At 52.4% G+C, this 56364-nt stretch carries 59 protein-coding genes and 1 tRNA gene (2 of these 60 running past the window's edge); 33 read left to right on the top strand and 27 right to left on the bottom strand.

Going from position 1 to position 56364, the window contains the following annotated elements; translation table 11 throughout:
- Window positions 1-853 carry the 5' end (the start) of a D-lactate dehydrogenase gene (dld, locus tag OMQ46_RS14115; protein WP_266237884.1) on the bottom strand. The gene continues 869 nt to the left of window position 1, outside the view, so 853 of the gene's 1722 nt are visible here — the first part of the coding sequence; it begins with the start codon at window positions 851-853; the stop codon falls past the left edge of the window.
- A 110-nt stretch (window positions 854-963) separates the two neighbouring features.
- Here dld and OMQ46_RS14110 point away from each other — a divergent pair, with 110 nt between their 5' ends.
- The 4 genes from OMQ46_RS14110 (at window position 964) to OMQ46_RS14095 (ending at window position 3303) form a co-directional block, all read left to right on the top strand.
- Window positions 964-1761 carry an undecaprenyl-diphosphate phosphatase gene (locus OMQ46_RS14110; protein WP_266237882.1) on the top strand — a complete coding sequence of 266 codons (798 nt, stop codon included), beginning with the start codon at window positions 964-966 and terminating at the stop codon, window positions 1759-1761.
- Window positions 1762-1846: 85 nt separating this feature from the next.
- Window positions 1847-2275, top strand: a complete 429-nt coding sequence (gene rplM, locus OMQ46_RS14105; RefSeq protein WP_266237881.1) for a 50S ribosomal protein L13 — start codon at window positions 1847-1849, stop codon at window positions 2273-2275.
- Between the two features lie 12 nt (window positions 2276-2287).
- Entirely contained in the window at window positions 2288-2677 is a 390-nt protein-coding gene (rpsI, locus tag OMQ46_RS14100) for a 30S ribosomal protein S9 (protein ID WP_266237879.1), read from the top strand.
- Window positions 2678-2811: 134 nt separating this feature from the next.
- Window positions 2812-3303, top strand: coding sequence for an acyloxyacyl hydrolase (locus tag OMQ46_RS14095; protein ID WP_266237877.1), 492 nt, complete (start codon window positions 2812-2814; stop codon window positions 3301-3303).
- Here OMQ46_RS14095 and lpxL read toward each other — a convergent pair whose 3' ends face one another.
- On the bottom strand, window positions 3304-4239 hold the full coding sequence (lpxL, locus tag OMQ46_RS14090) for an LpxL/LpxP family Kdo(2)-lipid IV(A) lauroyl/palmitoleoyl acyltransferase (protein ID WP_266237874.1): 936 nt from the start codon (window positions 4237-4239) through the stop codon (window positions 3304-3306).
- A 55-nt stretch (window positions 4240-4294) separates the two neighbouring features.
- Here lpxL and waaA point away from each other — a divergent pair, with 55 nt between their 5' ends.
- On the top strand, window positions 4295-5560 hold the full coding sequence (gene waaA, locus OMQ46_RS14085) for a lipid IV(A) 3-deoxy-D-manno-octulosonic acid transferase (protein ID WP_266237871.1): 1266 nt from the start codon (window positions 4295-4297) through the stop codon (window positions 5558-5560).
- Window positions 5553-6002 (top strand): tRNA adenosine(34) deaminase TadA, encoded by a 450-nt coding sequence (tadA, locus tag OMQ46_RS14080; RefSeq protein ID WP_266237868.1) that lies wholly within the window; start codon window positions 5553-5555, stop codon window positions 6000-6002. The genes waaA and tadA overlap by 8 nt, the downstream gene beginning before the upstream one ends.
- Here tadA and yegQ read toward each other — a convergent pair.
- Window positions 5999-7345: a tRNA 5-hydroxyuridine modification protein YegQ gene (gene yegQ, locus OMQ46_RS14075; RefSeq protein ID WP_266237866.1), complete on the bottom strand. Its 1347-nt coding sequence runs from the start codon at window positions 7343-7345 to the stop codon at window positions 5999-6001. The two genes, tadA and yegQ, sit on opposite strands and share 4 nt — an antisense overlap.
- Before the next feature lie 155 nt (window positions 7346-7500).
- Between yegQ and mltF the strand changes: the two genes are divergently transcribed.
- The gene (gene mltF / locus OMQ46_RS14070; protein WP_266237864.1) at window positions 7501-8895 is read left to right on the top strand and encodes a membrane-bound lytic murein transglycosylase MltF; all 1395 of its coding nucleotides are present in this window, start codon (window positions 7501-7503) and stop codon (window positions 8893-8895) included.
- A 49-nt stretch (window positions 8896-8944) separates the two neighbouring features.
- On the opposite strand, the gene OMQ46_RS14065 is transcribed toward mltF, so the two are convergent.
- The 4 genes from OMQ46_RS14065 to OMQ46_RS14050 all read right to left on the bottom strand — a co-directional run bounded on the left by OMQ46_RS14065 (window position 8945) and on the right by OMQ46_RS14050 (window position 13489).
- Window positions 8945-9574, bottom strand: a complete 630-nt coding sequence (locus OMQ46_RS14065) for a thiol:disulfide interchange protein DsbA/DsbL (RefSeq protein WP_266237862.1) — start codon at window positions 9572-9574, stop codon at window positions 8945-8947.
- A 17-nt stretch (window positions 9575-9591) separates the two neighbouring features.
- On the bottom strand, window positions 9592-10746 hold the full coding sequence (gene ccsB, locus OMQ46_RS14060) for a c-type cytochrome biogenesis protein CcsB (RefSeq protein WP_266237860.1): 1155 nt from the start codon (window positions 10744-10746) through the stop codon (window positions 9592-9594).
- A 42-nt stretch (window positions 10747-10788) separates the two neighbouring features.
- The gene (locus OMQ46_RS14055; protein WP_266237859.1) at window positions 10789-12798 is read right to left on the bottom strand and encodes a cytochrome c biogenesis protein ResB; all 2010 of its coding nucleotides are present in this window, start codon (window positions 12796-12798) and stop codon (window positions 10789-10791) included.
- A gap of 79 nt (window positions 12799-12877) precedes the next feature.
- Window positions 12878-13489 (bottom strand): c-type cytochrome, encoded by a 612-nt coding sequence (locus OMQ46_RS14050; protein WP_266237857.1) that lies wholly within the window; start codon window positions 13487-13489, stop codon window positions 12878-12880.
- Between the two features lie 88 nt (window positions 13490-13577).
- On the opposite strand from OMQ46_RS14050, the gene yihA reads away from it, so the two are divergent.
- From yihA to OMQ46_RS14020, 6 genes are all read left to right on the top strand, one after another.
- Window positions 13578-14195, top strand: a complete 618-nt coding sequence (yihA, locus tag OMQ46_RS14045) for a ribosome biogenesis GTP-binding protein YihA/YsxC (RefSeq protein WP_266237855.1) — start codon at window positions 13578-13580, stop codon at window positions 14193-14195.
- Window positions 14196-14201: 6 nt separating this feature from the next.
- On the top strand, window positions 14202-15461 hold the full coding sequence (soxC, locus tag OMQ46_RS14040; RefSeq protein ID WP_266237853.1) for a sulfite dehydrogenase: 1260 nt from the start codon (window positions 14202-14204) through the stop codon (window positions 15459-15461).
- Complete coding sequence (locus OMQ46_RS14035) at window positions 15430-15969, top strand: c-type cytochrome (protein WP_266237850.1); 540 nt, start codon at window positions 15430-15432, stop codon at window positions 15967-15969. Before soxC ends, OMQ46_RS14035 begins: the two co-directional genes overlap by 32 nt.
- 23 nt (window positions 15970-15992) lie before the next feature.
- Window positions 15993-18494 carry a glycogen/starch/alpha-glucan phosphorylase gene (locus OMQ46_RS14030; protein ID WP_266237849.1) on the top strand — a complete coding sequence of 834 codons (2502 nt, stop codon included), beginning with the start codon at window positions 15993-15995 and terminating at the stop codon, window positions 18492-18494.
- Window positions 18495-18594: 100 nt separating this feature from the next.
- A tRNA-Arg gene (locus OMQ46_RS14025) sits at window positions 18595-18671 on the top strand.
- Window positions 18672-19170: 499 nt separating this feature from the next.
- Window positions 19171-19968, top strand: a complete 798-nt coding sequence (locus OMQ46_RS14020; protein ID WP_266237847.1) for a DUF2927 domain-containing protein — start codon at window positions 19171-19173, stop codon at window positions 19966-19968.
- Window positions 19969-20026: 58 nt separating this feature from the next.
- Here OMQ46_RS14020 and OMQ46_RS14015 read toward each other — a convergent pair whose 3' ends face one another.
- From OMQ46_RS14015 to OMQ46_RS14005, 3 genes are all read right to left on the bottom strand, one after another.
- The gene (locus OMQ46_RS14015; RefSeq protein WP_266237846.1) at window positions 20027-20866 is read right to left on the bottom strand and encodes an OmpA family protein; all 840 of its coding nucleotides are present in this window, start codon (window positions 20864-20866) and stop codon (window positions 20027-20029) included.
- A 171-nt stretch (window positions 20867-21037) separates the two neighbouring features.
- Window positions 21038-22180, bottom strand: coding sequence for a PilT/PilU family type 4a pilus ATPase (locus OMQ46_RS14010; protein ID WP_266237844.1), 1143 nt, complete (start codon window positions 22178-22180; stop codon window positions 21038-21040).
- A gap of 10 nt (window positions 22181-22190) precedes the next feature.
- Window positions 22191-23228 carry a type IV pilus twitching motility protein PilT gene (locus tag OMQ46_RS14005; RefSeq protein WP_266237841.1) on the bottom strand — a complete coding sequence of 346 codons (1038 nt, stop codon included), beginning with the start codon at window positions 23226-23228 and terminating at the stop codon, window positions 22191-22193.
- 91 nt (window positions 23229-23319) lie between these two features.
- Between OMQ46_RS14005 and OMQ46_RS14000 the strand changes: the two genes are divergently transcribed.
- The 6 genes from OMQ46_RS14000 (at window position 23320) to pyrE (ending at window position 27914) form a co-directional block, all read left to right on the top strand.
- Complete coding sequence (locus tag OMQ46_RS14000) at window positions 23320-24018, top strand: YggS family pyridoxal phosphate-dependent enzyme (RefSeq protein ID WP_266237838.1); 699 nt, start codon at window positions 23320-23322, stop codon at window positions 24016-24018.
- 46 nt (window positions 24019-24064) lie between these two features.
- Window positions 24065-24898, top strand: coding sequence for a pyrroline-5-carboxylate reductase (proC, locus tag OMQ46_RS13995; RefSeq protein WP_266237836.1), 834 nt, complete (start codon window positions 24065-24067; stop codon window positions 24896-24898).
- Window positions 24891-25457 (top strand): YggT family protein, encoded by a 567-nt coding sequence (locus tag OMQ46_RS13990; RefSeq protein WP_266237834.1) that lies wholly within the window; start codon window positions 24891-24893, stop codon window positions 25455-25457. The genes proC and OMQ46_RS13990 overlap by 8 nt, the downstream gene beginning before the upstream one ends.
- A gap of 68 nt (window positions 25458-25525) precedes the next feature.
- The gene (gene metX / locus OMQ46_RS13985) at window positions 25526-26674 is read left to right on the top strand and encodes a homoserine O-succinyltransferase MetX (RefSeq protein ID WP_266237832.1); all 1149 of its coding nucleotides are present in this window, start codon (window positions 25526-25528) and stop codon (window positions 26672-26674) included.
- Entirely contained in the window at window positions 26671-27273 is a 603-nt protein-coding gene (metW, locus tag OMQ46_RS13980) for a methionine biosynthesis protein MetW (RefSeq protein ID WP_416234847.1), read from the top strand. The genes metX and metW overlap by 4 nt, the downstream gene beginning before the upstream one ends.
- Window positions 27273-27914, top strand: a complete 642-nt coding sequence (pyrE, locus tag OMQ46_RS13975) for an orotate phosphoribosyltransferase (RefSeq protein WP_266237830.1) — start codon at window positions 27273-27275, stop codon at window positions 27912-27914. The genes metW and pyrE overlap by 1 nt, the downstream gene beginning before the upstream one ends.
- On the opposite strand, the gene OMQ46_RS13970 is transcribed toward pyrE, so the two are convergent.
- A complete protein-coding gene (locus OMQ46_RS13970) occupies window positions 27911-28666 on the bottom strand; it encodes a sulfite exporter TauE/SafE family protein (protein WP_266237828.1) in 756 nt (251 codons plus the stop codon). The genes pyrE and OMQ46_RS13970 overlap by 4 nt on opposite strands.
- Before the next feature lie 31 nt (window positions 28667-28697).
- Between OMQ46_RS13970 and OMQ46_RS13965 the strand changes: the two genes are divergently transcribed.
- Window positions 28698-29366 carry a DUF4124 domain-containing protein gene (locus OMQ46_RS13965; protein ID WP_266237826.1) on the top strand — a complete coding sequence of 223 codons (669 nt, stop codon included), beginning with the start codon at window positions 28698-28700 and terminating at the stop codon, window positions 29364-29366.
- Here the strand turns inward: OMQ46_RS13965 and hisC are convergent.
- Genes hisC through OMQ46_RS13915 form a run of 10 tightly spaced genes read right to left on the bottom strand, consistent with a single transcriptional unit; the run spans window position 29363 to window position 36905 of the window.
- A complete protein-coding gene (hisC, locus tag OMQ46_RS13960) occupies window positions 29363-30418 on the bottom strand; it encodes a histidinol-phosphate transaminase (protein ID WP_266237823.1) in 1056 nt (351 codons plus the stop codon). The genes OMQ46_RS13965 and hisC overlap by 4 nt on opposite strands.
- 2 nt (window positions 30419-30420) lie before the next feature.
- A complete protein-coding gene (hisD, locus tag OMQ46_RS13955; protein WP_266237820.1) occupies window positions 30421-31722 on the bottom strand; it encodes a histidinol dehydrogenase in 1302 nt (433 codons plus the stop codon).
- On the bottom strand, window positions 31715-32359 hold the full coding sequence (gene hisG, locus OMQ46_RS13950) for an ATP phosphoribosyltransferase (protein ID WP_266237818.1): 645 nt from the start codon (window positions 32357-32359) through the stop codon (window positions 31715-31717). Before hisG ends, hisD begins: the two co-directional genes overlap by 8 nt.
- Window positions 32359-33639 (bottom strand): UDP-N-acetylglucosamine 1-carboxyvinyltransferase, encoded by a 1281-nt coding sequence (murA, locus tag OMQ46_RS13945; protein WP_266237817.1) that lies wholly within the window; start codon window positions 33637-33639, stop codon window positions 32359-32361. The genes hisG and murA overlap by 1 nt, the downstream gene beginning before the upstream one ends.
- A 25-nt stretch (window positions 33640-33664) precedes the next feature.
- Window positions 33665-33889: a BolA family protein gene (locus OMQ46_RS13940; RefSeq protein ID WP_266237814.1), complete on the bottom strand. Its 225-nt coding sequence runs from the start codon at window positions 33887-33889 to the stop codon at window positions 33665-33667.
- Window positions 33890-33912: 23 nt separating this feature from the next.
- A complete protein-coding gene (locus tag OMQ46_RS13935; protein ID WP_266237812.1) occupies window positions 33913-34218 on the bottom strand; it encodes an STAS domain-containing protein in 306 nt (101 codons plus the stop codon).
- Window positions 34215-34853 (bottom strand): MlaC/ttg2D family ABC transporter substrate-binding protein, encoded by a 639-nt coding sequence (locus tag OMQ46_RS13930; protein ID WP_266237809.1) that lies wholly within the window; start codon window positions 34851-34853, stop codon window positions 34215-34217. The genes OMQ46_RS13935 and OMQ46_RS13930 overlap by 4 nt, the downstream gene beginning before the upstream one ends.
- Entirely contained in the window at window positions 34853-35320 is a 468-nt protein-coding gene (gene mlaD / locus OMQ46_RS13925) for an outer membrane lipid asymmetry maintenance protein MlaD (RefSeq protein ID WP_266237808.1), read from the bottom strand. Before mlaD ends, OMQ46_RS13930 begins: the two co-directional genes overlap by 1 nt.
- Before the next feature lie 2 nt (window positions 35321-35322).
- Window positions 35323-36105 (bottom strand): lipid asymmetry maintenance ABC transporter permease subunit MlaE, encoded by a 783-nt coding sequence (gene mlaE, locus OMQ46_RS13920; RefSeq protein ID WP_266237805.1) that lies wholly within the window; start codon window positions 36103-36105, stop codon window positions 35323-35325.
- Window positions 36102-36905 carry an ABC transporter ATP-binding protein gene (locus OMQ46_RS13915; RefSeq protein ID WP_266237803.1) on the bottom strand — a complete coding sequence of 268 codons (804 nt, stop codon included), beginning with the start codon at window positions 36903-36905 and terminating at the stop codon, window positions 36102-36104. The genes mlaE and OMQ46_RS13915 overlap by 4 nt, the downstream gene beginning before the upstream one ends.
- A gap of 223 nt (window positions 36906-37128) precedes the next feature.
- On the opposite strand from OMQ46_RS13915, the gene OMQ46_RS13910 reads away from it, so the two are divergent.
- From OMQ46_RS13910 to OMQ46_RS13900, 3 genes are read left to right on the top strand one after another with little or no spacing between them, the layout of a single operon-like run.
- The gene (locus OMQ46_RS13910) at window positions 37129-37692 is read left to right on the top strand and encodes an SRPBCC family protein (RefSeq protein ID WP_266237801.1); all 564 of its coding nucleotides are present in this window, start codon (window positions 37129-37131) and stop codon (window positions 37690-37692) included.
- The gene (locus OMQ46_RS13905; protein ID WP_266237799.1) at window positions 37692-38687 is read left to right on the top strand and encodes a cytochrome D1 domain-containing protein; all 996 of its coding nucleotides are present in this window, start codon (window positions 37692-37694) and stop codon (window positions 38685-38687) included. The genes OMQ46_RS13910 and OMQ46_RS13905 overlap by 1 nt, the downstream gene beginning before the upstream one ends.
- Entirely contained in the window at window positions 38659-39432 is a 774-nt protein-coding gene (locus OMQ46_RS13900; protein WP_266237796.1) for a class I SAM-dependent methyltransferase, read from the top strand. The genes OMQ46_RS13905 and OMQ46_RS13900 overlap by 29 nt, the downstream gene beginning before the upstream one ends.
- A gap of 2 nt (window positions 39433-39434) precedes the next feature.
- Here the strand turns inward: OMQ46_RS13900 and OMQ46_RS13895 are convergent, their stop codons facing one another.
- The 3 genes from OMQ46_RS13895 to OMQ46_RS13885 all read right to left on the bottom strand — a co-directional run bounded on the left by OMQ46_RS13895 (window position 39435) and on the right by OMQ46_RS13885 (window position 43774).
- Window positions 39435-40763, bottom strand: coding sequence for a replication-associated recombination protein A (locus OMQ46_RS13895; RefSeq protein ID WP_323135164.1), 1329 nt, complete (start codon window positions 40761-40763; stop codon window positions 39435-39437).
- 18 nt (window positions 40764-40781) lie between these two features.
- On the bottom strand, window positions 40782-41411 hold the full coding sequence (gene lolA / locus OMQ46_RS13890; protein WP_266237794.1) for an outer membrane lipoprotein chaperone LolA: 630 nt from the start codon (window positions 41409-41411) through the stop codon (window positions 40782-40784).
- 65 nt (window positions 41412-41476) lie between these two features.
- On the bottom strand, window positions 41477-43774 hold the full coding sequence (locus OMQ46_RS13885) for a DNA translocase FtsK (protein WP_266237792.1): 2298 nt from the start codon (window positions 43772-43774) through the stop codon (window positions 41477-41479).
- A 133-nt stretch (window positions 43775-43907) separates the two neighbouring features.
- Here OMQ46_RS13885 and trxB point away from each other — a divergent pair, with 133 nt between their 5' ends.
- The 4 genes from trxB (at window position 43908) to OMQ46_RS13865 (ending at window position 47738) form a co-directional block, all read left to right on the top strand.
- Window positions 43908-44843: a thioredoxin-disulfide reductase gene (gene trxB, locus OMQ46_RS13880; protein WP_266237789.1), complete on the top strand. Its 936-nt coding sequence runs from the start codon at window positions 43908-43910 to the stop codon at window positions 44841-44843.
- A gap of 54 nt (window positions 44844-44897) precedes the next feature.
- A complete protein-coding gene (locus tag OMQ46_RS13875; RefSeq protein WP_266237787.1) occupies window positions 44898-45344 on the top strand; it encodes a universal stress protein in 447 nt (148 codons plus the stop codon).
- Between the two features lie 17 nt (window positions 45345-45361).
- Entirely contained in the window at window positions 45362-46639 is a 1278-nt protein-coding gene (locus OMQ46_RS13870; RefSeq protein ID WP_266237785.1) for an MFS transporter, read from the top strand.
- A 64-nt stretch (window positions 46640-46703) separates the two neighbouring features.
- Window positions 46704-47738, top strand: a complete 1035-nt coding sequence (locus OMQ46_RS13865; RefSeq protein ID WP_266237782.1) for a GGDEF domain-containing protein — start codon at window positions 46704-46706, stop codon at window positions 47736-47738.
- Here the strand turns inward: OMQ46_RS13865 and OMQ46_RS13860 are convergent.
- Both OMQ46_RS13860 and OMQ46_RS13855 read right to left on the bottom strand, forming a co-directional pair.
- Window positions 47735-48013: a hypothetical protein gene (locus OMQ46_RS13860; protein WP_266237780.1), complete on the bottom strand. Its 279-nt coding sequence runs from the start codon at window positions 48011-48013 to the stop codon at window positions 47735-47737. The genes OMQ46_RS13865 and OMQ46_RS13860 overlap by 4 nt on opposite strands.
- A 1-nt stretch (window position 48014) precedes the next feature.
- Entirely contained in the window at window positions 48015-49259 is a 1245-nt protein-coding gene (locus OMQ46_RS13855; protein ID WP_266237778.1) for a M48 family metallopeptidase, read from the bottom strand.
- A gap of 106 nt (window positions 49260-49365) precedes the next feature.
- On the opposite strand from OMQ46_RS13855, the gene orn reads away from it, so the two are divergent.
- The 6 genes from orn to phrB are packed head-to-tail and all read left to right on the top strand — an operon-like array spanning window position 49366 to window position 54932.
- Entirely contained in the window at window positions 49366-49923 is a 558-nt protein-coding gene (gene orn / locus OMQ46_RS13850; RefSeq protein ID WP_266237776.1) for an oligoribonuclease, read from the top strand.
- Window positions 49924-49983: 60 nt separating this feature from the next.
- Entirely contained in the window at window positions 49984-50121 is a 138-nt protein-coding gene (locus OMQ46_RS13845; RefSeq protein WP_266237774.1) for a DUF2256 domain-containing protein, read from the top strand.
- A 5-nt stretch (window positions 50122-50126) separates the two neighbouring features.
- Complete coding sequence (locus OMQ46_RS13840) at window positions 50127-51590, top strand: exonuclease domain-containing protein (RefSeq protein ID WP_266237772.1); 1464 nt, start codon at window positions 50127-50129, stop codon at window positions 51588-51590.
- Window positions 51590-51985: a DUF3429 domain-containing protein gene (locus tag OMQ46_RS13835; RefSeq protein WP_266237770.1), complete on the top strand. Its 396-nt coding sequence runs from the start codon at window positions 51590-51592 to the stop codon at window positions 51983-51985. The genes OMQ46_RS13840 and OMQ46_RS13835 overlap by 1 nt, the downstream gene beginning before the upstream one ends.
- Window positions 51985-53538 carry a cryptochrome/photolyase family protein gene (locus OMQ46_RS13830; protein WP_266237768.1) on the top strand — a complete coding sequence of 518 codons (1554 nt, stop codon included), beginning with the start codon at window positions 51985-51987 and terminating at the stop codon, window positions 53536-53538. Before OMQ46_RS13835 ends, OMQ46_RS13830 begins: the two co-directional genes overlap by 1 nt.
- Window positions 53535-54932, top strand: a complete 1398-nt coding sequence (phrB, locus tag OMQ46_RS13825) for a deoxyribodipyrimidine photo-lyase (protein WP_266237766.1) — start codon at window positions 53535-53537, stop codon at window positions 54930-54932. Before OMQ46_RS13830 ends, phrB begins: the two co-directional genes overlap by 4 nt.
- Window positions 54933-55202: 270 nt before the next feature.
- Here the strand turns inward: phrB and OMQ46_RS13820 are convergent, their stop codons facing one another.
- A protein-coding gene (locus OMQ46_RS13820) for a methyl-accepting chemotaxis protein (protein WP_266237764.1) crosses the window boundary here: on the bottom strand, window positions 55203-56364 show its 3' portion. It continues 782 nt past the right edge of the window; the window shows 1162 of its 1944 coding nt (coding positions 783-1944); its start codon lies off the right edge, out of view; its stop codon occupies window positions 55203-55205.

Here is a 56364-nt window from a genome sequence, read left to right as displayed (position 1 = left end):
TGGCATCGTTGGTACCGATGTAGAACACCTGCTCTTTCTGGGCGATAGGGTAAGTATCCATTCGCACCGCAAATACTGCCAGCTTGCCGGCACAGCCTGAGGCTTCATGCAGACGGCGACCATCATTATTGAAACGGGCCGGCGTGTCTTCATCCACCTGCCTCACACGCTCATGATACTCATCATCGGAAGCACGTTTGTTGGGGAACTGGATATCCTGGGCTGTGTAGTTCTGCTTGTCCAGGTTGCTCAGGATCTCTTCCGGGGTCGAGCCCAGTTCGATGCCCAGGTGATTGACCAGCTCCAGTTCGCCATCGGCATTAATCTGGGCAAACAATGACAACTCGGTATAGGCCGGACCTCGCTGGACCAGTGCCCCCCCAGAGTTATTGCAGATACCGCCGACAATCGATGCACCGATACAGGAAGAGCCAATCACAGAGTGTGGTTCACGACCATAGGGAGCCAGTGTTTCTTCAAGTCCAAACAGGGTGCTGCCGGCCAGGCCGATGATCTGACGCGCATTATCAATGAGTTGGATCTGATCAATACGCATAGTGTTAATGATCACAATCGGGCGGTCATAGTCTTCCCCGTTCGGGGTAGAACCACCGGTCAGACCGGTATTAGCCGCCTGCATAATGACTACAACATCGGCTTCAACACAGGCTTTGAGCAGTTGCCACACCTGCAGCAGTGTCGCCGGTCTGACTACCGCTAGCGCCTTACCCTCACCGAAGCGAAAGCCCTTACAATAAGGTGCCACCTTGGCAGGGTCTGTCAGGGTGTAAGCATTACCCACGATATTCTTAAACTGATCAATCAGGGCGTTAGGATTGGCATACTCGGGCATGGTTGCTCTCTGTCACGTTTCTGGTTAACTCATTAATTCTATCACGACACAATGCGATACTATGTCTCATTTTATAAGCATTGATGTGCTATCCATTCGGGAAATATTAAATGGCCTTTTATCAGATCGCCCTACTCGCCCTGCTGCAGGGACTGACAGAATTTCTGCCGATTTCCAGCTCGGCTCATCTTATTCTGTTACCGGTCATCGCTAACTGGCAGGATCAGGGCCTCGCGTTTGATGTCGCCGTCCATGTCGGTACATTAACGGCGGTCGTGATCTACTTCCGCCACGATATCAGAACTATTCTCGTGGACTGGGTTGCCTCACTGAAACAGAGAAAAACCGTCGGTGACAGCCGCCTGGCCTGGGCCGTTTGGTTCGGCACCATACCGGTAGGACTTGCCGGTCTGCTGTTTGCAGATATCATTGCAAGCAGCTTGCGCAGCCCGCTGGTGATTGCCACCACCACCATTGTTTTTGGCCTGTTACTGGGCTGGGCTGACTGGCGCGGTAAAAGGCAGCGTAGCGAGCATCAGCTCACCTGGTCAGATATTCTGTTTATCGGCATCGCCCAGGCCATTGCCCTGATTCCCGGTACCTCACGCTCCGGTATTACCATCACTGCAGGTCTGATGCTGGGACTCACCCGCCAGGCGGCAGCTCGCTTCTCTTTTCTGTTGTCGATTCCGGTGATTATTCTGGCTGGTGGACTTGAAGTCACAGAACTCGTACAATCCTCGCTTCCTGTCGACTGGACAGCCCTGATTTCAGGGGCCGTATTTTCGGCTGTCAGCGCCTACCTCTGCATTTTCCTGTTTCTGAAGATGCTCGACCGAATCGGTATGTGGCCATTCGTCATTTACCGCTTGATACTGGGCGCTTTTCTACTCTGGCTGTTTCTGTAAAAGCTGTTGACAGTCAGACTATGAGTGCGTAATATTCTCCCTCTTTATTTGGACCGCTTGCGTAATTATCAGGAGCAACTCGCGGATGAAAACCATTAGTGCAAAACCAGCAGAAGTTCGTCGTGACTGGTTCGTTATCGATGCTGACGGCAAAACCTTAGGCCGTATGGCAACTGAGATCGCGCGTCGTCTGCGTGGTAAACATAAAGCGATTTACACGCCTCACGTTGATACTGGTGATTACATCGTTGTCATCAACGCTGAAAAACTGCGTGTAACCGGTAATAAAATGAAAGATAAGATTTATCACCACCACACTGGTCACATCGGTGGTATCAAATCTATCTCTCTGGAAAAACAACTGGACAAAGCTCCGGAGCGCGTTATCCAGACTGCTGTTAAAGGCATGCTGCCTAAGAACCCTCTGGGTCGGGCCATGTTCAGCAAGCTGAAAGTTTACGCTGGCACCGAACATCCTCACACAGCACAACAGCCTAAAGCGCTGGAAATCTAATCGGATATCAACATGGCAGATTCATACTACGCAACAGGTCGTCGTAAAAGCTCTACCGCTCGTGTATTCCTGAAACCAGGCAGCGGTAACATTTCGATCAACACTCGCTCACTGGAAGACTATTTCGGTCGTGAAACTTCACGCATGGTCGTCCGTCAGCCTCTGGAACTGGTCGACATGATGGATAAGTTTGACCTCAACATCACTGTTCGCGGTGGTGGTAACAACGGTCAGGCCGGTGCCATCCGTCACGGTATCAGCCGTGCCTTGGTTGAATACGACAATGAGTTGAAAGCTGAACTGCGTAAAGCCGGCTACATCACTCGTGATGCCCGTGCCGTTGAACGTAAGAAAATCGGCTTGCATAAAGCTCGTAAACGTCCACAATTCTCAAAACGTTAATTGTCCGGACACGTCTGTACAGACAAGAAAGGCCATCCCTCGGGATGGCCTTTTTTTTGTGCGGTTATTGTCACATTGTTTTGACTCATGCTATAAAAATCCTGAACGCACAGATAGATAGCAGGGACGACACAATGAAAAAAATACTGATTACCGGGCTGCTGGCCCTAAGCCTGCCCGCTTTGGCGATCGCAGAGGAACAGTCTGCTGTGGCATTTACTGCCGGCGGTTACGATGCCTTTGACAGCGAAGACAATGCAACGGAATTAGGGGTGGAATACCGCTTCGCCCCGGCCGCTGACTTTTATAATCTCATTCCCACCATCGGCGCATCAGTCACCTCGGACGGCGCCTATTGGGCCTATGCCGGTGTACGCTATGACTGGTCTTTGTCAGCTAACTGGGTGTTGACACCGCACTTTGCCGTGGCGGCCTATGAAAACGGCGGAGGTGTCGATCTGGGCTATGGTCTCGAATTTCGTACCGGCCTGGATCTCGCTTATCAAATGACTGACAGGAGCAGGCTGTCTCTGGGCTATTACCATATGTCCAATGCCGATCTGGGCGATTACAATCCGGGCGCTGACTCGATTATTGTCAGTTACAGCTATACGCTGGGTGAGTAATTAAAGCTTCTTGTAAAGCAGGCCCTTGCCTTCCGGCTGAGTTTTAAAGCGGCGGTGAACCCACAGATATTGCTCCGGTGAGCGGCGAATTTCCTGCTCGAGCCAGTCGTTAATACGCTGCGCGTCGAGCAGATCATCACCGGTCGGATAGTCCTCCCAGGGCTTACCGATACTGATGGTATAGCTGCCGTCTTTTTCACGGCGCGGCACAAAAGGCACGATTCTGGCGCCGGTCATTTTGACCATTCTGGCTGTCGCTACAATCGTCGCCGCCTGTACACCGAAGAATTTGGCAAACACGGCTGTGCGTTTGCCAAAGTCCTGGTCCGGGGCATACCAGACCACTTTGTTTTTCTTGAGAGCCCGCAGCATTGAGCGTGGATCATCACGCAGGACGATACCCTCGCTATGAAAAGTTCTTGAACGCATCATCACGGCATTAAACAGCGGATTCTTAAGCTGCCGAAACATCACATAAGCCGGCGTTTTCAGCATGATCAGCCGGCCCCCCAACTCCATACTGGTGAAATGACCGGTGAGCAGAATCACGCCCTTGCCTTCAGCCTTGGCCTGTTCCAGATGTTCCAGCCCCTCATAGCGGACCCGTTTCAACAGACGCTTATCACTGGCCCACCAGCTCATCGCCGTCTCAATCATCATCATGCCCATCGTGGTCAGGCTGCGCTTGACCAGTCGTTCCTGTTCCGACGGGCTGAGTTCAGGGAAGCTTAATTCAATATTACGACGGGCGATTTTGGCCCGTGCCCCCATAAAAGGACGCATCAACAGTCCGAGGCTCTGACCGATTATGACCTGTAATCGCCCCGGCAGATAGACAGAAAGACGCATCAGGGTCAGCCCCAGCCAACTTGACCAGTAGCGCGGGTGAAGGAACTGTTTCTGGAAAATTTTCATCAAGGCGTGTTCAGTACTCAAGGTTGCGCCTATGCTATCATTCCTGCTCGATTTCCGCTTATCCAATGAGTCTGAATTGAGATTTTTATACAGCTTTGTTTTCATCCTGGCGCTGCCCCTGATTATGCTCCGCCTGATTTGGCGCGGCAGTCGTGCTTCTGCGTATTTCAAACGCTGGGATGAACGTTTCGGTATCAAACCTGCCCCCTCAGCCGAGAAACCGTTGCTCTGGGTTCATGCAGTCTCTGTCGGGGAAGTTGAGGCAGCCAGACCCCTGGTCGAGGCGCTACAGACTCAGTACCCATCACATCAGATTCTGATTACCACCATGACCCCGACCGGCAGTGCTCGGGTCACCAGTCTCTACGGCGATAGGGTTCTGCATTGTTACCTTCCTTATGACCTGCCTTTCGCGGTCCGGCGTTTTCTGAAATCGGCGCGACCGGAACTGGGCATCATTATGGAAACCGAGCTCTGGCCTAATCTGATTCATTATGCTGACGCGCTGGAGATCCCCATGGTGCTCGCTAATGCCCGGCTCTCAGCCCGATCCGCTGCTGGCTATCAAAAAATTGCCAAGCTCAGCCAGCGCATGTTGCAGCAGTTCACACTGATCGCGGCACAATCTCAGGATGATCGGCAGCGTTTTGTCGCGCTGGGAGCTGATAAAGAAAGTGTCCATGCCGTCGGTAATCTTAAGTTTGAAATCACCCTGCCCGCCAGTCTGACAGAAGAAGCTGAAGCGCTGCGCAGTATCTGGGGTAACCGACCGGTATTTATCGCCGCCAGCACCCACGAAGGTGAGGACGAGATTATTCTCAACGCGTCACGTAAAATCCGTGCCGAGTTTCCGGATTTGCTGCTGATCCTGGTACCACGTCATCCGGAGCGTTTTGACAAAGTCGCGGCATTAAGTCAGCGCAGTGGTTTCAAGATTCTGCGACGTAGCGATAACGGGATGTGCAGCCGTGATATTCAGGTGCTGGTCATCGATACCATGGGCGAACTGCCGTTATTTTACGGCACGGCTGATATCGCATTTGTCGGTGGCAGTCTGGTACCCAGGGGCGGTCATAATCTGCTGGAACCGGCCGCACTGGGACGTGCGGTGATCATCGGCCCGCATTACTTCAATTTCAGTGAAATCAGTCGTCAATTTCTGGAGGCTGGAGCCGCAGTACAGATTGATAGCAGCGAGAGCCTGGCAGATACGGTAACGGATTTACTCAGAAACCCGCAGAAGCGCGCTGATATGGGTCAGGCGGGGCAGAACCTGATTAAGCATAGTCAGGGTGCCAGCAAACGCCTGCTGAACCTGATCAAACGGAATATTGATGTCTGACGACAGTCGCTGGATGCAACGGGCGCTGGAGCTGGCACGGCATGCGGAAGCCGAGGGTGAAGTCCCGGTTGGCGCAGTGGTTGTGTTGAATGATGAAATCATCGGTGAGGGCTGGAATCATCCGATTACAGCGCATGATGCCACTGCGCACGCCGAGATTATTGCGCTGCGTCAGGCCTGCCTGTCTCAGAATAATTACCGCCTTCCCGGTGCCGATCTCTATGTCACACTGGAACCCTGTGTGATGTGCGCCGGCGCGCTGGTGCATGCCCGCATTAACCGCCTGGTTTATGCCACCAGCGAACCTAAAACCGGCGCCGCCGGCAGTTGTGTCGATGTGTTTTCACTACCTAATCTCAACCACCGCGTGCAATGCGAGTCCGGGCTTATGGCTGAACAAAGCAGCGAGATGCTGCGTGCTTTCTTCCGTGCCCGCCGTTAAAGATATTTAGCGACTATCGCCCTTTCCGGCGCCAGCCCCTGATAAGGGATGTAAACCTGATGGCCACTGCCGGGCGCGACCTCAACAGATTCTAATTGCTGATTCCACAGTTGCTCCAGCACGAACTCCCGATTGCCTGAGGGCGTAATCAACTCCAGCCGGTCACCGGCAGCAAAACGGTTTTTAACATCCACTTTCAACAATTGCCTGTCCTGATCAATCCCTGACACCTCGCCGACATACTGCTGACGCTCGCTGCTGGAATAACCATGCAGATAATTCTGCTGTTCCTGCGTCGGATGCCGTTGATAGAAACCATCGGTATAGCCACGATTAGCAAGATTATCCAGCTTGCCAATCAGCGTGGGGTCGAAGGCTTTACCAGCCCTCGCATCATCAATGGCCTGACGGTAAATCTGCGCGGTACGGGCAACATAATAGACCGACTTGGTACGCCCCTCGATCTTGAGCGAGTCGACGCCGATCTTCACCAGCCGGTCTATATGCTGCACCGCACGAAGATCTTTCGAGTTCATGATATAAGTGCCGTGTTCATCCTCGAAGATCGGCATCATTTCACCGGGACGATTTTTTTCCTCTATCAGATATACCTGATCAGCCAGTGGATGCCGTTCCTGACCACCGCAGTCTGACAAACCACTCTGGTTCATCGCATCAAAAGCCTGAAAATCGATTTTCTGCGGATCATCATCATTGCCATCACTGCTGTGTGTTTTATATTCCCAGCGGCAGGCATTGGTACAAGTCCCCTGATTCGGATCACGGTGGTTAAAGTAGCCGGACAGTAAACAGCGACCTGAATAAGCGATACAAAGCGCACCGTGCACAAACACTTCCAGTTCCATTTCCGGGCATTGCTGACGAATTTCCTCAATCTCATCCAGCGACAGCTCTCTGGACAAAATCACCCGGCTCAGCCCCAGCGACTGCCAGAACTTCACTGCCTGATAATTCACCGTATTGGCCTGCACCGATAAATGCACCGGTATCTCCGGCCATCGTTCCCGGACCATCATGATCAGACCGGGGTCAGCCATGATCAGTGCATCCGGGCCCATCTCAATCACCGGTTCCATATCCGCCATATAAGTCTTGAGCTTGGCGTTATGTGGCATCAGGTTACTGGCAACAAAAAATTTCTTGCCTCGCTGATGCGCCTCCTCAATCCCCTGCGCCAGTACCGGCAATTTGTGAAAGTCATTATTTCTGACACGCAAACTGTAGCGCGGCTGTCCGGCATAGACGGCATCGGCACCGAAAGCATAGGCATAACGCATATGTTCGAGGCTGCCGGCAGGAAGCAATAATTCGGGCGCATTCATCAGGCTTATATCCACATAAAAAAAGCGTGAATTATAATCGATTTATGATTTTTGCCAATAAAAACAGTGATATTTGCCTCTGGCAAAAACTGTCTCAGGTGCAATAAGGTCGATAACAAGGGATAATTACCCTGTTTGTGTTAAGAGGATGTTGCTTGAAACGCCTAATCATTTTCCTGCTGGCTGTTTGCATGACTGCAGCCTGTAGCGAAGCCCAACCACACCTTCAGCAAATTCAGGATCGCGGAGAGTTGCGTGTTCTGAGCCGTTATAGTCTGACCAGCTATTATGTCAAAGGTGACACGCTGGCAGGGTTTGAGTACGAACTGGCACAGCGCTTTGCCGAACGACTGGGAGTCGACCTGAAAGTCATCGTGCCCGACAATCTCGGCAATGTGCTCAGTCTGATTGAACAGGGCAAGGCCGACATCGCTGCAGCAGGCCTCACCGTGACGGAGCAACGCAAAAACCGCATTCGTTTCGGACCGGTCTACCATGAAGTGACTCAACAACTGGTGTACAAACATGGCACAGGGAAACCAAAGGACATCACCGACATTACTGATGGTCAACTGGAAGTCGTCGCCAAAAGCAGCCATGTTGAGCAATTAGCGTCTCTGCAGGAAGAAATTCCGGAACTGGACTGGCGGGAAAATGAAGAGCTGGATAACAGTGGTCTGCTGGAACTGGTTCAGCTGGAGCTTATCGATTACACCGTGGTCGATTCCAATGAAATGTCAGCCAATCAAGGACTGCTCCCTGAGTTACGTGTCGCCTTTGATATCTCAGAGCCACAACCACTGGGTTGGGCAATGCCATTGTCAGACGACGACTCTCTTTACCTGGAAGTGCTCGCCTTTTTTCACGATATGGAAGCTTCCGGTGAGCTGGACAAGCTGATCGAGAAATATTATGGCCATATTCGACGCTTTGACTATGTCGACACCCGCGCTGTTCATCGACGGATTCAGACCCATCTGCCACGCTACAAAGATATGTTCCAGCAAGCTGGCGAACAATTCGGTTTTGACTGGCACCTGCTGGCAGCCATGTCCTATCAGGAATCACACTGGAACCCGGAAGCTGTATCCAGCACCGGGGTGAAAGGGCTGATGATGCTGACCCGTGCCACCGCCAAAGAAATGGATGTCACTGACCGTGAGGACCCGGAACAGAGTATTTTCGCCGGCGCCGGCTACCTGGCTTCGATCTATGAGCGCCTGCCTGACGGCATTCAGCCTGCTGACCGCATCTGGTTTGCACTGGCCGCCTACAATATTGGTATGGGTCATCTGGAAGATGCGAGAGTATTGACGGAAATTCAGGGTAAAGATCCCAATCTTTGGACAGACGTCCGGGAACACCTGCCCTTGCTGTCGAAGCAGAAATGGTTTTCCCAAACCCGCTATGGTTATGCACGTGGTAGTGAACCGGTTCGTTATGTACAGAATATCCGCCGCTATCTGGATATTCTGCTACATCATGACGATGCTGCGGTGCCTGTTATTGAAGCGCCCCCGGTGGAAGAGCCTTTACCAGCCGCATTATAAAAAAAGCCCGGACAAGCCGGGCTTTTTTCGTGGCATCAGCGGCATGTCACTAACGTGATTGCTCAATCAACATATCCACCACTTCGAATAGCTGTTCACTGCCACCAGCACTGCTGGCATTGGTCCGGTATTCCCCCTCAACGATAAAGGCCGGCACACCGGTGATACCAGAATTGCGGCTCATAATCAGTGCATTTTTCACTTTGCCTTTGACGCTGAAGGAATTCATTGTTTTAGCAAAAGCTTCACGATCAATCCCCTGCTCTTCAACAAAATCCAGCAGTTGGTCTTCGGTACTCAAACGGCGTTTTTCCACATGGATGGCATTAAAAAGTTTGGGATGCAGCATCTCCAGATCACCAGAGGCTTCAGCCGCGTAATAGACACGGGCCAGTTCCAGCCAGCTGTCACGGAAGATCGCTGGGACTTTCACAAACTTCACATCATCGGAAAGTGTTTTTTTCCATTCTTCAATTTCCGGCTCCAATGCAAAACAATGGGGACAGGTGTAGGAAAACATTTCCACTACCACAATTTTCTCAGCATCGGTGGTCGTCATTTTTTCAGCCGTAGGGAAATAATGTGTGCCCTCGACGTAAGACAGCGGCACTGCCCAGACAGACAGCGATACCAGGCCAGCAAGTAGGCCTGCGGCCAGCATTGAGAAAAATTTAGTCATCTTCATATCCTTTCGTTTTAGAGCGTACCGTAAGAGTGCAACCCGGATAAAAACATATTGACACCGAGGAAGGCAAAAAGAGTCACAAACAGGCCTACAATGGCCCACCAGGCCATTGGCCCTCCATGCCAGCCCTTAGTCATGCGCATATGCAGCCAGGCAGCGTAGTTGAGCCAGACAATCAACGCCCAGGTTTCTTTCGGATCCCATGACCAGTAGCCTCCCCAGGCTTCTGCGGCCCACAGCGCACCGAGAATGGTTGCCAGAGTGAAAAAGGCAAAACCCAGCGCGATGGTTTTGTACATCAGGTCATCCATCAAAGCCAGCGACGGCATCTTCTGTACCCAACGGCTGACTGAGGCTTTACCAGTCTGTCTGTTAACCAGTAAGTAGGCCACCGCTATCATGGCGGCCATGGCAAAAGCACCATAGCCAACAAAATTGGCCGGCACATGAATTTTCATCCAATAACTCTGCAATGCCGGTACCAGCGGTTCGATTTGATGGGCTTGACGGTCGAAGGTATACCAGAGCTGGAAAACAACGGCGGCACTGATTACCAATAACACAAACCCGCCCAGGCTACGTGTCTGGTAGCGGCGTTCATAGAACAGGTAAAGCAATGCAGTCACAACGGCAAACAGGATGAACACTTCATAGAGGTTACTGACCGGAATATGACCGATATCGGCACCCAGCAGGTACGATTCGCGCCAACGCACCATCAAACCAATCATACCCATAGTGGTCGCCGCCCAGGTCAGGAAGCTGGCCACTTTTTCAGTAAACTCAGAGTGAAAGATCAGCCCGCCAAAATAAGTTGCGGTCGCCATGACGAACAGTGCGCTCATCCACATAAAGGCTGACTGACTGGCAAGTACATAATTAAGCCAGAAACTCGTGTCAGCGCGAGCCAGGTCATCACCATAAATCGACACAGCAATCAGACTCAGCACTGCAACCGTTAAGGTATGCCAGCGATATCCAGGCCAGTACTGACCCAGCCAGGCCATAGAGATCCCGGTGAGGATGATAATACTCACTTCATAGCCATCAAGGATTTCGCCATAGAAGGCAATCAGACCAACAGCCGACAGCGCCATCAATAATCGCCATATCCAGGCGGCCAGGTTGGTTTTTCCAGAATCAACAGTAGAAAGTTGTGTGCTCATATCCGTCTCGTAATGCGCTGTCGCATGTAGAACCTAAGAACATCAGTCAACAGCAGAGTTCCGCTGCAGCGACTGCAATTGCGTGTAAATTTGTTCGAAATAATCATCAAATTCGCGTGGGTTGCGATTGGTCATACCGGCCAGGTCAATTCGAGTCTGTTCCCCATCACGGCTCAGCCACGCCCAAAAGCGTCTTTGCGGCAAATAGAACAACAGAAACACCCCGGCGATCAGAAAAGCACAGCCCAGATAGACCACGTTTTTACCCGGCGATCGGGCAATCTGCAGACCGGTAGATTCGATGTGATTGAATGCTGTCAGCGATAAATAAACCGGCGAACCATAGCGTGGCAGCGTGCCCACGGCATCAATGGCATCCTGCAAAAACAGCAATTGTGCTTCAGATACGGTGTCTTCCGCCCCCAATTCGAGACTGTTGAAGTAAATCCGCCCCAACATTTCCCGAAGCATTGCAAGATAGGCTGGCGCCAGTGTTTCCCGCTCAACTTCAGGCAGGCTCTCCTCAATGAAGTCACGTACTTCATCAAAACCACCTCGCACGAACATCGCCATCAGGGTTTCCAGAGTACGTTTCAGACTGTCACCCAGCACGTTGTCCTGTTCACTTTGCAGACTGACCAGCGTTTCATCCTTCATTTCCGCGGCTACCGCAGAGACCTGTTCGTCATTATGCAAAGCATGTAGAAATCGAATGAACCCCTCGACACTGCCATCCTCATCAGCCGGTAGATACAGGTAGGCGAACTCTTCGGAAGGACTATTGCGTACCCCGCTCAACAAGAATTCACGCCCATTGCGCTCAACCGGGTACATATAGTTTTCAAATTCCATTGCTTCACCGGTCTCGCGGCGCAATTTGAACTGGATGCTGGGGCCGAAGTTACGGACGTTTCGGGGGTTGTCTTCGGTGGGATCAGGATTGATATTGAACGGCCGGAAGCCGGTCACTTCCAGTTGTAATTCCCTGTTTCCCCAGAGCATCTGTTGCGTTTCAAAAACCCGGGTTTCCAATTCAGTGGGTTCCGGCTGGCCGGCAAACAACGGCCAGGCATTGATAGTCAGTTCAGAGCCGCCATCACCAAAGCTGGCCTGATAAATAGCATAGCCTTTGTGAATCAGAGGGTGATTAACCGCAATCGTCTGCTCCAGTGGCTGTTCCAGATCCGGATCGTAGATCACCAGATCTGACTCGAATGATTTAGGCTGACCAGTCGGATAATGTTCAATTCTGAACTCCTTTACCTCAATGGTAAAAGGCAGATTCTGCACCAGATAGCCGTCTCGCATCGGCAGATAGACCACACTCGCGGCACGCCCCTCTGGAATACTCACACTGCCACGGAAAGCCTGTGGCCCAACCGCAAGACGACTTTCTTTGGGGATCTGACTCAGCGGCAGGTTACGGGTTTCAATGTCCAATCGGCCCTGCCACTCAGCAATCTTGAGCGGCAGATTACTGTCCAGCAGACCGCCGACACAAATCACGATGATGGCGACGTGGGTCAGGATATAGCCAAGTCGGTTCATGCCACCACGCATTGCCGACACCAGACGATCATCACCTTTTTCAGTGATGCGGGTTCGAAAACCCAGTGCGGCGAGTCTGTCACTGATTAAGTTGGCGTTGTCTTCAATCTCACCTGATTTCTGCCAATGAGCGTGATGATGCATGCTGCGCAGGGATTTGTGCTGGACATGAGTCCTAAGATTGAACATATCCCTGAACATCGATGGGGTATGACGAACTACACATACGGTGGTGGATATCACCAGCAGCGCCAGAATTGCCAGAAACCACAATGCACTGTAGACATCATAGAGACCGAGCGCTTCAAACACTTCAAACCAGTATGGGCCGAACTTGATGACGTAGTCCGGATAAGGCTGATTTTGTTGTAAGACTGTGCCGATAACCGACGCGATCGCCAGTGTGATCAGCATGGTAATGGCGAATTCCATACTGCCCAGGAAATGAAATATTCGCCAGGCAAAGGAACGCTGCGGCAGTTTCGAGTCCTTGGATTGTGACATCGGGAGGCCCTTATTTCAGGTCATACCTGAATTGAGCCTGACTGCATGTGAAAAACATGCAGCCAGGGATTCTATTTGATTAGGGTTTAAGACCGAAAACGTATGCGGAGACAGCTTTGATTTCCGCTTCGGTCATTTTGCTGGCGATATCACGCATCATGCCGTTGGGGTCATTCGCACGCTCGCCTTTTGCAAAAGCATGCAACTGCGTTTCAACGTAAGCACCATATTGAGAAGCCAGTTTTGGCCAGTTGGCTGCGGGGACACCGCTGCCGTTCGGGCCATGACAGGCCATACAGGCCGGAACGCCGGATTCTTTATTACCGCCACGGTAAATTTGTTCACCGAGTTCCAGCATCTCTTCACTCACCGCACCGGGTGCCGTTTTCTGGCTGGCAAAGTAAGCAGCCAGGTCGGCCATGTCCTGCTCTGACAGATTAGCGGCCATTGGCATCATGATCGCGTTCTGACGTTCACCGCTTTTGTAATCCATTAGCTGCTTGATGATGTAACCTTCATGCTGACCTGCCAGTTTGGGAAAGTCTGGTGACAAACTATTGCCATCAGTACTATGACAAGCGGCACACACCGCGGCTTTTTCTTTACCCGCCGACACATTACCGGCAGCCCATACAAAAGGAGTCGTACTCATCGCCATGCCCAGCACAGCGGCCATCAACATTCTTTTCATCTTCTCTACCTGAAAACTAAGCGCTTGCATCATTAAAACTTTGGGTATGCTACTCTTGTTGAGATATTTTTTCACCCAGAATGGTTCCATGTCACAGCTATACCGAAACGCTTATTATAGCGGTAGCGCGACCAAACTGTCCCAGTTGCCCGGGGACAATGGTTACGAAGTCGCCTTCGCCGGACGTTCCAATGCCGGCAAATCCAGTGCTATCAATACAATTACCGGTATTCGTTCTTTGGCACGAACCAGTAAAACGCCGGGCCGTACCCAGATGATTAACTTCTTTCATCTGGATGAACAGCGCGCTTTGGTTGATCTTCCCGGCTATGGTTATGCCAAAGTCCCGGAAGCAATGAAGCAAAAATGGCAGGCCACACTGGCCCAATATCTAGAAACGCGCCAATCCCTGCGTGGCCTGATGCTGATGATGGATATCCGTCATCCATTAAGAGATTTTGACTTGCAAATGCTGACCTGGGCCAATCAGGCTTCGCTGCCGGTACATATCCTGCTCACCAAGTCAGACAAACTCAAACACGGCGCCGCCAAGGCAACGATGCTGGATGTGCAGAAAAAGCTACAACAGGAAGACCTGGAAGCCACTGTACAGCTATTCTCATCACTCAACAAAAGTGGCCGTGATGAGGCTGTAAGCAGACTCGATCACTGGTTTGAAGTCGACACGGTCATTGCTCAAGCGTAAGCGGTGATGAAAAAAGCGCCACTTGAAAGTCGTCGACAGTTTCTCCAATACACGGCTTTAAGTAGTGCTTTTGCCGGTTTCAGCCTGCCGGTTCTGGCCGCTCAGTCCAGTGTGGACTACCGTGACATCCTGCCTGAGTCGATGACAAAAGCCGGTGATAGCTTCAGCAACTACGGTCAGCCCTCACCCTACGAAAGCAAGATCATTCGCTGGATTTCTGCCAACCCGGATATGCCGGGCAATGGTGTGTCCTGGTCACCACTGCATGAATTGCAGGGCAGTATCACGCCTAATGGCCTTCATTTTGAGCGCCATCACAACGGTGTGCCTGACATTGACCCGGCGAGGCATACCCTGCTGATTGATGGCCTGGTGGAGCAACCACTGAGCTTCAGTATAGAGGCGCTCAAACGTTATCCGATGCAATCACGGATCTGCTTCATCGAATGCGGTGGTAACAGTAACAGCAGCTGGCGCAGCCGACCGATTGAGACTGCTGCGGGTTACGCTCATGGTCTGGTTTCCAACGCTGAGTGGACCGGTATACCGCTGAAATACCTGTTGCAGGAAGCCGGCATCCAGAGCAAAGCGAAATGGGTTATCGCTGAAGCCGCTGATGGCGCTTCACTCAATGTCAGTATTCCGCTGAAAAAACTGCTGGATGATGCCATCCTGGCGCTGTATCAGAACGGCGAGCGCTTAAGGCCGGAGAATGGTTATCCGCTGCGGCTGGTTTTGCCGGGCTGGGAAGGTATTACCAACATCAAATGGCTGCGGCAATTGCGGCTCACTGATGAACCGGCGATGACCCGTGATGAAACGGCCCAGTACACCGACTTGATGCCGGATGGCACAGCACGCCAGTTCAGTTTTGAAATGGAGGCCAAGTCGCTGATTACCTCTCCCTCACATGGCATGAAGCTGCCGGACAATCCCGGTATTTATCAATTGACCGGCCTCGCCTGGTCGGGCCGCGGCAAAATCACCCGGGTGGAAGTCTCCTCAGATGGTGGCGCCAGCTGGGTAGATGCCGAACTGCAACAACCGATATTGAGTAAGGCCTTCACCCGCTTCAGCCTGCCCTGGCAGTGGCAGGGCCAATATGCCATGTTGCAGAGTCGTGCCACTGATGAGACCGGCTATGTGCAACCCAGCCGTGAACAACTACTGGCGAACCGCGGCAGCCACGGCTTTTTTCACTTCAACGCGATCATCAGCTGGGAAGTCAGCGAAGATGGCTACCTCTATCATGTTTACCCGGATTAACCTGACGCTGACCTTATTGTTTGTGCTGCCAGTCCTGGCTGCGCAGCCACTCTATCAGCCGCTGGGACAAGCTGCGTCTGATCTCAGTGATAAGCCCGAATGGAATCTGACTATCAGCCCCGATGGTGAAGCTTTGCCACCGGGCTCCGGTAATGCGGCTCAAGGCAAGCAATTGTTTGAACAGCATTGTGTTGCCTGCCATGGTTTCGGTGCGATAGGCGGCAGTGCCATGCCACTGGTTGGAGAGCTTGGCTCGCTGAGCGGTGAATACCCCGAAAAAACCGTGAACAGTTACTGGCCTTATGCCACGACCCTGTTTGACTACATCCGCCGTGCAATGCCACCCTCTGCTCCATACAGTCTAAACAGTAATGAAATCTACGCACTTTGCGCTTATATTCTGAGTCAGGATGGTATAATTGAAGCTGATGTGGAACTCAACGCAGTCACATTACCCCAGGTAACGATGCCTAACCGGAACGGCTTTTCTGCCATCTACCCTCAATAATTGCTGAAATGAAGGATCTGTCTATGAGCCCTCGCTATGCGCTGACCGCTACGCCTGCTCCAGAGCTATACAACACCCCCAAACTGGGCATGAGCAGTGCTGACCTGGTCAACGATTTCAAACGTTATTACGGCACGCATCTGGCGCAGGACAAAGGCTGCGCCTCCGGTCACTATCTCTATTCGGCGCTGGCACTGACCCTGCGTGATCGTCTGTTTAATCGAATGAAGCATACCAAGCACACCTATGCACAGGCCCACTGTAAACAGGCTTATTACCTGTCGATGGAGTTTCTGATGGGCCGGGCGATGGGCAACGCAGCGCTGAACCTCGGTCTGGAAACAGAAACTGCCAAGGCGCTCAATGAACTGGGCATGAGCTTTGAAGAGCTGATTGAGATGGAACACGATGCCGGCCTTGGAAACGGCGGGCTGGGTCGTCTGGCAGCCTGTTTCATTGATAGCTGTGCCACTTTGCAACTGCCGGTGACCGGCTACGGCCTCCGCTACGAGTACGGCATGTTCCAGCAGAAAATCGTCAATGGCTACCAGGTAGAAAAACCGGATCATTGGCTGCGTGATGGTAACCCCTGGGAATTGGAGCGGCCTGAATTTACCCAGCGGGTCAAATTTGGTGGTCATACGGAGTTCCACCGAGAGCATGATGGGCAGTTACGCGCTTACTGGGTTGAAACCAATGATGTACTGGCTGTGCCGTATGATCTACCGGTGCCAGGCTACCAGAATGGCACCGTGAACAAACTGCGCCTGTGGAAAGCAGCCGCCACAGATGAATTTAACCTGGAAGACTTTAATGCCGGCTCTTATACCGATGCAGTGGCCGCTAAAAATGAAGCTGAAAATATCAGTATGGTGCTTTACCCCAATGATGCCAGTGAAAACGGTAAAGAACTGCGCCTGCGTCAACAGTATTTCCTGGCTTCCGCCAGTCTGCAGGATATTCTCGACTACTGGGTGACTACGCACAGCGAGAAGTTTGACGATTTCGCTGACAAAAACTGCTTCCAGTTGAATGATACTCACCCTACCGTAGCAGTTGCCGAACTGATGCGTCTGCTAATGGATGAGCACGGTCTCAACTGGGATGAGGCCTGGGATATCACGTCCCGCACCATGGCCTACACCAATCATACCCTGCTACCGGAAGCGCTGGAGCGCTGGCCGGTGAACATGTTTGGCCGCCTTTTGCCGCGGATTCTTGAGATTATTTATGAAATCAATGCCCGCTTCCTGCGTGAAGTCGCCAACCACTGGCCCGGCGACAAAGAACGCTTAGCCAGAATGTCGATTATTGAAGAAGGTCCTCAGCAACAGGTGCGCATGGCACACCTCGCCATCGTCGGCAGTTTCTCCATCAACGGTGTTGCGGCTTTGCATTCCGAGTTGCTCAAAAAAGGTCTGTTCCATGACTTCTATGAGCTCTGGCCACAGAAGTTCAACAACAAAACAAACGGCGTCACCCAGCGCCGCTGGCTGGCCTGGTGTAACCCTGATCTGAGCCAACTCATCAGCAACACCATTGGTGACAAATGGGTCACCGAGCTCAGCGAGCTGAAAAAACTGGAGCCTTATGCGCATGACAGCGCTTTCCAGCAAAAATGGCATGCGGCCAAACGCGCCAATAAAGAGCGTCTGGCGGCACTGGTAAAACAAAGCTGCAACGTCGACTTCAACCCTGACGCGATGTTTGATATTCAGGTCAAACGGATTCATGAATACAAACGCCAACTGCTGAATGTACTGCATGTCATTCATCTTTATGACCGCATAAAACGTGGCGACACTGAAGGCCTGACCAAGCGCTGCGTCCTGTTTGGCGGTAAAGCGGCGCCGGGTTATGTGATGGCCAAACAAATCGTCAAACTTATCAACAATGTTGCCAATATCGTCAATAACGATGAGGAAGTCGGTGACTGGTTGAAAGTGGTTTTCCTGCCCAATTACCAGGTCTCTGCCATGGAAGTCATTTGCCCGGCCGCCGATCTGTCTGAGCAGATTTCCACTGCCGGTAAGGAAGCCTCCGGCACCGGTAACATGAAGTTCATGATGAATGGTGCCATCACCATCGGCACGCTGGATGGCGCCAATATCGAGATCCGTGATGAAGCCGGTGAAGACAATTTCTTCCTGTTCGGCCTGACTGAATCCGAAGTGGAGGAGGTCAGAAGAGATTACAACCCCCGCTTTATTATCGATAATGATGCCGACCTGCGCCGCGTTGTCGACTTATTGGAGTCGGGTCATTTCAACCAGTTCGAGCCGGGCGGTTTCGATGAAGTCATTGCTGCTTTCACCAGTCCCCACGATCCATGGATGACTGTGGCTGATTTCCGCAGCTATGTCGACGCTCAGCAGCGTGCCTCAGAAGCCTATGAGGATAAACAGCGCTGGCTGGCAATGAGTATTATCAACAGTGCCAACAGCGGCAAATTCTCCACCGACAGAACGATGGAGGAATACAACGACGAGATCTGGCAACTGGAGAAAATCAATCCACAGTACTAAAACAGTTTCCGGACACAGTCCCGGCAATGCCCATCTTTTGATGCAGAACGTGGTCAAAATACGTATAATCTGCCGCTCTGATTGATGTTTTCATCATCACGCGCCCGTAGCTCAGCTGGATAGAGTATCGGTTTCCGAAGCCGAGGGTCACAGGTTCAAGTCCTGTCGGGCGCGCCATTTTCTTTCCGGTCCTTGCTTGCTATTCAGCCTCCCCTGCGCAGCCGGATTACTACATCCTTGTTTTCGCTTTTTACCTCGGTCTATAGATATTTTCACCTCCTCAGTTCGATTAAAAACCTGTTAATCAAGGATTAATCTTAACTTAATAGCCCGTCAGGGCTGCGTTCATGGACGAGGCATAACATGGTCTTCGGTTCAACAAAGGAGACTATCCATGAAAACCACTTTAATCGCTTCAACTCTTGGCCTCTTGATCAGCACTTCAGCTTTTGCAGCATCAGATGTCTTAGACCATGACAAAGTGAAAGCAGCGCAGGATGCCTGACCGGGGCGAGGAAATGGACAAAAAAAACCGCTACGGGCAAGCCCATAGCGGCATAGAGGAAAACCAATAAAGCTATATCAGTTGGTTTCAGCATAAACTCGTGGGCTGAATGGCTCTATAGGATAAATTCCTTTTTTTGCGGTCTATTGCGGTTAACTCTACACTGCAGCTATGATTTCATTGTCAACGCGCAAACTATCCTGCCTTATCTTGTTATCGACGCTGAGTTTTTCAGCGAATGCGGCAGCTGTCCATTGGAAAAATAACGACTACATCCTGAATAGCTTTCTCGATATCACGCTAAACCGCGAACATGGCGGGCAGGCTGGACAAGTCAATAAATGGCTGAAGCCGATCCGATATTACATTGCTGATAGAACTGGCGATCAGGATTTACATCAACGCATGGTGACTGCTCACCTACATCATCTCTCCACTATCACCAGGCTTGATATCGCGCCGGTAGAACAGGCTGAAGACGCCAATCTGCGCATTTTATTCAGCTCAGAACAGCATCTGGATCAGCATTTATTGGAGGATTTTGGACTGAGCAATCAATCTTTCCGGCAACAGATAATTCGTGACAGCGTCTGCCTGGCAAGGGTCAGAACATCAGCGAATGGTGAAATCAGAGCAGCCGCAGTGATAATCCCTGTCGACCGGGCTCGTGCTCACGGCAAGCTGATGAGCTGTGTTGTGGAAGAACTGACCCAGATTCTGGGCCTGGTCAATGACTCAAACCAGGTGTTTCCCTCGATATTCAATGATCGCTCGTTTAATGATTTTCTGAGCGGGCTGGATTTCATCCTGCTGAAATTGCTCTATGAGTCGGAGGTCAAACCCGGCATGGATCAAGCTGAGCTTAAAAAGCAGGTGACATCGCTTCTTTCCCGTCCCGGCTTTCAATCAATCATTGACGCTGCAGAACAGAAAGTGAGAGAGAACAGCCTGGAAAACTGGCTCAACTGACAGATAAAAAAAGGGCCCTGCTTGCAGGGCCCTTAATGATTAACTTACTACTTTATTATTATCGATTGACATCGAACTCTACACGACGATTCAGCGCACGACCGGCATCTGTATCGTTGCGTGCAATCGGGAAGTTTTCACCCAGACCGACAGGTACCAGGTAACGACCGTCAATACCACGTGATGTCAGGTAGTCTACAACCGCTTGAGCACGACGCTGTGACAGGTCTTGGTTGTATGCTTCTGAACCGACGCTGTCAGTGTGACCTTCAACGCGTACTTCTACGATTTGGTCAGTTTCTTTCAATAAAGTTACTGCTTCTTCCAGCGTTTCTTCTGCTTCAGGAGTCAGTGTTGCTTTATCGAACTCGAAGTGAATGTCTGTCAGCGTCAGCAGGTTTTCACCTGGCAGTGGACAGCCGTCCTGATCAACGATGACACCCTCTGGTGTACCAGGGCAGAGGTCAAGGTAATCAGCCACTGCATCGTTGTCTGAGTCCAGCGGACAACCAACACGATCAACAGTCACACCTTCCGGCGTGTTACGACACAGGTCGATACCGTCGTAGACACCATCACCGTCTGTGTCATAGGCACAGCCGTTCTGATCCAGCAACGCACCCGGAGGTGGTTCAACAGGACATACAGGCTCTTCGACCATTGGTTCCTTGGCTTCAGCTTCATGCGGACACAGCAACAGACCCAGCATACCGCCTACCGCGGCACCACCGGCAACGCCTGAACCACCATCAACGGCAGCGGTTGCAGCACCACCGACCAGTGCACCCCCAGCGGCGCACATGAAGTTCTTGCCTGCATCACGCTTGGCGGGGCCAGAACAACCAGCTAATAAAGCTGCCATGAACAGCGCAGCAAAAAATTTGCCTGATAGTCTCATTTTGCCTTCCTTATTAATTTTGATTGAAAAAATGACATCGATATCGCCATACAGTTGTGCACGACTGATATCTCACTGTTGTAGTTTGACTACATCATAGACCGGATTTCAAGTGGCGTCTAATAAATTTCTTGAATTTCGCTTTTTTATGTACCAAAAATACAACAACGGTTACAGTCGTCCCTGCATTGTTTGTTCATCAGACTCCAGCGACAGCCTGTCCACACCCTCGTCCTGCTGTATTTCACCGGACTCAGCGCCCAGTTTTATCATCAGTCGAACCTCATTCTCGGAGTCAGCATTTTTCAGCGCTTCTTCGTAAGAGATCTGACCCTCTTTGTATAGATCATAGACTGCCTGATCGAATGTCTGCATACCCAGTTCCCTGGAACGCTTCATGACATCCTTGACTTCAGAGACCTTGCCCTTCTCAATTAAGTCGCCAATTAATGGCGTATTGAGCAGCACTTCTACTGCCACCGTCCGCCCCCTGCCATCTTTTTTGGGAATCAGCCGCTGGGCAACGACAGCTTTGAGATTGAGTGACATGTCCAGAAACAGCTGTTTGTGACGCTCTTCCGGGAAGAAATTAATAATCCGATCCATTGCCTGGTTGGCATTGTTAGCGTGCAATGTAGACAGACAGAGATGGCCTGTCTCAGCAAAGGCAATACCGTAATCCATCGTATCCCGTGAACGGATTTCACCAATCATGATCACATCCGGCGCCTGTCTCAATGAGTTTTTAAGTGCAATCTCGTAAGATTCTGTATCAATCCCGACCTCTCGTTGCGTTACCACACAGCCGGCATGCTTGTGATCAAATTCAATCGGGTCCTCAATACTGAGGATATGCCCGGTGCTGTTCTGATTACGGTAGCCAATCATGGCAGCCAGGGTAGTCGATTTACCACTGCCGGTGGCACCGACAAAGATCACCAGACCCCGCTTAGTCATCGCCAATTCTTTGATGATTTCCGGCACTTTCAGTTCTTCGATAGTCGGGATTTCATCCTTAATACGACGCAGCACCATTGCAACGCGGTTACGTTGAAACAAGGCGCTGACCCGAAATCGACCCGCACCTTTGGTTTCAAGCGCATAGTTGCATTCTTTATCGCGCTCAAAAGTCTTTTTCTGCTCGTCAGACATGGTGCTCAGCACCAGGTCACGAGCCTCATCATCGGACAGTGCCTCCTGCGACAACGTTGCCATTCTGCCGCTGACTTTCAGCGTGACAGGACGGCCTGCCGTGACAAACACATCAGATGCATCATGTTTAACCGCCGCTTTCAGAATCGTTACGATTTCCATCGCTATACTCCTAACGGAACAGATCTTTGTTAACGGCGCGTGACGCCGCTTCGTGTTTAGTCACTTTCTGACGTCTAACCAAATCTTGCAGACATTGATCCAGAGTTTGCATGCCCAGTGCACCACCGGTCTGTATTGCAGAGTACATCTGCGGCACTTTATCTTCACGAATCAGGTTACGAATCGCCGGTGTGCCAATCATGATCTCATGCGCCGCGATACGGCCACCGCCGACTTTCTTCATCAAAGTCTGGGAAATGACGGCCCGCAGAGATTCAGACAACATCGAACGGACCATATCTTTTTCTGCTGCCGGGAAAACGTCAATAATCCGGTCAATCGTTTTAGCAGCGGATGAAGTATGCAGGGTACCAAACACCAGATGGCCGGTTTCTGCTGCAGTGAGTGCCAGCCGGATGGTTTCCAGGTCACGCAACTCACCAACCAGGATGATATCCGGATCTTCACGCAAGGCACTGCGCAAAGCTTCGCTGAAACCGAGTGTATCGCGGTGAACTTCGCGCTGGTTAACCAGACACTTCTTACTCTGATGAACAAATTCAATCGGGTCTTCGATGGTCAGTATGTGCTCATTATCTTTTTCATTACGGTAGTTCACCATCGCCGCCAGCGTCGTCGACTTACCGGAGCCGGTGGGCCCCGTCACCAGCACGATACCGCGTCGGTTATCCGCGATGGATTTGAAGATTTCCGGTGCGCTCAAATCTTCCAGTGTCAGCACCTCAGAAGGAATCGTCCTGAAGACAGCGGCCGCACCTCGATTCTGATTGAAGGCATTCACCCTGAAACGGGCCATATTCGGCACTTCAAAGGAAAAGTCGGCTTCCAGAAATTCTTCGAAGTCCTTGCGCTGTTTGTCATTCATGATGTCATACACCATGGCGTGGACTTCTTTATGCTCCATCGGCGGCAGATTGATTCGCTTTACATCGCCATCGACGCGGATCATGGGTGGTTCGCCAGACGAGATGTGTAAATCGGAAGCCTTGTTCTTAACACTGAAGGCGAGCAATTCGGTGATATCCATCCACGTTCCCTTTACTGATTGGTGTAATCTATGTGCTGTAATGATAGAAGCGATTAAACATAAAGTAGCGCGCTGACTACGGGCTTGCAAGATGACTGAGATAAAAAAGCGATTCCACTCAATCAATGACGATATCAGGCTGGCTGAGCAACAATCGGGACGAGCACCGGAGTCAGTGAAATTACTGGCTGTCAGCAAAACCTGGCCGGCTGAAAAACTGAGACTGGTTGCTGAAGAGGGACAGCTGCGTTTCGGCGAAAATTACCTGCAGGAAGCGCTGGAAAAAATCGATGCTCTCGCCGACCTGGATTTGGAATGGCATTTTATCGGTCCGATTCAATCTAATAAAACCCGTGATATCGCTGCCCGTTTTGATTGGGCACAGTCCGTAGATCGCCTGAAAATCGCACGCCGTCTGAATGAACAGCGACCGGAAGATTTAACACCGCTGAATGTCTGTATCCAGGTCAATATCGATGAAGAGAACAGCAAATCCGGCGTTGCAGCCAGTGAAGTCATGCCACTGGCAGAAGCCATCAGCCAACTCGACAGGCTAAGACTGCGCGGCCTGATGGTGATTCCGTCCAGACAGGAGCGCGAAGAAGCGCAACGTGACAGTTTCCGTCGGGCCAATGCTGTGTTCGAGTCACTGCAGCAGCGTTTTGACCATATCGACACGCTATCAATGGGTATGAGCGCAGACCTCCATGCCGCGGTTGCTGAAGGCAGTACCATGGTTCGTATCGGCACGGCCCTGTTTGGTCAGCGTGATACCCGTCAAGCTGAATAAGCTTTACACTGATTATTACAGGAAAACAGATAAACAAGGGGTTTAAATGAAAGACTGTACGCTCGCTTTTATCGGCGGCGGTAACATGGCCCGCAGCCTCATCGGCGGCCTCGTTAATAATGGCTTTGCGGCGCAATCGATACACGTTGCCGATACCAGCACCGAAAGTCTGGAACAGTTATCTGCCCGCTACCCGGTGCAGACTTTCACCGACAACGCCGCGGCCATCGCCAACGCTGATGTGGTTATCCTTGCGGTTAAACCACAGCAGTTGCAGCAGGTCTGCCGCGAACTGGCGCCGCACTGGCAACAGCAGAAACTGCTGATTTCCATTGCCGCCGGGATTCGGCTTGATGACATTACCCGTTGGATTGGCCACAGCGAAGCGGCCGTAGTGCGCGCGATGCCCAATACGCCGTCATTGGTACGTGCCGGCGCCACCGCTCTCTGTGCCAATGCGCATGTCAGTCATGCTCAGCATGAGTTGGCTGAGTCGATTCTGCGCGCGGTCGGTCTGGCCCTGTGGGTCAAGCATGAACAACAAATGGATGCCGTCACCGCGCTATCCGGCAGTGGCCCCGCCTACTTTTTTCTGGTCATGGAAGCCATGCAGACAGCCGGGATGGATCTGGGTCTGCCCGAGGAAACCGCCCGCCTGCTGGCGCTGGAGACCGCGTTCGGTGCAGCTAAAATGGCGCTGGAAAGTGATGAATCCGCCTGCGTGCTGCGTCAGCGGGTCACCTCTCCCGGCGGCACCACGGAACGCGCGCTGGATGTGTTTGAAAACGAAGATTTAAGGGGCAGTTTCAAAAAAGCCCTGAGCGCTGCGGCCGCTCGTGCCGCGGAACTGGCTGACCAACTGGGACAGGACTATGACTAACGGTTATCTGGCAAATCCACTGATTTTTATTGTTGATACGCTGTTTTATCTGTACATGGTGGTCGTTGCTTTGCGACTGGTCATGCAGTGGGCGAACTGGGAGTACCATAACCCACTGGTACAGTTCATCATCAAAGCCACTCAGCTTCCGGTCAAATTCCTGCGCCAGTTTATTCCGTCCATGGGCCGCTGGGATACCGCCACTATCGTGCTGTTAATACTGGTCACCCTGGCCAAAATTATGATCGTCGGGCTCATCGCCGGGGCCTGGCCATCAGGCCTGTTATGGTTGAGCCTGATCGCGGCTGAGATATTCTCTTTGTTTATCGGTATTTTCACGGTCAGTATCATTATCGAGGTGATTCTCAGCTGGGTGACACCCCCCGGTAGCTACAATCCGGTAGCGCCACTGGTGCAGCGTATGAATGCCCCCTTATTACGACCGGTAAGACGCCTGATTCCGCCACTGGGCGGCGTCGACTTATCTCCTTTGTTTGTCATACTGGGGCTGCAGGTGTTGTCCATGCTGGTGATGCCATTACTGACCGGACAAATTTAAGTCCGGTGATTGCGCTCCCGTCACTGTCTGATTAGACTTATCGCTTTTTTTACAGGAATCAACTGTTTATGCCGGAATCGATACCAGCCGACTCCGTTGGTCTGGTAAGCCCCGCCACCCTGCATGTCGACTCGCCATTGAAACTCGACTGCGGGCGCACGCTGTCCAGCTACGACCTGGTCTACGAGACCTATGGTGAACTCAACGCCGATCACAGCAATGCTGTGCTGATCTGTCATGCCTTATCCGGCGACCATCATGCGGCCGGCTATCACTCAATGGCGGATCGTAAACCCGGTTGGTGGGATACCGCCATCGGTCCCGGCAAAGCAATCGATACCAACCGTTTTTTTGTGGTCTGTCCCAACAACCTGGGTGGCTGTAAAGGCTCCAGCGGCCCTAACACCATCAATCCAGACACCGGTGAACGCTATGGTCCTGATTTTCCTATCGTGACCGTGCCTGACTGGGTTCGCAGCCAGGCCGTACTGGCCGATAAGCTGGACATACAGCAATGGGCTGCGGTGATTGGTGGCAGCCTGGGGGGCATGCAGGCACTGCAATGGGCCATCAGCCTGCCGGAACGGATCCGACATACCGTGATCATTGCCGCGGCGCCCAAGTTGTCGGCACAGAATATCGCTTTTAATGAAGTGGCCCGCACCGCCATCAAGTCGGATCCGGATTTTCATGACGGCAATTACATGCGTTTCAATACGCTGCCCCGTCAGGGCTTGGGCCTGGCGCGCATGCTGGGACACATCACCTATCTGTCTGATGAAGCCATGGGCCAGAAATTCGGCCGTGAATTACGCAGTGGTGCCATTCAGTATGGCTACGATGTTGAGTTCCAAATTGAGAGCTATCTGCGTTACCAGAGCACCAGCTTTGTGGAACGGTTTGATGCCAACACCTATCTGCTAATGACCAAGGCACTGGATTATTTTGATCCTGCCAAGGAATTTGATGACGATCTGACCCGCACTGTCGCCCATATCGAAGCCAAGGCACTGGTTATGTCTTTCACCAGCGACTGGCGCTTCTCGCCGGTACGTTCGCGGGAAATCGTCAATGCTATGCTGGCTGCCGGCAAACCGGTCACTTATGCCGAAATTGAGGCCCATCAGGGCCATGATGCTTTCCTGATGCCGATTCCACGCTATCTCGATATCTTCGGTACCTATATGCAGCAAATCGCAGCGGAGGTGGCAGCATGAGTTTGCGACTCGATCAGCAAATCATCAGTGACTGGATTCCCGACGGTGCCAAGGTACTGGATCTGGGCTGCGGCAACGGCACGCTGCTTAACCATCTGCAACAGCGTCAGATTACTGGCTACGGGCTGGAAATTGATAACAGCAAATTTGCCGATTGCATCCGCGCCGGCATCAATGTCCTCCAGGCTGACCTGGATGAGGGGCTATCGCAGTTTGCCGATCAAAGCTTTGATTTTGTCATCCTGTCGCAGACGCTGCAGGCTATCAAACGCCCCGATTTTCTCCTGCGCGAAATCGTTCGGGTAGGTAAGAAAGGCATTATCGGTTTTCCTAATTTCGGTCACTGGCAATGCCGCATGCAGCTGGCTTTAGGTGGGCGTATGCCGGTTTCCAAAGCCCTGCCCAATGCCTGGTTTGAAACCCCCAATATTCACCTGTGCACGATTCAGGACTTCGAGCAGTTATGCGCCTCACATAATCTGAACGTACTCAATCACAGTATCGCCAATCACGAGCATAAAGACAGCCTCGCTGTCCGGCTCCTGCCTAACCTGTTCGGTCAGATTGCGGTTTACCTCGTACAACAACAGAACAATTAATGAAAGACTATCAACGCGAATTTATCGAGTTTGCCCTGCAGACCGGGGTACTGAAGTTTGGTTCATTTACCTTGAAATCCGGTCGTCAGAGTCCCTACTTTTTCAACAGCGGCCTGTTTAACACCGGCGCCTGCCTGGCGCGTCTGGGACGCTTCTATGCCCGCACCATTGCCGAGTCGGGTCTGGACTTCGATGTTTTATTCGGTCCGGCCTACAAAGGCATTCCACTGGCCTCCACCACCGTGGTAGCCCTGGCTGACCAGCATGATCGCGACGTGCCCTATGTGTTCAACCGCAAGGAAATTAAAGATCACGGTGAGGGCGGTCAGCTTGTCGGTGCTGAACTCAAGGGTAAAGTGCTGATTATTGATGACGTGATTTCGGCTGGCACCTCGGTGCGCGAATCAGTCGATATTATCCGCGCCGCCGGGGCTGAACCTGCCGGTGTGATTATTGCGCTTGATCGTCAGGAACGCGGTCAGGGAGACTTATCCGCGATTCAGGAAGTCCAGGCTGAACACCATATTCCGGTACTCAACATTATTTCGCTGAATGATCTGCTGGGTTATTTGCAGGACAGCCCGGAACTGGGTGAATACCTGCCAGCGGTGCAGGCTTACCGGGATCAATACGGGGTCTAACCCAGAATCAGCTTGACCGACACCAGCAGGGTGATGACTTCGAAAGCCCGCTTGATCCAGCGGTTCCCATGTTTAATCGCCAGATGCGATCCCAGGTAGCCGCCCAGTAACGAGCCTAATAACAGCGCCGGTAACCAGTCCCAGCGAATATCTCCCAGCATCCCCAGGGTCACGGCGCCGGTGCCGTTCCAGAACAGGCCTACGAGGATGAGGGTGTAAGCGACCGCGCGTTGATAATCCATACCGAACCACATCACCAGCCAGATCGTGACAAACAGACCGGTTCCAGAGGTCAGGGAACCGTTGAGGAAGCCCAGGAAAAACAACATCAGGCCACCCAGTATCAACCCGTGACGATCCCGGTGTTGAGGCCTATGCTGCTGTCCGAGCTCGGTTTTCAACATCGAATAGATACCCAATCCGCCAGTCAGTATGCCCAGCGCAATTTCTGCCCAGCGATCGGGCACCAGCAGAATCAGAGAGCCCCCCAGCACCACACCAGGTAGCCCGCTTATCAGCATCAATGCGACAAACTGCCGCTCCAGCTGACTGCTGCGTAGGTAACGCAGCACGGCACCCAGTCCCAGTGCTACACTGGCCACTTTGTGGGTCGCCAGGGCCACAGCGAAACTTAAGCCCAGAAAAATCAGCACTGGAAACTGCAGCAGACCCGCACCGCCACCACTGAAAGCGGAAAATGTATTCGCTACCAATGAAACGATAAACAGGATAAATTGCTCAATCAGGTTCAACTTTCAGCGGTCTCTCTTTAGAATAAAGCTCATGATGATACGTAAATTCCTCTGCCTCAGCACCTCACTGCTCTTGTTTGCTTGTCTCAGTGCGCAGGCCGGTCAACTCTATCGATTCCCGGATGAAAACGGCGTACTGACACTCAGCACCAGTCTGCCCCCCGAAGCCGCTCAAAAAGGTTACGACATCATTGATGACAAGACCATGCGGGTGATTAAACGCGTTGCACCGGCCCCGACTGAGGATGAACTCGAGGCCCTGGAAGCAGAAAAACTACGTGAGGCTGAACGCAAGAAAAAGCAGGAAATAGCGGCTCAGGAAGCAGAAAAAGCCCGGCAGAAGCAGCGTCAGCATGATCGCACACTACTGATTACTTATCCGACCGAAGTCGATCTGCTTGCAGCCCGTGACAAGGACATCAACTACCGTCAGGAACAAATCGGTATGTTATCGGCTAAGCTGCCAATCTTGAAACAGCGTCTCCAGGATGTTCAAAAGGAAGCTGCGGAACGGGAACTCAGTGGCGGCAAAATTACTGACAATATGCAAAAGCGGTTGGATGCAGCCCAGGAAGAGATCAGGATCCGGCAGCAGTCAATCAAGATTTACCAGGCTGAAATCGAAGCATTAAAAACACAGTATCAGCAAGACCTGGAACGTCTGAGATATCTGCGTGGCACGCAGACCACAGAAGACTAAACCAGCGTATCGATCACCGACAAAAGATGTTGATTTTCGCTCGGTGTGCCTATGGTGATACGCAAAAACTGATCAATACGGCGTTTGTTAAAGTGACGCACAATCACGCCTTCTTTACGTAAACCGGCAGCTAAATCTGCAGCATCATGCTGCGGATGTCGGGTAAATACAAAATTGGCCGCTGAAGGCAGGACCTCAAAACCCATCTCCTGCAATCCCAGCGTGACTTTATTGCGGCTCTGAATCACCTTGTCACAGGTTTCCCTGAAATAAGTCCGATCCCTTATAGCGGCGACCGCAGCAGCTTCAGCCAGCATATCCAGCGGATAGGAATTGAAACTGTCCTTCACCCGCACCAGGGCCTCGATCAAATCGGCATGGCCCACCGCAAAGCCAATGCGCAGCCCCGCCAGAGAGCGTGACTTGGAGAGTGTCTGGGTCACCAGCAGATTGGGATATTGCTGTGTCAGTGGAATCGCACTCTCACCACCAAAGTCGACATAGGCCTCATCCACCACGACCACGGAATCCTGGTTGTTTTGCAGCAGCCGCTCTATCTCGGCAATGCTCAACAAACAGCCAGTGGGGGCATTAGGATTAGGGAAAATAATGCCACCGTTATCACGTATATAATCATCAATGCTGATCTGGAAATCAGCAGTGAGTGGAACTGTTTGATAATCGATTCTGTAAAGCTGGCAGTAAACCGGATAAAAACTGTAAGTAATATCAGGGAACAACAAAGGCGGTTCATGCTGAAACAAGGCATGAAAAATATGCCCCAGCACTTCATCAGAGCCATTACCGACAAACACGTTGGCCGTGTTGACCTTGTAGTAATCGGCAATGGTCTGTTTCAATTCATGTGAGGTCGGATCCGGATAAAGCCGTAAACGGTCACTGACGCCCATCTGAATCGCTTCCAATACCTTCGGCGAGGGACCATAAGGGTTCTCATTGGTATTGAGCTTCACCAGATTGGCCATCTTCGGCTGCTCGCCCGGTACATAGGGCTGCAGATTGTGAACAAAAGCGCTCCAGTAGCGACTCATGTTTAATCCTTCAGACGATATTCAGCACTGCGTGCGTGTGCGGTCAGACTCTCACCCCGGGCCAGCACCGAAGCGACTTTACCCAGTGTCTGTGCGCCCTGCTCGGAAACCTGAATCAGGCTTGAACGCTTCTGGAAGTCGTAGACCCCGAGCGGTGAACTGAAACGGGCGGTACGTGAAGTCGGCAGTACGTGGTTCGGGCCTGCGCAGTAATCACCCAAGGCCTCCGGCGTGTAACGCCCCAGGAAAATGGCGCCGGCGTGACGGATTTTCTTAGCCATTTCCATCGGCTCATCAACCGATAACTCCAGATGCTCTGCAGCAATAAAGTTTGCGACTTCAATCGCTTTGTCCATGCCATCAACATGAATCAGTGCCGCGCGGTTCTGCAGCGAAGTGTTGATAATGTCTTTACGTTCCATGGTCGGTAACAGCCGATCAATCGCCTCTTTGACTTTGACCAGGAAATCGGCATCCGGTGAGATCAGAATCGACTGGGCATCTTCATCGTGTTCCGCCTGTGAGAACAGATCCATGGCAATCCATTCCGGATCGGTTTTACCGTCACAAATCACCAGAATCTCAGACGGACCGGCAATCATGTCGATACCGACGGTGCCGAACACCATACCTTTGGCCGTCGCTACAAAAATATTACCCGGGCCAACGATCTTATCGACCTGGGGGATGGTCTCGGTACCATAAGCCAGTGCCGCTACAGCCTGGGCACCACCGATAGCAAAAATACGGTCGACACCGGCTACTGCCGCTGCGGCCAGGACCAGTTCATTAACCTCGCCATCCGGAGTCGGCACCACCATGATGAGTTCACCGACCCCCGCCACTTTGGCCGGAATCGCATTCATCAATACCGACGACGGATAAGCCGCCTTGCCACCCGGCACGTAAAGACCGGCGCGATCCAGTGCTGTCACCTGCTGTCCCAGCACGGTACCGTCTGCTTCAGTATAGCTCCAGGAATCCTGTTTCTGATGCTCGTGATAGTTGCGGACGCGATCTGCAGCAGCTTCCAGCGCCTGACGCTGATCCTGTGGGATATTTTTCAGCGCGGCATGGGCGCGGTCCAGTGAAATCTCCAGATCGGCCATAGTCTCCGCGGTAATCCGATCAAAACGACGACTGTATTCAATCACCGCGGCATCGCCATCTGATTTCACCGCTGCCAGGATTTCTCTGACAATGGAAGTGACTTTGTCATCTGACACGCCTTCCCAGGCCAGCAGGGTTTCCAGTTGCGGCCAGAAATCCGCCTGTGTGGCATCCAACTGTTTAATTTCAAGCATTACTCTGTTCTCTTACTGCGTTGCGGATTTGTTCGATAAATGTCTGAATCCGCTTATGCTTCATTTTCATCGACGCTTTATTGACCACTAAACGCGAGCTGATATCCGCGATATGCTCCATGGGCACCAGACCATTAGCGCGCAGGGTATTACCGGTGTCCACGACATCGACAATGCGGTCAGCCAGGCCGACCAGCGGCGCCAGTTCCATTGAACCGTAGAGTTTGATGATCTCTACCTGTTCGCCCTTTTCGGCGTAGAAACGGCGGGTACTTTCAACAAACTTGGTGGCGACCTTGAGTCGACCGTTTGAGACCGGTTCATCCGGTTTACCGGCGGTCATCAGCTTGCAGCAGGCAATCCTTAAATCGACCGGCTCATACAACTCGGCATGGGGGTGCTCCATCAGCACATCCTTTCCCGCGACACCGATGTCAGCACCGCCATATTCGACATAAGTGGGCACATCAGAGGCACGCACAATGATCAGTTTCACATCCGGCTGATTGGTGTCCAGAATGAGCTTACGACTGGTTTCCGGAGCATCCAGCGGTTCAATCCCGGCGGCCTTCAGCAAGGGCAGTGTTTCTTTGAATATCCGGCCTTTTGAGAGCGCCAGCGTCAATGTTTCAGACACTAGACAGCCCTCCTGACAGCGCTGGGAACGCGACGAATACGGGCACCCAGTTGCTGTAATTTCTCTTCAATACACTCATAACCACGGTCAATGTGATAAATACGTTCGACTTCGGTATCACCTTCTGCAACCAGAGCAGCCAGTACCAGGCAGGCCGAAGCACGGAGGTCGGTCGCCATCACCGGTGCTGCAGTCAGAACGTCTTTGCCTTTACAGACGACGGTATTACCCTCGATTTGCAAATGTGCCCCCATGCGCTGCATTTCCTGCACATGCATGAAGCGGTTTTCGAATACGGTTTCGACAATCGTGGCCTGGCCTTCGGCAATACTGTTCAATGCTGTGAACTGGGCCTGCATATCGGTCGGAAAAGCAGGATACGGTGCGGTACGGATGTTGACGGCTTTAGGCCTGTTACCTTTCATATCCAGCGAAATCCAGTCCTTACCGACATCGATATGGGCGCCGGCTTCTTCCAGTTTGAGCAAGACGGCTTCAAGCTGGTTGGCATCCGTGTCTTTCAACTTGACCCGGCCCCGGGTCAAAGCGGCAGCCACCAGATAAGTACCGGTTTCAATACGATCAGGGAGGATTTTATATTCCGTACCCTTGAGCGATTTCACGCCTTCAATCACCAGCGTCGCAGTACCGATGCCAGTGATTTTTGCCCCCATTGTGTTGAGATAATTGGCGAGGTCCACGACTTCCGGCTCACGCGCCGCATTTTCGATTGTCGTGGTACCGTCTGCCAGCGTCGCCGCCATCATCAGGTTTTCGGTACCGGTGACCGTGACCTGATCCATAAAAATATGTGCACCTTTCAGCCCCTTACCGCTGGTCGCACGGATATAGCCGTTTTCTACCCGGATATCAGCGCCCATCTGCTCGAGGCCACGAAGATGCAGGTCAACAGGCCGGGAACCGATGGCACAACCACCCGGCAGCGAGACATCCGCTTTGCCGTATCTCGCCAGCAAGGGCCCCAGAACCAGTATCGACGCCCGCATGGTTTTAACCAGATCATAGGCCGCTTCAGTATCGGTCAATGTACTGGGGTCAATGACCACTCCGGAGCGTTCATCAACGGTCAGGGTCACCCCCATCCGTCCCAGCAGTTCCAGTGTCGTGGTGATATCGTGCAGATGCGGCACATTACCGATACGAACCGGAGAGTCTGCCAGCAGCGCCCCCATCAGGATAGGCAACGCGGCGTTCTTGGCACCGGAAATACGGATTTCGCCGTCAAGCGCGACGCCACCGTTGATGATCAATTTATCCATGTCTAAATTTCAGGCTCGCGTCAGCTTAACGGGGGGCGGAAGTTTTGAGGCCCAGCGCGTGCAGTTCACCACTGGTAAAACGGTCACCTAAAGTCGCTTTGACCATCTTGTGCTGTTGTATCAGGCTCTTGCCGGCAAAGGAAGGGCTGATCACTACGGCATCAAAATGCTGGCCGTCATCACCTTTCACTTCAACATCGGCATCAGGCAGCCCGGCTTCGATCAGGGCTTTTATTTCAGAAGCTTTCATATCAGATTATCAATTCGATTTGGCTATTTAACGGGTAAGATTTCGTCAAGGCCACTGGCCTTGGCGATTGCCATCATCTGTGATGGCACGTGCTGGAATTCAATCGGTTTGCTTCCCTGCCGCGCCTGGCGCATCCAGGCTATCAATAATGCCAAACCCGCGCTGTCGGCACGGGTTACATTGGTGAGATCGATGTCGATTCTGGCCGCACTGTCAAACAGGTTCGTCGACTCCGACAAGACTGCCTTGGCGGTATCCAGAGTCAGTTCACCGCTGACATTAAAAATCTGGCTGTCAGCATCAAAGCTGATGTTGAATAAGTCGCTCATGCTTTGACTTTTTTGTTGCGCTCAGCCAGATCCTGAATCAGTTGTTCCATACCGCCGCTGCGGATTTCGTTGGCAAAACTGGAGCGGTAGTTAGTTACCAGGCTGATGCCATCGATTTTGACGTCATACACTTTCCAGGCATCCTGCTTGTTCTGGTAGAGGGACAATGACATACCGATAGACGGTCCGCCTTTCTGTACCACTTCCATCGGCACGGTCACACGCTTGCGGCTCAAATCATCACGGAACGGCAGCATGTTGATTTCTTCGTCCGTGTATTCCAGCATGGCGGTGGAATAGGTTCTGATCAGCAACAGACGGAACTCTTCGACAAAGCGCTCACGTTGTTCCGCATTGGCAGAACGCCAGTTTTTACCCAGCGCCAGTTTCGACATTTTCTCGAAATCGAAATGCGGCATCAGGATGTCTTCAACCAACTCGTAAATTTTTTCAGGGTTGGCTTCCAGCGCTGCTTCGTTATCCTTAAGCGCTTTGAGCATATCATCCGAGGCTTTTTTCACCAGAGCCTGGGGCTCCGGCATTTCTTCGGCCGAGCTTGTCAACGGACTGAACGCCAGCATGAAGGCTGCCAGCATCAGCAACGGCTGTATCAATGTTTTATGCATCGTGGTCATTATTCGTCACCTTCCGCTTTGCTGTAGAGGAACTGCCCAATGACCTGTTCAAGCACCAGGGCTGGCTGAGTCAGGTCTATGACATCCCCGTCTTGTAAAAATTCTTCTTCAGCACCGGCAACAAGGCCAATGTACTGTTCACCTAACAGACCCGCCGTGTAAATACTGGCAGACGTGTCATAGGGAATGTTATCGAACTGTGAATACATGTTGATGGTGACTTCGGCATTGTAAGTCATTGGATCCAGACTGATAGACGCGACGCGTCCGACACGGACCCCGGCCATAGTGACAGGCGCCCGAACCTTGAGGCCACCGATATTCTCGAATTCCGCAGTGACCTGGTAGCCGGCCTCATCGGTGAAGTCACCCAGATTGCTGACTTTCATCGCCAGCATGAACAGGGCAGCAATACCCACGGCGACAAACATTCCGACGATAATTTCGGTACTCTTATTCTGCATCATTACTATTCATCTCCAAACATCAACGCAGTCAGCACAAAGTCCAGCCCCAGAATCGCGAACGCAGAGTGCACGACTGTGCGCGTCGTTGCTCTTCCGACCCCTTCTGAGGTCGGTGCGGCATCATGCCCTTCAAACAAAGCTATCCAGGTTACAACAAACCCGAATACAACACTTTTGATGACGCCGTTCATGATGTCATCATAAAAATCAGTTTTGGCCTGCATCTGCGACCAGAAAGCGCCGTCATCAACACCAAGCAGACCATGGCCAACCAGGAAGGCACCGATAATGCCGACCGCGCTGAAGATCGCAGCCAGCAAAGGCATGGAAATCAGACCGGCCATGAAACGTGGCGCGATAATCCGGCGGATAGGATCTACAGCCATCATTTCCATACCTGATAGCTGTTCCGTACTTTTCATCAGGCCGATTTCAGCGGTTAATGCCGAACCAGCACGACCGGCAAACAGCAGCGCGCTGACGACAGGCCCCAGCTCACGCACCAGAGACAAAGAGACCAGTACACCGAGAGATTCCTCGGCACCGAAATCCACCAGCGTATTATACCCCTGCAGGCCTAACACCATCCCCACAAATAAGCCCGAAATCAGGATAATCAGCAGCGACAACACACCGACCGAATAGATTTGCTGGAGAACCAGGGAAAACCGCAGAAACAGGCCCGGCACACCGGCCAGAATATGCATCAGGAACAGGTGCCCCCGTCCTAGCCGTTCAAAGGTGCCCAGTCCCCAGCGGCCGAGACTGCGAATCAGGTTAATCATGCATGTTCCTCTGGCTTGAGTAAGTCTTCTTCATACTCCGGTCCCATGTAGTGGAATGGTACCGGCCCGTCCGGCAGGCCCTGCATAAACTGCTGAACCCACTGAGAGCCGGAGCGTCGCAGCTGAACCGGTGAGCCATGTTCGATAATCTTGCCGGCAGACAATAGATAGATGTAGTCAGCAATTTCCGCTGTTTCTGCCACATCGTGAGAGACCACAATACTGGTCAGGCCCATGGCATCATTCATACGGTGAATCAGGTTCACCAGCGTGCCCATCGAGATGGGGTCCTGCCCGGTGAAAGGTTCGTCGTACATGATCATCATCGGTTCCAACGCCACCGCACGGGCCAGGGCCACACGGCGCGCCATCCCCCCCGATAATTCGGCTGGTTGCAGGTTCCGGGCATTTCTCAGCCCCACCGCCTGCAGTTTCATCAGCACCAGATCACGGATCATTGATTCGGGCAAATCGGTGTGTTCCCGGAGAGGGAAAGCCACGTTATCGTAAACAGTGAGGTCGGTGAGCAAAGCACCACTCTGAAACAGCATGCCCATGCGTTTACGCAATTCGTAGAGTTCGGAGCGGGAAAGTTTGTGCACATTCTGCCCGTCGACTTCAATCGTGCCCTTGTCAGGACGAAGCTGGCCACCAATTAATTTGAGTAAGGTGGTCTTGCCAGTGCCGCTCGGGCCCATGATAGCCGTGACTTTGCCGCGCTCAATATCAATGTTGACGCCTTCAAAAATGGCACGGTTACCACGATAAAAGTGCAAGTCCCTGATCTTTATCAGTGGCACGGGGTTCTCCAGCTTAATCAGTCGTGAATGAAAGGTCGTTAATTTTGGTGAATAAGCCACACTAAGTCAAATTGGCTTATGGAAAAAAACCGCCTTATCCGCTAGAGTGTGTGCACCATTTTTTGGTCTTAGAGGAATAATTCACATTGGCTTCTGTTCAGATTACGTTCAGACTTTCTGTGCTAACTTCCTTTACGCATTCATAATAAACCGGAGAGATATAATGAAGAAGTTTTTACAATTCTTTGCAACTGCCATGATGATCGTTCCCATGCTGGCAGTGGCCCACGGCCCGACCCGTCAACAGGTCAAGGAAACTGTTTTCATTAACGCTGCCCCTGAAAAAGTCTGGGAAGTCGTCAGTGACTTCAGCGGTCTGCATAACTGGCACCCTGCTGTCGCCAGCACTGAAATGAAAGAAGACAACATCCGTGTTCTGACTCTGAAAGCGGAAGGCAATCCGACTATCACCGAAGAACTGGATAAAATCGACAACGAAAAAATGATGATGATTTACACCATTGAAGACATGAGTGTTGTCAAAACCATCACATTCAACAGCCAGGAAACTCCTTACTACACCCTGCCGGTCAACAACTACAAAGCCTGGTTGACTGTAAAACCTAAAGACGGCGGTTCTGAAGTGACCTGGAAAGCCAAGTTCTACCGTGCATTCCTGGCTAACCCACCGGTACCGGAAGGCCAAAGTGACAAAGACGCTGTAAATGCGATCGAAGGTGTCGCGACAGCGGGTCTGAACAACCTGAAAGCCATTCTGGAAAAATAATGCTGTTCTCGCTGAATCAGCCAATTATCAAGGCGACCCGATTTCGGGTCGCCTTTTTTATGGCGCTGGTGCTGACACTGACGGGCTGTTTAGGTGAAGACAAGCAGTACGCACTGATTACCAACCAATTGGCAGACAACGTCAGTGTGATTGATGTCAATGCCGGTGAAGTCGTCAAGGAGATCGTGGTCGGTGACGCCCCAGCCGGGGTCGCAGTCAGTCCTGATGCTAAACGGGCTTTTATCAGTAACCCCGATAGCCGCAGCGTGTCTGTGATCGATCTGGAAACCCTGAAAGAAATCCGTCAGATTGAGGTCGGCGCTGGTCCGGTAGGCATTGTGGCGGACAGCCGTGGTGAAAAGGTCTATGTCGCTGACTGGTATGACAATCTGATCAGTGTGCTTGATCCAGAAGCCGGTGAGATCAATCAGACCATCACAGTCGGTCAGTCGCCGGCGGGTATGATGCTGGATGAGAACAAGCAGCGGCTTTATGTTGCCAACCGTGATGATAATGCCGTGGCCTTTATTGATCTGGAAGCGGCTCAGGTGGTGAGAAGTGTGGACGTCGGCGAGTCCCCCTTTGGCATGGCAATGACTCCTGATGGCCGCTTTATCTATACCGTGAATGTGCAAAGCAGTGATGTCACCGTGATTGATACTGACACTGCGGAAGTTGTGATCACTATTCCGGTCGGTGAATGGCCCTACTGCGCCGTGGTCAGTCCCGATGGCAAAAAACTGTATGTCACCAATCAGGATGACAGTACGGTGTCGATTATCGATGTCGACACCCATCAGGTCATCAATACGGTCGCCGTTGAAGACACACCAGAAGGCATCGACACCTCGGCCGATGGCAGTGTCATCTATGTCGCCAACTGGGGCAATGGCACCGTGTCAATCATTGATGCGCTGACCGAAAAGCCGCTCAAAACGCTCAAAACCGCCACCGGCAGCCGCGCATTTGGCGAGTTTATCACCACACTTGACTGACAGCGCGGTTTCTATCGTTGCGCTGGATGACCAGGCAATTGGCCGTGCACAGGCACTGGCTAATCGCTTGGCTTTGTCTCTCACAGCGCTTCAGCCCGAGGCCACCCAGCTCTGGCTGAGCGAGCAAGGTCTGGCACTCAAGGTACCCGAGTTTAAACAGGCTTTCTCGATTGACTTCAGCAGCGGCAAGTATGATCACCGTCGCAAATTCGGTGGTGGCCGTGGTCAACCGCTGGCCCGGGCCGTCGGCCTGAAACAAGGGCAATCACCCAGCGTCATTGATGCCACTGCCGGCTTTGCCCGTGATGCCTTTGTGCTGGCAAGTCTGGGGTGTGAAGTCACCATGATCGAGCAGAACAGGATCATGAGCCTGCTGATTGAGGATGCCTTAATACGTGCAGCGGATGACGCGGCCATTGCTGAGATTGCAGCCTGTATGAAGCTTTACCAGGGCAATGCCATTGCATTACTGGCTGAAGGAAAACTGCAGGCTGATGTGATTTACCTGGACCCGATGTATCCCGGCCGCGACAAATCCGCCCTGGTCAAAAAGGAAATGCAGTTATTGCATCAACTGGTCGGTGCCGATATCGACAGTGGTGAATTGCTGGCCATTGCCCGGGAAAAAGCCGGTAAACGAGTGGTGGTGAAGCGCCCCAAAGGCGCCGAATTTGTCGGTGAAAAGAAACCGGCAGCCAGTGTACAGAGCAAAAATACCCGTTTTGATATTTACCCGACGCGCTGAGCTCAGCCTTTATATTGCTTGTCGAGATCACGAAGCCGCGCCAGTTTTTCAGCAATTTTGATTTCCAGACCGCGATTGACCGGCTCGTAGTAGCTCCGATCCCGCATTGAATCCGGAAAGTACTGCTCGCCCGCCGCATAGGCTTCCGGTTCATCATGGGCATAGCGATATTCCTTACCATAGCCCAGTTCTTTCATCAGCTTGGTGGGTGCATTGCGCAGATGGACCGGCACTTCAGCGCTGCCATGGGTTTTGGCATCGTTCATCGCCGCTTTGTAAGCCACATAAACTGCATTACTCTTGGGCGCGCAGGCCAGATAAACCACGGCCTGGGCAATCGCCAGTTCGCCTTCCGGGCTGCCCAGTTTGTCGAAACTCTCCCAGGCATCCAGTGCAATTCGCAAGCCGCGGGGATCGGCATTACCGATATCTTCGGCTGCCATTCGCACAATCCGCCGCATCAGATAGACTGGATCACAGCCGCCGTCGATCATCCGACACAACCAGTACAAAGCCGCATCCGGCGCAGAGCCGCGCACACATTTATGCAATGCCGATATCTGGTCATAAAAGGCTTCGCCGCCTTTATCGAAACGGCGAATAGTCCCGGACAGCACTTCCGCCAGATCGTTTTCATCGACTTCGGTCTGACCTTTGCTGTCGGCGAGATCGACCGCGATTTCCAGCAGGTTCAGCACCCGGCGACCGTCGCCATCTGCCGTCTGTGCCAGTTGATCCCGTAAAGCCTCAGAGATTTGGATTCCCCTGCCTGCAAGGCCCAGTTCATCATCCGCCATGGCCCGGTCGATGATCTGCCGTAAATCGCCTGCTTCCAGCGATTTCAGCACATAGACCCGGGCACGCGATAACAGGGCGTTATTAAGCTCAAATGAGGGGTTTTCGGTGGTGGCACCAATAAAGGTAAATGTCCCGTCCTCAACATAGGGCAGAAACGCATCCTGCTGTGATTTGTTGAAGCGGTGCACCTCATCCACAAACAGCATGGTACGACGCCCCTGCTCCTGTTGCAGTTGCTGGGCACGGGCGACGGCAGCTCGGACCTCTTTGACCCCGGCCAATACTGCGGAGATGGTCATAAACTCGGCATCGCAGTAACCGGCAATCAGTTTGGCCAGTGTCGTTTTACCCGTACCGGGCGGCCCCCAGAAGATCATCGAGTGCGGATGACCGGAAGCAATGGCCTGCCTCAACGGCTTACCAGCCCCCAGCAAGTGGGTCTGGCCGATATATTCATCGAGGGTTTTGGGGCGCATCCGGTCTGCCAGCGGACGGCTGGCCGGATCGGCCTCAATTTGATCAAATAAACTCACGTATCAGGCTGACTCTTTTTATTGGCTGTCACCGACGACATCCACCCCGGCCGGTGGCGTGAAGCTGAATAAATTCTTCTCGAATGTCGGATTCTCTTCGACCTCACTGAAGACAAGACGGGTACGCTGATCAAAACTGTCACGCATGATCATCTGTGCCAGTGTGTCACCATCAAAAACCAGCGTCACCGCCTGGAAATTGGAATCAGATTCTTTCGGTGTCAGTTCGACCCAGAGCCGGCCGTCATCGGAAGGCAGGTTCTGAATATGATATTTGTCGGCTGGCACGACCTCACCGGATAGCAGTGTGGCCGGGGTATCTGCCAGAGCTTCCTGCTGTGATTTGACGGTGACCTGTTCCAGGTCCACATCATAAAACCAGATTCGTTCGCCATCAGCAACGATTTCCTGTGGGTAGGGCTGCTGGTAATCCCAACGAAATTTGCCCGGCCGTTCCAGCTTAAATTCACCTTCCGCCTCTTCCAGCAGATTGCCCTCGGTGTCGATTACCATCTGTTCGAAATGGGCTGAGAATGTCTGCACATTATCGACGAACTGCTGCAGCTTCTGGGTCGCGTCATCGGCAGCGGTAGCGACGGAGGAAAAGAAAAGGCTCAGCAGCAGGGCTGAAGATTTAATCAAGGTCATGCACTGACTCCATTGTCCTGTGTTAATTGAGCAGACTGCGGGATAACGGTGGGGTTCCGTTATGATTAATCGCGAGGTGGCGGCGCCAATACTTCGCGGCTGCCGTTGCCCTGCATCGCGGAGACCACACCGGCGGCTTCCATCGCTTCCACGATTCTGGCTGCCCGGTTGTAGCCGATCTTAAGCCGACGCTGAATACCGGACACCGAGGCACGGCGACTCTCGGTCACAATCTGAACAGCCTGATCATAGAGTGGGTCGGACTCGGCGTCGCTGGGGTCGCCCAAACCACCCTCACCGTCATCGCCGGCCGGATCCTGGGTGATTTCTTCCAGGTAATTGGGCGCCGCCATTTTCTTCAGATGCTCGACCACGGCGTGAACTTCATGGTCATCGACAAAAGCGCCATGTACCCGTTCCGGCAGACCACTGCCGGGAGGTAGATACAACATGTCACCCTGCCCCAGCAGTTGTTCAGCCCCCATCTGATCCAGAATGGTACGCGAGTCGATACGGGATGAGACCTGGAAAGCAATCCGGGTCGGGATATTGGCCTTGATCAGACCGGTGATGACATCCACCGAAGGACGCTGGGTCGCCAGGATCAGGTGAATCCCGGAAGCACGAGCTTTCTGTGCCAGTCTTGCAATCAATTCCTCGACCTGTTTGCCGACCACCATCATCATATCGGCCAGCTCGTCGATCACAACAACGATAAAGGGCAAAGGCTCCAGGGTGGGGGCGACTTCACCCGGTTCGACATCGATAGTCGGGTCTTTAATAGGTTCACCACGTTCAATCGCATCGCGGACTTTTTTGTTGTAGCCGGCAATGTTCCTGACCCCCAAAGCGGCCATCAGCGGGTAGCGCCTCTCCATTTCTGCTACACACCAGCGCAGCGCGTTGGCGGCTTCTTTCATATCGGTCACCACCGGCGCCAACAAGTGCGGAATGTCTTCATATACCGACAATTCCAGCATCTTCGGATCGACCATGATCATGCGCACCTGTTCCGGGGTCGCCTTGTAAAGGATACTCAGGATCATCGCGTTGACCGCCACCGACTTACCGGAACCGGTGGTGCCGGCCACCAGCAGGTGCGGCATTTTTTCCAGGTTGGCTACCGTCGGCCGGCCGGCAATGTCTTTACCTAAAGCCAGTTCCAGCAGGGATTTGCTGTTCTCATAGTCGTCACAGGCAAGGATTTCCCGCAGACGCACGATTTCACGGGTTTCATTGGGGATTTCCAGCCCCACCACCGGTTTGCCGGGAATGACTTCCACAATACGGACACTGCTGACTGACAGCGCACGGGCCAGGTCTTTTGCCAGGCCACTGATCCGGCTGACCTTGATACCGGGTGCCGGCTGTAGCTCAAAGCGGGTCACCACCGGCCCGGGCTGGACTTCCACTACCTGCACCTCGACGCCGAAGTCTTTCAGTTTGAGTTCAACCTGACGAGACAGCGCCTGCAAAACTTCTTCACTGTAGGCACTCTGGCTTGCCTTGGGCATATCCAGTAGGGCCAGAGCCGGCATACCCGGCGCATCCGGTGTTTCAAACAGCGGCACCTGTTTTTCTTTCTCTTCGCGTTTACTGGGCTCTTTTTTCTCCAGCACCGGCTCAATCCGTACCTTGGCTTTGTGCTGGAGCTTTTCTTTCTGTTCGCGGAAGGTTTCTTCACGTTGCTGACGGGTACGTCGCGCCTGCAGATCGTCCTTCATTTCACGCAACCAACGGCTGATATGCAGAAACGCAATCATCGCGACACTGCCCAATTTGTCGACCACCATCAACCAGGATAAACCGGTGAATAAAGTCACACCGGTGAGCAACACCGCCAGCAGTAACAGGCTGGTCCCGGAAGCACCGAAGACTGACTCAAAACCATGACCGACGACTTCTCCCAGCACGCCGCCGGCCCCCATAGGCATCAATTGCGCATATTGGGTCAAACTCAGCGAAGACAGCCCACTGGCAGCAGCCAGAGCCATCAGCAAGCCGGTCATTTTCAAGATCCAGAAATGCAGGGCATCTTCACTATCCGCACGTTTACCCCAGCTGAACAATAGCCAGCCGGAAAAGCCAACCATAAAAGGAAACAGATAAGCCGGGAATCCAAAGCCATACAAAAGCGCATCAGCAAGCCAGGCACCGACGATACCGCCACTGTTGGCGATCAAATCATCAGCACCGGTCGTCGACCAGCCCGGATCGGTGGGCTCATAGCTCCATAATGACAGCAACAGATAAGCGGCGAGCGCCACGGCGAGGATCAGTGCCGCTTCGCGCAGGCGGAAGCCGACTGCGCCACTCGCTTCATTATGTTTCTGTTTGTCATTGACTCTTGTCGCTTGTGCCACGGTGATATTTCCAACTCAGCCAATAAATTAACGTCTGATTTTAACACAGCTTTTGAACTAAGATGCTTGTCCAAACTCACAGCAGTGGTTACTCTACCTGCTACTTGATAAACATCCTTCGGAGGCAACTCTCATGGCAGACGCCAAACACTGTCGATTACTGATTCTGGGCTCAGGTCCCGCCGGCTACACTGCTGCCGTGTATGCTGCGCGTGCGGCGCTGGAACCGGTCCTTATTACCGGCATCGAGCAGGGTGGACAGCTGACCACCACCACCGATGTTGATAACTGGCCGGGCGATGACGAGGGGGTTCAGGGGCCGGAATTAATGCAGCGTATGCAGCGTCATGCCGAGCGTTTTGGCACCGAGATTGTCTTTGATCACATCCACACCGCGGATCTCAGCCAACGGCCATTTCGTCTTATCGGCGATGCCGGTGAATATACCTGCGATGCGCTGATTATTGCCACTGGCGCCTCGGCCAAATACCTCGGTCTGGAATCGGAAGAAAACTTCAAGGGACGCGGTGTGTCTGCCTGTGCTACCTGTGACGGTTTCTTCTACAAAGGCCAGCCAGTTGCTGTTATCGGTGGGGGCAATACGGCGGTGGAAGAGGCCTTGTACCTGTCTAACATTGCTTCCAAGGTGACCGTGGTTCACCGCCGTGATTCCTTCCGCTCCGAGAAAATTCTCAGTAACAAACTGCTCAAGCGTGCGGAAGAAGGTAATGTCGAGATCCTCTGGGATCACGTGCTGGACGAAGTATTGGGCGATGATGCCGGTGTCACCGGTATGCGGGTGAAAAGCACCAAAGATAATAAAACCCGGGAAATCGATCTGCAGGGCGTCTTCATCGCCATTGGTCACCAGCCTAACACCGGCATGTTCAAAGGACAGCTGGAAATGGAGCATGATTACATCATTCTGAAAAAAGGTACCGAGACCAGTATCCCCGGCGTATTTGCTGCCGGTGACGTATCAGACCCAATCTACCGTCAAGCGATCACTTCTGCCGGGGCAGGCTGTATGGCGGCATTGGATGCCGAACGCTTTCTCGACAGCGACTAAAGTCATACAATCAAAGGGCGGGCTCACCGCCCTTTTTTGTTAGTAGGAGCGCACATGGATTCTGACTACCAGCACATTCTGATTGCCGTGGATTTTTCCAGCCACACTGACGAAGTCTGCAATAAAGCACTGGCGTTGGCGGAACGCAATAATGCCAAACTCAGCATCTGTCATGTTGTGGAAGATTTTCCGCTCACGGATTTTGCTTACGAGCCGATGATCAGCGTTGATATCGACATGCGTGAAGCCCTGCTGGAATCAGGCAAAAAACAACTTGCCAAACTGGCAGACGAGATGGGTATCCCCGATAGCCAGCAATGGGTGGAGTGCGGCAGTCCCGGTCATGATATTGTGCGAATGGCTGATGAAAATCAGGCCGATTTGATCGTTGTCGGCTCCCATGGACGCCGTGGCATAAAAATGCTGCTGGGATCCACCGCCAATGCGATATTACATCACGCCCATTGTGATGTACTGGCAGTCCGACTCAAAGATGACTAAAGCCTGAAGACCATTCAGTGAAAAAATCCAATCTGCTGGAAACCGCCGGCCTGCCCGGTTTTATCAGTTTTCTGGCTGTCGCCTTTATCAATGCGATGGTCGATCTGGGTCATAAGATTCTGATTCAGAATACGATTTTCAAAATGTATGATGATGCCACCCAGGTCGGGCTGACGGCCATCATCAATGCATTAATTCTGCTCCCCTTCATCCTGTTATTCACCCCGGCCGGCTACTTGTCAGACCGTTTTGCCAAACCATATTTGATGCGGGCCACCGCTTTTGCGGCAATTTTAATTACCCTGCTGATAACCCTGGCCTATTATCAGGGTTGGTTTCTGTTTGCATTTCTGCTGACTCTGGTGCTGGCGGCACAAAGCGCACTCTACTCGCCTGCAAAGTATGGCTATATCCGTGAATTGGCCGGTAATGAACGACTGGCTCCCGCGAATGGTTTTATTCAGGCCACCACGATTGTGGCAATTCTGAGTGGGATTTTTGTCTTTACCATCCTTTTTGAAACCCGGCTCGACGGTCACGAATATCAGAATGAAGCCGAACTCATTCGTCATATCGCTCCGATAGGCTGGCTGCTGGTCTCGCTCAGTGTGGTCGAGTTTATTCTGGCCTGTCGCCTGCCCTTGACCGGGACGACTTCAACTCAACCACGCTTTGACTGGCAGCGCTACCGGCAGGGGCACATTCTGCGGGAGAACCTGCAGCGACTTCTGCATAACCCGGTGATCTGGTACGCCATTCTGGGCTTGTCGATGTTCTGGGGGATCTCGCAGACTTTTCTGGCAACATTTCCGGCATTTGCCAAAATGGTGCTTGCCGAAGACAACACGATTGTTATTCAGGGGCTGTTGGCCTGCTCCGGTGTCGGCATCATTATCGGTTCATTGCTGGCAGGGGCAGGTCGCAAAGGTCACATCAAAACAGGGCTGATTCCAGCGGGCGCCATCGGCATGTGCCTGGTGTTATTTGTGGTGCCATTGCTCAGCTCGACCATGCTATTTGCTCTGGCCATCCTCAGCTTCGGCTTTTTCGGCGGTCTGTTTATCATCCCGCTTAATGCACTGATACAGTGGCACGCCCCTGCGAATCAGCTGGGTACTATTCTGGCAGGGAATAACTGGGTGCAGAACATCGTCATGATCAGTTTTCTGATGCTGACCTTACTCGCCGCGTTGGCCGCAATCACCAGCCAAATCATGATGCAGACAATTCCGATCGTCACCACCCTGCTTGCATTGTTACTGGCAATACGCGCCAGAAAAGCAAAACAGACTTGATATTCCTGACAATTTAGGTAATTCTCCTAGCTCATGTAAGGTTAATTCACATTGAGAGCCACGCGTGAGCAAAGTAACGTCGTTCCCCCCGGTCTATGATCATGAATTTCAGCAGGCATCAGAGAACCTTCGGCGTACACTCCCCCTCGTCAATCAACACAAAACCCCGGTTAACCCCGTCAATTACGCAGTCTGGTATGAATATGTCGCCGGTGATAATGCCGAGCTGGTGAATGCGATTGATACCCGGCTCAGTAAAAATCAGCCCATTACCGCCGATGTCACCCAATATCTCTATGAAAAATACGTGTTGATGGGCATGCCTGAGCGGCTCAGCCTGACCAACAACGGTCTGAAACTGGTGGTGGATAACACTTTACAGAACATCAACCGGGTCGAAGCCACCGCCACATCCTGCAGCTCGGGCCTCAGCCAGAGCCAATCAATGTTGGAGAGCTGCAATGATATCCAGGAACTCAAGGGCCTGGTGACGCAGATTCTCAGTAACACTCAGCAACTGACCCAGAGCAGTCATGAACTTAAAAGCGAACTGAGTCGCTCGTCCCAGGAAATCATGAAACTGCGCGAAGAATTGGAAGCGGTCAAGCAGTCTGCCCGCACCGATGGCCTGACCGGATTGCTCAACCGGGGCACATTCAACCGCGAGTTGACACACCTGTGTCAGGACCGGGATATGACCTTCTCACTGGCCCTGTTCGATATCGACCATTTCAAACGGCTCAATGATAATTTCGGTCATCTTCTGGGAGACAAAGTACTGCAGTATTTTGCCTCTATTCTCAACGCCCACCGGGATGATATGCATATTGCTGCCCGTTTTGGCGGTGAGGAAATGGCGATGATTTTCCTGCACAGCAGCCTGGAAGAAACCTTCCTGATGGCGGAAAAAATCCGTGAAAAGTTTGCTGCCAGCCGACTCAAGAAAAAAGGCAGCGAAGAGTCCATTGGTCAGGTCACTGTCTCAGTCGGCATCACCCACTTACAGCCCGGCGATACGCCCAGGGACTTGATCGAGCGTGCCGACCGGGCTTTATATCAATCAAAGGCCGACGGCCGCAACTGCATCAACTTCGCCTAAAAGCGATAGAAGCGACTGTTAAGGTAATCCACCACTGCCTTTTGCTGGTCTTTATTCCAGTTCACATCGGCTGCCCGTATACAAAACTGCAACCGCGATTGCAAATCCTGCAGTGAGCGAACTTTGCGATCCTCTCTTTGGTACAACTGGTAGGGGTCACCACCGCCCAGTGAGGCATGACACTCCATACAGGCAGCGTCATGCAGTGCTTTGCCATTCTGCGCCGTAGCACTGCCGCTGAAAATGAAAGCCAGTGATATCAGCACTAGACGCATATTAAGCCGTCCCCGATTGCAGATGGGCGATACGCAATGCCGCCGGTGGATGCGAGTCATACACCGCCGATACCAGCGGATCCGGCGTCAGCGTACTGGCGTTTTCTTTATAGAGCGCCACCAGCGCCGCAATCAGATCATCGGCATTGGCCACAGACGCTGCGTAATCGTCGGCCTCGTATTCATACTTACGTGACAAGGCTGTCATCAGTGGATGCAGGAAGAACAGGAATACCGGTATCACCAGCATAAACAACGCCAGGGCCATGGCATTGGATTCGGTATTGGCACCCAGCCCCTCAAAGAACCATGTCTGACCGGACGCCCAGCCCAGCAGGGCCAGGCCCAACAGGCTCAAACCGGCCATCACAAACATGTTTTTCACCACATGTTTGCGACTGAAGTGACCCAGTTCATGGGCGAGCACCGCTTCGATCTGATCTTCATTCAGCGTATTGAGCAGGGTGTCGAAAAAGACGATGCGTTTGTTATTACCCATACCGGTGAAGTAGGCATTACCATGACCACTGCGGCGGGAACCGTCCATCACAAAAATGCCCTGACTTTTAAAGCCACAGCGACTCAGCAGATTTTCCACCCGCTGCTGCAGTTGTTCATCTTCCAAGGGCGTGAACTTGTTAAACAGTGGCGCGATGAAGGCTGGATAAGCCCACATCATAAATACCGCAAAGCCCATCCAGGCTGCCCACAGGTAGAGCCACCAGTAATCACCGGCGCTGTTCATCATCCACAAAGCGACCCAGATCAACAGGCCACCGACCACCAGCATCAGAACAGTCTGCTTGATGAAGTCGGAGAAAAACAGACCCGGCGTCTGGCGGTTGAAGCCGAATTTATCTTCCAGAATAAAGGTTTTGTAATAGGAATAAGGCAGTTCCAGCAGCGAGCCAATCAACAGAAAACTGAGGAAAAAGAGGATACCGCCCAGCATCGGCCCCATCTCCAGTTGAGACCAGGCACCATAAAGGACTGCCAGTCCACCACCCAGGGTCCAGAGCAACAGGATCACCATGCTGTACAGGGTTTCACTGCGCTTGAACTTGCCTTTGGCGACCGTGTAATCAGCGGCTTTCTGATGCGCCGACAGGCTGATCTGGTCTTTGAATGCAGTGGGCACTTCGTCGCGATGAGCGGCAACATAACGCCCCTGTCTGAATGACAACCAGATTTCCACCGCTGTCATCAGCAATACCGCAGCCAAAAATATCCAACTGAATTCGTTCATACGCTAAGCCCAAGTTTTCCCATATAAAAATGTCATGAAGAGTAGCCTTTGATACAATCTCTGGCAAGTTAGTTCATCCCATTCATCAACGATAAAGACGGAGACCATGGCCAAAAGTAAAAACAACCTGATCTGGATTGACCTGGAGATGACCGGTCTCAACACCAATACTGACTATATTATCGAAATTGCCACTGTCGTCACTGACAGCGAACTTAACGTACTGGGAGAAGGTCCTGTCTTTGCCATACACCAACCGGATTCGGTTTTGGATGGAATGGATGAGTGGAATACCCGCCAGCACGGCAAATCCGGTCTCACCGAGCGCGTGCGCGAGAGCACCATCAGCGAAGCCATCGCAGAAGCCAAGACACTGGAATTTTTACGCCAATATGTCCCGGCTGGCGTGTCACCGATGTGTGGTAACAGTATCTGTCAGGATCGTCGCTTTCTGGCGCGCTGCATGCCGGAACTGGAAGCCTTTTTTCATTACCGCAACCTGGATGTGAGCAGCTTTAAGGAACTGGCTCGGCGCTGGGCACCAAAAGTGGAAAAATCCTTCAAGAAAAACGCTTCGCATCTGGCGATGGATGATATCAAGGACTCCATCCGCGAACTGCAGCATTACCGTGAGCATATGATAAAGCTGCCAGAGACGGTCTAGATTCACATCGTTTTCACGGACCGAAAGCGAGATTAACCTCTCTGTTTTTCGTACCGTGACATGGTCCACCACAAACCACATCTGCCAAACAAAATCTGCCCTGTGTGTGAGCGCCCTTTCAACTGGCGCAAGAAATGGCGCAGGGACTGGGACCAGGTCAAATATTGCTCTGAACGTTGCCGCAGGCAGGCGCATTGAGTCCGATGGCTGATTTATCCGCATTCCCATCACGCATGCTGCTGCTCGACTGCGAGACCACTGGCGGCCGCGCCAGTCGTGACCGCATGACCGAACTTGCCTTGATCCAGGTCGACGATGGCGTGGTGGTGGATCGCTGGCAGACCCTGATTAATCCCGGTGTTGCTATTCCGCCCTGGATTACCCGCCTGACCGGCATCAGCAATCCGATGGTCGAGGATGCGCCGCGATTCGAGGATATTGCACCGGCCCTGTTTGAGCGTCTGCAGGACCGGGTTATCGTCGCCCACAACGCCCGTTTCGATTACAGTTTTCTCAAACAGTCATTTCAGCGCTGCGGTTACCAGTTCAGTAGTAAAACGCTGTGCTCGGTCAGGCTGAGCCGTAAATTATTTCCCGAGCACCGTTATCACGGTCTGGACCGCATTATTGAAAGACTGGGTATTGAGATCGATGATCGGCACCGGGCGATGGCTGATACCGAAGTCATTCTGGCGTTTTTTCAACATATCAGCGATACCTTTCCGCCGGATAAGATCGAGTCTGTCTGCAAACAGTTGCTGAAACGCCCGAGCCTCCCCAGCCATATCAGCCAGGAACAGATTGATGCCCTGCCCGATCTGCCCGGTATTTATCGCTTTCTTGATGCAGAAGGTGTGCCGCTGTATATCGGCAAATCGGTCAATATCCGCGAGCGGGTTTTGAGCCACTTCAGCCAGGATCATCAGAATTCGAAAGAACTTGATATCAGCAAATCCCTGCACCATATCGAATTTGTACAGACGCCTTCAGATTTTGGTGCCCAGTTGCTGGAAAACACCGAAATCAAACTTTATTCACCTCGCTTTAACCGCCGCCAAACCAGAAGCAAAACCCTGTATCAGATTTCTCTGGCGGAAGATACTGAAGGTTTGTTAACAACCGAAGTGGTGGCAACTGATATGACGGCGATTGAGGATATCACCCGTCGTTATGGCCTGTTTCGTAGCCGGAAACAGGCACAGAACACCATGCTGGAACTGATACAAACGCATCAGTTGTGCCAGAAACTGTGCGGGCTGGAAAAGCGTCAAAAAGGCGCCTGCTTCGGATTTCAGCTCAAAAAATGCAAAGGTGCCTGTTGCGGTAAAGAAAGCGCTGCCAGCTATAACCTGCGTCTGCGACTGGCGCTGGATAGTCTGAAAAATCAACAGTGGCCCTGGCCCGGTCCGGTCATCATCGAGGAGCACCCGCTGCATGAAGACTGGGACGCGGTTCATTATCACCTGGTTGATCAATGGCGTTATCTGGGCCAGGTCAAAGATGAAGCCGACTGTCAGCAGTTGCTCAACAAAAACCAGCAGAATCCGGCCTATTTTGACCGCGACAGCTACAAAATTCTGGTGCGGTTTCTACTCAATCCGGACCGGCAAAAGCACCAGCGTCTGGTGATTAAACCCTTTTCTATGGATCAAACGGAGCTTGTCTGATGAAAACGTCGCATCGCTATCTGGGTTATGCCGGCCTGATTCCCTTTGTGATACTGGCCATTGGCAGCCTGTTCGATAACCGCCATGCCGAGATTTTCCTGATTGACTATGCCGCGCTCATTTTCAGTTTTCTGGGCGGCATGTTGTGGACGCTCAGCATGAAAGAAACGTTGCCGGCACATGTCGCCCTGGTCTCGGTCAGCGCCATGCTTTGGGCCTGGCTATGGTTGCTGACCCCGGCTTATAACTGGTTCTGGCTGGCGGCACTGTCGTTTGTGGCTTTATGGTTGTATGAGTGGTTCCTGCTCCGGCGGTTTATAGAACATGAATTTCTGATGCTGCGCGGTCAGCTCAGTCTGATTGCTGCCCTGTCACTGGTGCTGGCCAACTTTTAATGGCTTATCGTCTCAACCTGATTCTCGGCGATCAACTGAACCGTGACAGTCTGCTGTTTCAGGATAGCAAGAAAGATCAGGATCTGTTCTGGATGGCAGAAGTAATAAGCGCGTCCAGCGACACACCTTCCAACAAACAACGCACGGTATTATTTCTGTCAGCCATGCGTCATTTCGCCCAATCGCTGGAGATCGAGGGTTTGTCGCTTCAATACAGCACCCTCAGTGATGGCTACCAAAACTTCTCCGAGGCCCTCTCCGCCACACTGAAACAGCAGCAAATCAGTCAGGTACGCTGCGTATTGCCGGGTGATGTCGATGTCATGCATGAACTGGCTGACTGCTGTCAGCGCCACCAGCTTGAGATTGAATGGCTGGCAGACAATCATTTCATCAGCCGCCCGGGCGAATTCAAACAGTGGATGCAGAATCGGCGTCAACCCAGAATGGAGCACTGGTATCGCTATCTGCGCCAGGACCGGCAGATCCTGATGGATGACAATAATGAGCCTGCAGGCGGCCAGTGGAATTTTGATAAGGACAACCGCAAAACCTTCGGTAAAAGCGGCCCGGACGCTGTGCCTGAGCCTGTCGATTTCAAAGCGGATGCGATGACACAGGCAGTCATCAGGGATATTCAACAATACTTGCCGGACTTGCCGGGTGAGATTGAGACATTCAACTGGCCGGTAACGCGCGAACAGTCGCTGGAGCAGTTGCAAGACTTCATCAGCAAGCGGCTGTCACAATTTGGTGACTACCAGGATGCGATGTGGACTGAGCAGCCATTTCTGTTTCATGCCCGCCTCTCCGGCTGTCTTAACCTGAAACTGCTGCATCCGCTGGAAGTGATAGAGGCGGCTGAGCAAGCCTATCGGGATAACAGGGCACCACTCAATGCCGTCGAGGGCTTTATCCGTCAGATTCTGGGCTGGCGAGAATATGTCCGCGGTCTTTACTGGTACCACCGTGATGACTGGCTGAGCTATAACGCCCTTGATTGCGACCATGATCTGCCCGGCTTTTACTGGAATGCGGAGACCGATATGCGCTGTATGCGGGAATCTGTTTCGCAAGTGCTTACTTTCGGTTATGGCCATCATATTCAAAGACTGATGGTGACCGGTTTATTCTCTCTGCTGTGGGGCGTCAAACCGGATCAGATTCACCGCTGGTACCTTGGCATGTATATCGATGCCGTAGCCTGGGTAGAGATCCCCAACACGATCGGCATGAGCCAGTATGCCGACGGTGGCATCGTCGGTTCCAAACCTTATATTGCCAGCGGCGCCTATATCAAACGCATGTCGAATTACTGCGATCACTGCCATTTCAAGCCCAAACAGGCCAGTGGAGACAAGGCCTGCCCATTTACCACCCTTTACTGGTCTTTTATCGATAAACATCGGGGCTTACTCTCTCGCAATCCGCGGCTGGGCATGCAGGTAAGGAACTGGGACAACAAGGGCAATGACGAACAACAGGCCATCCGCGATCGAAGCGAGTGGCTTTATCAACATCTGGATCAATCCGGCTACGAGGAGCAGGGATGACAACAACACAACTGGTCTGGCTCAGAAATGACTTGAGACTGGATGATAATCCGGCGCTCTATCTCGCCCAGCAGCAGGGGGATATTGAGGTCGTATTTGTGGCCTGTCCCGGCCAGTGGCTGCAACATGATGAAGCTGCCGCCAAGCAGGGACTCAAAGCCGACAGTGTGAAAGATATTCAGCAACAACTGGCTGCCAAAGGCATCCCCCTGCATCTGCTGGAAACGGACATGTTCGCGGATGTTCCCACCCTGCTGCGTGACTTCTGCCAGGAGCATGCTTTCAGTGCCATCTGGTTCAATCAGGAAACGCCGCTGGATGAACGGCGCCGGGATCAGGCAGTGGTGGACACTTTCGCTGAAGCGGGTATTGCCTGTCATGCACTGGAAACCGATCTACTGGTCGCCCTGCCGGTGCTGACCCAGCAGGATGAGCCCTTTAAAGTCTTTACCCCCTACTATCGCCGCTGGCTGCAGATTCTCCAGGACACACAGCGTGCACCCTATCCTGAGCCGGAAAAACAGGGCAAGCAGCTCAATGTCGACTGGCAACAGCCTGACTGGTCCGGCGATTATCGCGATGATATCTGGCCGGCAGCCGAAGACAAGATTCGGGAGAAACTGGATAAGTTCTGTCAGAAAAGACTCAAAGCCTATTCCGAGCGGCGTGATTTTCCGGCAGAACCTGCCACCAGTTTATTGTCGCCCTACCTGAGTCTGGGACGTATCGGCCCCCGTCGGCTGCTGGCAGCGATCCAGTATCACTGCGGCGCCCAGAAAATGCACTGGCAGGACAATGTCTGGCTGCAGGAACTGGCCTGGCGTGATTTTTACCGGCAACTCTTGCTGCACTTCCCGCGGCTGAGCATGGAAAAGCCCTTCAAACCGGAAACCGATCAGGTGGTCTGGGCCGATAATGAAGACGGTTTTAAAGCCTGGTGTGAAGGACAAACCGGTTTTCCGATTGTCGATGCCGCCATGCGACAGCTGAAGCAGACCGGCTGGATGCATAACCGGCTAAGAATGATTACCGCCAGTTTTCTCAGCAAGCTGTTATTAATCGACTGGCGCCGCGGCGAACAGTTTTTTATGCAACATCTCATCGATGGTGAGTTTGCGGCCAATAACGGCGGCTGGCAATGGAGTGCATCGACCGGCTGTGATGCGGCACCCTACTTCCGGGTGTTTAATCCCACACGCCAATCAGAACGGTTTGATCCGGAAGGCGAATTTATCCGTCGCTTTGTACCGGAACTAAAAGATCTGAGTAATAAACAGATTCATGATCCCAGCGACGAACAACGTGCCAAACTCGGTTACCCGCCACCGGTGATTGATTACAAACCCGCACGTAAACACGCGATTGAGGCTTTTGCCGATCTGAAAAACAACTGACATTCATCATGTCTCACTGCTATGGCATAAGGCCAGCATTGTTTTAGCCAGCTTGGCCCTGTCCCGCATTCTCAATGTCGCTGTGTTCGGGGTCTAATCCAGCCGGCAGCGGAATGACCATGGATAAACATCAAAAAGAGTGAGTATTCACTTTCACTAATTAATCCAATAAGACCTCTGACTTTGCAGCAGTCCGGCCACCTTGATTTTGCGAGTCAGAAAAACAGGGGCGCCATGTGATGCGCTTGAACGGCTCTGGCTGGCTTATGGTCAGTCGGCCTGTTTCAATTGCTGCACCAGTTGTTGCAGGGTCTGGCTGATACGCGTCAGCCCGTCACCGGCCTGATTAATTTCATTTACATGACGATCCACCTGCTCCGAGTCCAGTTTTATCTGCTCGGTGGTACGGGCGATCTCATCAACGGTCATGGTCTGTTCCTGAGTAGCACTGGCAATAGCGGCATTGATCTGATTGATATTCTGGATGGCCGACACCAACGGTTCCATAGCTGAACGTGCTTCCGCCGTCTGTTTGGCACAGTCTGATGCTGCATGACTCTGGCGACTGACTATCACGGTCGCCTCACTGCCCGACTCGATCAGTTGTTCGATGATATGCCGGATTTCTTCGGTCGACTGGGTCGTGCGTGATGCCAATTGCCGCACCTCATCGGCGACCACCGAAAAGCCCCGTCCATGCTCGCCGGCACGGGCCGCTTCGATAGCTGCATTCAGGGCCAGCAAGTTGGTCTGTTCGGCTACGCCCTGAATCACTTCCAACACGGTGCGGATATTATTCCCGTTCTGCTCCAGTTTGCTCATCACCTTTTCCACATCCATCAGATCGGCCGCCAATTTCTCACTGGCCTCGGTGGCATCCCTGAGTGTGTGGCGAGCAGTTTGTGTTGCCTGATTGGCTTCACTGGTTGATTTCGATGCCTGGTTCGCATTATCAGCCACTTCCCTGAAGGAATAGGACAACTCGGTCACCGCCGTTGCCACCTGATCAGTGGCATTATGCTGCTGACGGCTGAGTGCTGATGTCGCGACTGAGACACTCTGTAAAGACTGGCTGGCTGTGGTCACGCTCTGCGCCTGCGCTTCCAGTTTGGCAATCAGGGTTGCCAGGTAAGTCTGCAGGTGCGTGGCAGAATCAGCCACTGAGCGGGTTTCATCAAATCGGCTATCCAATTGCAAGGTCTGGCTGAAATCGCCCTTCTGCATGCCACGGAAAAAGCGTTCCAGCTTCAATAAAGCAGTCAGGGTCAGTTTTTGCAAAAATGCCTGCAGACTGACTGCAATCACTATCAGCACCACCGTTGCCAGCATTGCCCACCGTACCTGACTCGTAATACTGGCCTTTATCTCGGCAATCTGTTGCTGGAAGCGGTCGAGTGTGGATTGCAGTGCCACAATTTGTTGATTCAGACTA

It is taken from the genome of Methylophaga sp. OBS1, assembly GCF_026319365.1.
The sequence above is the reverse complement of the archived record's forward strand: the minus strand, read 5'-3'. Positions and strand labels throughout refer to the sequence as shown.

What these genes read in the sequence shown, in the direction of transcription:
- OMQ46_RS13860 (WP_266237780.1), bottom strand. Translation starts at nt 48,013, where the DNA reads ATGCGTCTAGTGCTGATATCACTGGCTTTCATTTTCAGCGGCAGTGCT.
- OMQ46_RS14015 (WP_266237846.1), bottom strand. Translation starts at nt 20,866, where the DNA reads ATGAGACTATCAGGCAAATTTTTTGCTGCGCTGTTCATGGCAGCTTTA.
- OMQ46_RS14035 (WP_266237850.1), top strand. Translation starts at nt 15,430, where the DNA reads ATGGCTACCTCTATCATGTTTACCCGGATTAACCTGACGCTGACCTTA.
- rpsI (WP_266237879.1), top strand. Translation starts at nt 2,288, where the DNA reads ATGGCAGATTCATACTACGCAACAGGTCGTCGTAAAAGCTCTACCGCT.
- OMQ46_RS14065 (WP_266237862.1), bottom strand. Translation starts at nt 9,574, where the DNA reads ATGACTAAATTTTTCTCAATGCTGGCCGCAGGCCTACTTGCTGGCCTG.
- rplM (WP_266237881.1), top strand. Translation starts at nt 1,847, where the DNA reads ATGAAAACCATTAGTGCAAAACCAGCAGAAGTTCGTCGTGACTGGTTC.
- yihA (WP_266237855.1), top strand. Translation starts at nt 13,578, where the DNA reads ATGTCACAGCTATACCGAAACGCTTATTATAGCGGTAGCGCGACCAAA.
- OMQ46_RS14030 (WP_266237849.1), top strand. Translation starts at nt 15,993, where the DNA reads ATGAGCCCTCGCTATGCGCTGACCGCTACGCCTGCTCCAGAGCTATAC.
- OMQ46_RS13990 (WP_266237834.1), top strand. Translation starts at nt 24,891, where the DNA reads ATGACTAACGGTTATCTGGCAAATCCACTGATTTTTATTGTTGATACG.
- OMQ46_RS14110 (WP_266237882.1), top strand. Translation starts at nt 964, where the DNA reads ATGGCCTTTTATCAGATCGCCCTACTCGCCCTGCTGCAGGGACTGACA.
- OMQ46_RS13940 (WP_266237814.1), bottom strand. Translation starts at nt 33,889, where the DNA reads ATGAAAGCTTCTGAAATAAAAGCCCTGATCGAAGCCGGGCTGCCTGAT.
- OMQ46_RS13905 (WP_266237799.1), top strand. Translation starts at nt 37,692, where the DNA reads ATGCTGTTCTCGCTGAATCAGCCAATTATCAAGGCGACCCGATTTCGG.
- OMQ46_RS14010 (WP_266237844.1), bottom strand. Translation starts at nt 22,180, where the DNA reads ATGGAAATCGTAACGATTCTGAAAGCGGCGGTTAAACATGATGCATCT.
- OMQ46_RS13935 (WP_266237812.1), bottom strand. Translation starts at nt 34,218, where the DNA reads ATGAGCGACTTATTCAACATCAGCTTTGATGCTGACAGCCAGATTTTT.
- orn (WP_266237776.1), top strand. Translation starts at nt 49,366, where the DNA reads ATGGCCAAAAGTAAAAACAACCTGATCTGGATTGACCTGGAGATGACC.
- OMQ46_RS13840 (WP_266237772.1), top strand. Translation starts at nt 50,127, where the DNA reads ATGGCTGATTTATCCGCATTCCCATCACGCATGCTGCTGCTCGACTGC.
- lolA (WP_266237794.1), bottom strand. Translation starts at nt 41,411, where the DNA reads ATGACCTTGATTAAATCTTCAGCCCTGCTGCTGAGCCTTTTCTTTTCC.
- soxC (WP_266237853.1), top strand. Translation starts at nt 14,202, where the DNA reads ATGAAAAAAGCGCCACTTGAAAGTCGTCGACAGTTTCTCCAATACACG.
- OMQ46_RS13835 (WP_266237770.1), top strand. Translation starts at nt 51,590, where the DNA reads ATGAAAACGTCGCATCGCTATCTGGGTTATGCCGGCCTGATTCCCTTT.
- hisD (WP_266237820.1), bottom strand. Translation starts at nt 31,722, where the DNA reads ATGCTTGAAATTAAACAGTTGGATGCCACACAGGCGGATTTCTGGCCG.
- OMQ46_RS13845 (WP_266237774.1), top strand. Translation starts at nt 49,984, where the DNA reads ATGGTCCACCACAAACCACATCTGCCAAACAAAATCTGCCCTGTGTGT.
- OMQ46_RS14095 (WP_266237877.1), top strand. Translation starts at nt 2,812, where the DNA reads ATGAAAAAAATACTGATTACCGGGCTGCTGGCCCTAAGCCTGCCCGCT.
- OMQ46_RS14000 (WP_266237838.1), top strand. Translation starts at nt 23,320, where the DNA reads ATGACTGAGATAAAAAAGCGATTCCACTCAATCAATGACGATATCAGG.
- OMQ46_RS14020 (WP_266237847.1), top strand. Translation starts at nt 19,171, where the DNA reads ATGATTTCATTGTCAACGCGCAAACTATCCTGCCTTATCTTGTTATCG.
- yegQ (WP_266237866.1), bottom strand. Translation starts at nt 7,345, where the DNA reads ATGAATGCGCCCGAATTATTGCTTCCTGCCGGCAGCCTCGAACATATG.
- mlaE (WP_266237805.1), bottom strand. Translation starts at nt 36,105, where the DNA reads ATGATTAACCTGATTCGCAGTCTCGGCCGCTGGGGACTGGGCACCTTT.
- murA (WP_266237817.1), bottom strand. Translation starts at nt 33,639, where the DNA reads ATGGATAAATTGATCATCAACGGTGGCGTCGCGCTTGACGGCGAAATC.
- mlaD (WP_266237808.1), bottom strand. Translation starts at nt 35,320, where the DNA reads ATGATGCAGAATAAGAGTACCGAAATTATCGTCGGAATGTTTGTCGCC.
- trxB (WP_266237789.1), top strand. Translation starts at nt 43,908, where the DNA reads ATGGCAGACGCCAAACACTGTCGATTACTGATTCTGGGCTCAGGTCCC.
- hisC (WP_266237823.1), bottom strand. Translation starts at nt 30,418, where the DNA reads ATGAGTCGCTACTGGAGCGCTTTTGTTCACAATCTGCAGCCCTATGTA.
- OMQ46_RS14055 (WP_266237859.1), bottom strand. Translation starts at nt 12,798, where the DNA reads ATGTCACAATCCAAGGACTCGAAACTGCCGCAGCGTTCCTTTGCCTGG.
- tadA (WP_266237868.1), top strand. Translation starts at nt 5,553, where the DNA reads ATGTCTGACGACAGTCGCTGGATGCAACGGGCGCTGGAGCTGGCACGG.
- OMQ46_RS14050 (WP_266237857.1), bottom strand. Translation starts at nt 13,489, where the DNA reads ATGAAAAGAATGTTGATGGCCGCTGTGCTGGGCATGGCGATGAGTACG.
- metW (WP_416234847.1), top strand. Translation starts at nt 26,671, where the DNA reads ATGAGTTTGCGACTCGATCAGCAAATCATCAGTGACTGGATTCCCGAC.
- OMQ46_RS13855 (WP_266237778.1), bottom strand. Translation starts at nt 49,259, where the DNA reads ATGAACGAATTCAGTTGGATATTTTTGGCTGCGGTATTGCTGATGACA.
- OMQ46_RS13830 (WP_266237768.1), top strand. Translation starts at nt 51,985, where the DNA reads ATGGCTTATCGTCTCAACCTGATTCTCGGCGATCAACTGAACCGTGAC.
- ccsB (WP_266237860.1), bottom strand. Translation starts at nt 10,746, where the DNA reads ATGAGCACACAACTTTCTACTGTTGATTCTGGAAAAACCAACCTGGCC.
- phrB (WP_266237766.1), top strand. Translation starts at nt 53,535, where the DNA reads ATGACAACAACACAACTGGTCTGGCTCAGAAATGACTTGAGACTGGAT.
- proC (WP_266237836.1), top strand. Translation starts at nt 24,065, where the DNA reads ATGAAAGACTGTACGCTCGCTTTTATCGGCGGCGGTAACATGGCCCGC.
- pyrE (WP_266237830.1), top strand. Translation starts at nt 27,273, where the DNA reads ATGAAAGACTATCAACGCGAATTTATCGAGTTTGCCCTGCAGACCGGG.
- OMQ46_RS13875 (WP_266237787.1), top strand. Translation starts at nt 44,898, where the DNA reads ATGGATTCTGACTACCAGCACATTCTGATTGCCGTGGATTTTTCCAGC.
- metX (WP_266237832.1), top strand. Translation starts at nt 25,526, where the DNA reads ATGCCGGAATCGATACCAGCCGACTCCGTTGGTCTGGTAAGCCCCGCC.
- OMQ46_RS14005 (WP_266237841.1), bottom strand. Translation starts at nt 23,228, where the DNA reads ATGGATATCACCGAATTGCTCGCCTTCAGTGTTAAGAACAAGGCTTCC.
- OMQ46_RS13910 (WP_266237801.1), top strand. Translation starts at nt 37,129, where the DNA reads ATGAAGAAGTTTTTACAATTCTTTGCAACTGCCATGATGATCGTTCCC.
- OMQ46_RS13965 (WP_266237826.1), top strand. Translation starts at nt 28,698, where the DNA reads ATGATGATACGTAAATTCCTCTGCCTCAGCACCTCACTGCTCTTGTTT.
- OMQ46_RS13930 (WP_266237809.1), bottom strand. Translation starts at nt 34,853, where the DNA reads ATGACCACGATGCATAAAACATTGATACAGCCGTTGCTGATGCTGGCA.